Raw genomic sequence first — 57,671 nt, forward strand, 5'->3', positions numbered from 1 at the left:
AATCCCTTTGATAATATCATCTATATATGTAAAATCCCGATACATCTCACCATAATTAAAGAGAGCAATCTTTTTTCCCGAAACTATGTTGTTTGTGAAACTAAAATAAGCCATATCGGGTCTTCCCAGTGGACCATAGACAGTGAAGAACCTCAAACCTGTTGATGGAATACCATATAATTTCGAGTATGAATGTGCAAACAATTCGTTTGATTTTTTTGTCGCAGCATATAAGGAGACAGGGTTGTCTACTTGATCCTCAGTGGAATATGGCACTTTTTTATTGGATCCATAGACCGATGAAGAGGATGCATAGACCAGATGTTCAACCCCTTTCTCTCCATTATTGTAGGAATGCCTACATGCCTCAAGTATGTTAAAGAATCCAACAACATTTGACTCAATATAAGAATCGGGATTTGTAATACTATAACGGACACCTGCCTGAGCTGCAAGGTTTACAACGAAATCAGGTTTGTACTGAGTAAAGACTGAATCTAATAGTACCTTGTCAGCTATGGATCCTTTTATAAAAGTAAATTTCAATTTATCCTGACTTTTAGAAATTTCGTTTAGTATTGATAGTCTTTCCTCTTTCAAAGCGACGTCATAGTAGTCATTTAAATTATCGAGTCCAACAATAGATAATATAGAACCATTCATTAACAATAGTTGTTTCGCTAAATTGAAACCTATAAATCCCGCAACCCCTGTAATCAGTATCGTCTTATTATTGAACTCCATTAGGTTTGCTTCCTCCAAATATAAAATATGCAAGGTCTACTGTTAGCTAAGTACAGATTCTAAACTTATATGAAGAATCAAGCGATTAAAAAATATAAATAAAAAATATATCTCAATGTTTTTTAATGTCAATCTTCAACTGTTTTACTATAAACCAGCCTGCCATTAAAGTGTAAATCACTGAGCCAAACAACACCTGAGAAATTAAACTTATTTGTTCATTTGATCCTGTTGGTATATATCTAATAACTAGATACATCAACAAGCCTGAAAACAGAAAATACAATTCCCATTTTAAATAAAGTGAGAATGAAAACTCTTTTCTTACACTAAACAACTGATAAAAACAAACCAACAGTTCTGCAAATATTGTACTAACCGCCGCTCCAACTGCCCCAAACATTGGTATTAACACTAAATTCAAAATAAAATTAAGTACCGCCCCTAAAACTGTCGATACAATGAATACACTATCTTTCCTACTTGGTATTAAGTACTGTGATCTGATTACATTCCCACAAGCTATTAAAAGTATTGTAATCGCAAGATAGTTCATTATAACGCCCGATGATTTAAAAGCATCTCCATAATATAATATAGAGAAATCCTCAGATACTCCTATAATCCCTACCATAGCTCCAGTCGCAAAGGCTAAAACAATGAGCATTGTCTTGTCTAAATACTTTCTACTTTCTGATATTTTATTATTTGCAATTAATGCTGTTATTCTTGGCATCATAGCAGTACCAATAGCAGCAATCAAAGCCAATGGAACGTTTATTATCTTTTCTGCATTATCAAAGTACCCAAGTTCTGTGATTGTACTCATATAACCAATCATTATTTTATCCATAATTTTGTAAATACTAACGGATAAGACAGGTATAAATAATATAAGATTGGGCTTCACATGTTTTAAAACATCTTTGAACGATACCCTTACGAAGTGTATATACCTTTTTAAGTATGGCCACAAACTGATTTGACTAACAAAAAATCCGCATGCCATTATTCCAATATATATATAGATGTCATTACTATCCTTCACAAAAATAAAGATCAAAACAACTGTAGTTAACTTAACTATAATATTTCTAACCACTGTAATTTTAAATTGCTCTATCCCAAAAAAGAACCAATTTATATCAAGTAAAGAAGAAAGAACAAAAACGCCTTGGATTAAGGCTGCTCTCTTATCCTGAGCAAATTCTATCGCATATATCATGTATACGAATAAGCAAATACCAAAACAAATCACCTGCAGAGTATATATCTCCCAAAACGTCTTAGATCTACTTTCTTTATCAGTTTGGGTAGAGGCAATCTCTCTGTTTCCATAATTATTTAACCCTAGCATCGTAAAGTAAGTAAAATACAGTGCGACTGAATAAGAATAAGAGTATAGACCAATCCCTGCAGGACCTGTGACCCTGGATAGATAAGGAGCAGTAACAAAAGGAAGAAAAATCACTAAAAACTGTTGTAAAAAATTATAGACAACATTTCTTTTTATATTATACATAATGTCCTACCCTGCATCTTCTCTGAATTCTTATAAACTTTTTATTCCATCATCCATTTAATCTTATTTTTTCACCTAAGATTGTGCTATATTGCTCCGGGTAAATTAGTTCAACTCCATTTCCAGGATAAAAGGTCATCTCTCCAAAATATATCTTGTTATTAAAATTGTAAAAGTCAACTCTTACAAATGGAAATTCCCTAGAGAGCTTTTTTGCATAATCTATCATTAGATTTAACTGTGAGGGTCTCGGCACTTCTTCTTGACTGTTATTATATTCGATTTTAAAATCCATCAGTTCCCAATTTAAATCATATATATTCCTTGTATGATTCCCGAACCGATCTATATCCATTTGAATAAATTCAGGTCTCCCGTTAAAACAAAAAAACTTGTAATCATCAGGTGACTTTCCCGAATCATTAAGATATTCCTCGATAATTACTTGTGCTTCAATATTTTTATAAGCCCATTCTCTTCCATGTAGATAATGATTATATCTAAGATATCTATTTAGTTCTCTCACTGCTTTCTTAAAATCAAAGTCATTCTTATTACTACAAAAAATATTTTGTCCACTTCCATGATTTACTTTCATAACAAATGAATCCGGCAATTCAGCTATATTTATATCTTTTACTGATTTATATACACCATAAAGATCATTCAATACATCTTTGCCTATCTTCTTCTCCACATAATCTCTGACCAGAAATTTATCAGCACATGTTGTCATCAATGGATTTCTCAAATTAAGTTTTAACCATTGTATTTTTTCATTGAAAGTCTGCGGCTCTTCAAGATTCAGGGTTTTACCTGTTTTTTTTTTATATTGCATCCTAATATAGGTCTCATCTTTAAAGAGCTTATAGATACTATCCCTTGTTTTTTTCAAATAATAAAATCCAGCAGAATTTCGCTTAAGCGTTACACCCATACCAATTTTCCTCCCTAGAAATCCACTAATACAAACCATTTTCATTCTAGAATGTTCTTTTTAGCAATATACGGCTACGCCCCATCGATATGGGTTTGTTCGCAATAATCAACTAATCAAGATACTATTCTTAGTAGTTTTTCTACTAATTACATCAAGAACTTTAAGAATCAGCGCAAATAAAATAATTTTCATTTGAGATTCAGGTTGAAATATTTCAAGCATCGGCAAAATTAGTAATGCATACATACACAACCCGATTACATTTTTTTTATTCAGTACGTATAAATAGAATCCGCATACAATAAGTCCCGTTAGCATACCGCTTAGAACAACGCCAAATATACCAAAGTGAAAATAGGCCCATCCATATGCATTTACAGGTCTTCCCGTATCTCCCACGCGGAATATTTTATTACTCACAATTTCTGATGAGTGAACTAGAGGTTTCTCCGGCCACAGACTACGCGGCACAAAGTACTCGATTCCTCTAAAAGCATTTTCATATTTTTGGTAATTTAATGCTCCACTATCTAATTTATACACTAGTGCTGGGATATTATCCCCATATCCGTTATATCTCGATAAAACCGCTAATTCTGACACAAGAGTATTATTCGTATTTGTTTTTGAAAAATTAGCATCCCCAGCTGTTCTAATTGCTCCTATATACATTATGATAATGATCAATGGAACCGCCAAAATAATAATTTTCGATAGTTTTACTCTTCGCACCATTTCATTTCGATATACGATGTATGGCAAAAACGCTGCTAGAATAGCTAAACTTCTTCTTCCGGTTAGGATTATTCCAACAAATACAATTAATAAGTAAATAATCGCTCTTTTCTTTTTACCACTATATAGTGCCATTACCGGAATACATCCGGCAAAACCCAGCAAAGCAAGCAGATATCCTTGATCGGCAAAGGCTGCACCACCGCCACTCATCCCATTGATTATTCCGCCTAGTTCAAGAGAATTTTTCAATGAGGATATTAAAGAAAATAGAAATATTCCTGTACACATTAAAAAAATTATCCACGGGTTTATCTTTATCTCATTTCGTTTTACATCACTTTTTATCCCTCTACCTTTAATAATGAAATACGCTATTCCGTATCCTATCGTGAATGTAACAAACCAGATTAACATAATTAACAATGTTTTATCATAGATATAATGTGGCACCATACTTATACTATTCCGGATACCCGCCGAAACCATGGTCACGTCTATGTATCCTAAAAAACTATAAATAAATAAAAAACAAAACGGATTGAACATATTCTTACTAAAAAAAATAATTCCTAAAAAAAACATCGTAATTATACTTACCAATAAAACAGTACTTACCGGCATCTTATTAAATGAAAGTATACTAAATAAGATCGTACCCAGTAACAGTACGGAATACGTTTTTATTATTATGTCAGTTTTAGTGGATTTTCTAATGCTAAATTCCATAACAGGAGCCTTCCCACCCATCTTCTCTCATAAAACCTTCTTTGCAAAAGTGCTTCTCATTTACTTATTTTTTTCCCAAACTCTTTAATTTGGAATAAAATCCATTCCTTTTCTGCTTTAATATATTATTGTGATACTTTTTGGATATCTCATATAGATGTCTCCTTTTACTCTCTACGGTCCCCCAATTATTTAGAAACTTTTCAATATAAAGTGCAAAACTGTCTTCATTAAGTTCCGGAACAAGCAAATCCTCGTCCAATAGTTCACATAATCCATCAACTTTAGAACCGATGCAAAGCAGCCCATTAGCCATTGCCTCAATAACCGCTCTCGGCAAACCCTCACCCATTGATGGGAACACTGCAATATGAGATTTTATAAGTTCCTTTTGTACCGCTTCAAACCCAGCCTTCCAGCCAACAAAATCTAGATCATCACCTATACCTAGATCCTTTCCTAACTGTTCAAATTCACTTCTCTTAACGCCATCTCCGACAAGAATTCCACCAATATTAAACCCTTTTTTTCTCAAAATCGATATTGCTTTGATAAATATATCTTGTCCCTTTCTATTATCTTGCATTTTTCCTGTATGAATTAACATAACTTTAGGTGGTAAATCCTCTTTCCATTCTTCAAACCTATAATTCGAATCTTCTAATCTAATAGTTGAATAACTTGATTCGAAATAGTTAGTACTTTGACCTTGAATGCGAGCTTTGCTTGGATATAATTCTTGTAATACCCGATCAGTTACATAGGAAACTCCATTCGCACTCAAGCACATTGATCTTGTTTGACGCACCATTAAATATGTAATAATGGGCTGGTAAAAGTTTTGCATAGCCTTTTTCGAAAAGTGTGTTGCAGGGTTATTCATTATTTCCACGGCAAATGGTTTTTTGCTTCGTTTTACAAGCGGATATGCTATCATAGAAATTGGGCTTGGAGCCCTAAAGATAATACAATCACTTTGTTCTATCTGTGCCTTCATAATGCTTATTACTTTAAAAAGATTCTTAATCAACCCACCAACGCCTCTGAAATTTGGAAGTCCGGCAAAATGCACTCTATCCCTATCAGAGCGCATATACTTTGATTCGTCTATAGAGTCAACATGCATTAATCTAGCGCAAACACAAATCTCCTCATATACATTCAAATATCTTTCCCAGAACTTTATATTGGATTGCTCATCAACCCAAACTTCTCGATTAGGAAGTTGTTTGAAATGTTGTTCCTGAATAACTAGTAATTTCATCTCTTCTCCTCGTATTCCCTAATCCACTCTATTGTTCTTTTAGTCCCTTCGTGTCTGCTATAGGGGACGGTTGGAATTACTTTATAAGTACCACTCACATCATTTACTCCGTCATGCGTCATATTCATATATCTGAATGTGGTCATTGGGAATGGAATTTTTATTTTCTTTAACAAATCCCCAATCCGAGCAGCAGTTTTGAAAACTATAATTGGCATCTTATATATCTTGAATCCAAGTTCATCAGCAATCTCATCTGCCCATTCATTTATTTCGTAGGCAGGCTCATCACCGATATAAAATACTTTGTTTTCTTCATCTAATGTATCGGTAAATAGCAATCTTTCAATTTGGTAGACGCTGTTTCCTATATAACCATAGGTTTTGAAACACCTCGTATTCCCAATATGAAAGTACAACCGCTTCATAACCATATCGAAAAAGTTCCTGTACGGAACACCGAACCAGGGGCCCCATATAGAAGTTGGTCTTATAATACACCAGTCACAATGAGGCTTATTTTTCCATACTTCTTTTTCTGTGATTACCTTGCTCTCCCCATAAATAGTATGTGGTCGATAATCAAATTGACTGGTTGGTACATATCCATTTGGATTAACAAATTTAGAAGAGGTTATAATAACCTTTTTTAATTCTGGAATTTCTTTTGTAATACTCATCAGGTTCTCTACCCCGATAGTATTTGCGGGGTATTCGTTTACGGTCTTTCCATCTAAATCGGTTCTTGCTGCCAAATGTACAATATAATCGGGAGCAAAACCTATAACTGCCTCGCGGAAGCTTTTAAAATCCGTTATATCAACACTTTTCCACAGAGACAACTGTTTAACATTCATCGGTTTTTTAATATCAATATTTAGAACCTCATGTCCCTTGATAACTAATTCTTCTAATAAGTTTGTTCCGATGAAACCTGATCCGCCAGTAACTAATATTTTTATAGACACTATTTTGTCTCCCTAATAATATACTCAGAATACCTAATAACTTCTTTGCTCCAGGTCTCAGGACGACATAATCTCCCGAGTATACTTCTCTATGGAAACTTTTTTCGTTAGATTTTTCACTAGATAATCCCTTCCGCATTGTCCCATCTCAAAAAGTCTATTAACATCCTGATATTCCATAATCTCATTTAAAATAGCCTCAACTTCACTGTAATTCTCAGGCTCCGTTACATAACCACAATTTGTTTCTTCAATAATGAGACGCGCCTCAGATCCATATTCCAAAACCCCTAATACCGGCTTTCCCGCCGCCATTATTCCGTATAACTTACTTGGAACTGATACTCCCTTAATCCCTTTAGCATTAATACACCAATGAATATCCCCTGCATTCAAGCTATAAATCAGGTCTGATTTCTTCTGATAAGGAATAAAGGTCACATTCGTGAGGTCTTGTTCTTTTTTATATGCTATCAACTTGTCTAAAACAGATCCTTCTCCGATAAAGGCAAATACAACGTCATTTCGATCTTTGAACTTCTTAATGACATGCATCATGTTCTCAAGGTCATAGTATAGACCAATATTACCTGAATACATAATGACAAACTTATTCTCTAGATCATACTTTTTCTTGAAAGCATTTACCTGTTCATGGTCAGACGGTAGTGGATAGATTTCCTTCTCATCTACCCAGTTATTAATGAAAGTATGATTTGGCACTCGTTCTGATTTGAATCGATTCTTCAACGTTTCAATCATATCGCGACCAACTACAATTATTTTATCGGCACGTTTGCAGCTGAACTTATCTAACCACATCATAGTATTCAGAATTAACTTATTCTTACTGTATGCTACAGCCATCGTCTGTTCGGGATTAAAATCTTGAATGTTGTAAATATACTTGGCCCGTTTCATCCACTTACCCCATACTCCAATTAGCCCCCCTAGGACTGGCGGCTGTGAAATAGAATAGACATAATCCATCTTACCTACCTTAAATGTTGCCAGCATTGCTCCACAGAAGTAAGACACAATGTTCTTAACTCTGCTTATTTTGTTGCCCTTCGTGAACTCTGGTACACGAATTCGAATTACTTTGACACCATTAATCTCTTCCTCATAGAACATCTTCGTTTTATACTCTGGGCTAATTGTTCCTGTGTATGATGGAACTACGCAAATCACTGTTATGTCGAAAGAAGATAACATTCCCTCAGCGAGCTCCTTCAGGATTTGACCCGTTGATGCAACATCTGGAATATAGTAATGGGCGTATATTAAAAGTCTTTTCCTATTTTTATCCATACCTCGTCTTAACACCTGCGTTTTTATTATTTTTCTGCATAAACAAAAACAGTTTATGCCCCCTTGTACCGAAGACATAAACTGTAACTATTGCTATTTAATCAAACATTCGCTTAACCCGATCTTCCTTTTCAACCTTCTGCATATCGGATTCCACCATCCGCTTTACTAGCTCCGTAAACGGCGTCCTCGTTGGATTCCAGCCGAGCAGCGTTCTCGCCTTCGTAGGATCCCCTAGCAGCTGTTCAACCTCCGCTGGTCTGAAATATTTCGGATCCACTTCAACGATAGTCTCGCCAGTTGCTTTGTTGATGCCTTTCTCCTCAATGCCTGTACCTGTCCACTCAATCTCAATACCAACATGTTTGAACGCAAGTCCCACGAATTCTCGTACCGAATGCATCTCACCCGTTGCGATGACGAAATCCTCTGGCTGGTTATGTTGGAGAATGAGCCACATGCATTCAATATAATCTTTTGCATAACCCCAGTCGCGCAAAGAATCAAGGTTACCGAGCGTCAGCATCTTTTGCTTACCTTGTGCTATACGGGCTGCTGCAATCGTAATCTTCCGCGTTACAAATGTTTCACCACGGCGTTCCGATTCATGGTTGAACAAAATGCCATTAACAGCAAACATATTATAGGATTCTCGATAGTTCTTTGTAATCCAGAAACCATAGATTTTCGCGACTCCATATGGTGAACGTGGGTAGAACGGTGTCGTTTCGCGCTGCGGCACTTCTTGTACTTTACCGTACAATTCAGAAGTAGATGCCTGATAAACGCGAGTTTTCTCCGTTAGGCCAAGAATCCTCACAGCTTCAAGAATGTTCAGCGTACCTTTAGCATCTACATCGAGCGTATAACCTGGCATATCGAAAGAAACGCGTACATGAGACTGAGCCGCAAGATTATAAATTTCATCCGGTTGAATTTCACCGATTAAACGCGTTACATTTAGAGCATCTGTAACATCCCCGTAGTGGAGATGAAAGCGTCCGTTGTTCAACAGTGCATCTGCTTCTTCTTCCGTAAGAAGATCCTCCAGACGCTCTTGGTTATAGGATGAGCTGCGGCGGATGACACCATGCACCTCATAGCCCTTCTCTAATAGAAACTCCGCCAAGTATGATCCATCTTGCCCGGTAATTCCGGTAATGAGTGCTTTTTTCATTATTTCCTCCGACGTTCTATGTCTAAGCTATTTTGCTGCCACAATCTTATTTTCCAAGAACCAGTTGTATGCACGGCGAATGCCTTCTTCCAGCGAAATCGACGCCTTCCATCCTAGTCCATTAATTTTCGTCACATCGACCAGCTTACGAGGTGTACCGTCCGGCTTCGTTTCGTCGAATCGAATATTACCCGTGTAGCCTACGATCCGACCGATCGTTTCAGCCAATTCACGAATGGAAACATCCTCCCCGACTCCGATGTTGACAATTTCACTGTCCTCGTAGTTATTCATTAGGAACACACAGGCGTCAGCCAGATCATCCGAGTAAAGAAACTCCCGTTTCGGGGTACCTGTACCCCATACTTCCACATAAGGACTTCCGCTTTCCTTCGCTTCATAGAACTTTCGCATTAAAGCAGGAAGCACATGCGAGGACTGCAGATCGAAGTTATCGTTCTCTCCATACAGGTTAGTAGGCATCGCTGAGATATATTTCGTTCCATACTGCCGATTGTATGATTGGCACATTTTAATACCGGCGATTTTTGCAATTGCATATGGCTCATTCGTTGGCTCAAGTATACCTGTCAGCAAATGTTCTTCCTTCATTGGCTGAGGAGCAAACTTAGGATAAATACAAGTACTGCCCAAGAACAACAGCTTCTTAATACCCGTACGATAGGAGGCATCAATTATATTATTCTGAATCATCAAATTATCACGTATAAAATCTGCAGGGTATGTATTGTTTGCAACAATCCCACCTACTTTAGCAGCGGCCAGGAATACGTACTCTGGCTTCTCTTGCTCAAAGAATCGCTCCACTTCCTGTTGATTCCGTAAATCTAGCTCTGAGCTTGTCCGATAAACGAGAGACGTATATCCCTCGCGTTCGAGTCTGCGAAGAATAGCAGACCCAACAAGCCCCCTATGTCCAGCAATATAAATTTTAGCGTCTTTATTCATGGTCTTCTCCCTTAATATGTTTCTAGTATGCATCCTTCGAGCCTAGCAGCACCCTAAAGGTTCGTAGAATAATTGTGAGGTCGAACCAAATACTCTTCTTCTTTATGTATGTCAAGTCCAAATCAACCATTTGATCAAAGCTTAACTCATTACGACCACTAATTTGCCATAATCCTGTGCATCCCGGCTTGACCATCAGTCGTTGTTTATCATGGGGCGTATACTCCGCAACCTCCCGCGGCAGCGGCGGCCTAGGTCCCACCAAGCTCATGTTTCCTTGAAGTACATTCACCAGTTGCGGGAGCTCGTCGATGCTTGTCTTACGAATAAAACGACCGATTCTCGTCACGCGCGGATCACGCTTCATCTTAAACATGGCACCTTCGATTTCATTCTGCTTCAGTAACTTCTCTAGCTGCTTATCCGCATCCCTTACCATAGAACGGAACTTAAACATCCGAAATGGTCGCTCATGCTTGCCTACCCTTGTCTGATAATAAAAGACTGATCCCTTCGGGTCATCCATCTTTATTATGATCGACACTACAATTAATACAGGTAGTAATAGAATGATTCCAAATGTAGCACCAATAATATCAAGCATGCGCTTAGCTGCATCGTACAATGTCCATTGTCCATTTTCAGCTTCTGTAAGGTCTAATCTGATTTCATCGTTCACGATGATACTCTCCGCATCATTGCGACTGGTTGATAACATTGATCTACCCCTCTCCTTCAATGGATGTACCTGTGCAAATCTCATTAAAAACACGAGCTATACCTTCCTGCTCCAGCAGAAAAGCATAGCTCGTATTTTCAAATACAAAGATAAGAACAGGGCATCGAACCCCGCCTCACAACACACCATCGACGATGTACGTCTAAGGCCCAATAACCCACGGCGCATCCGAGTGCCTACGTTGATAACGGTCTAGTAGACATCACCTAATATGTACCTGATTCGTGTTTATTCTTGAACGGAAGATTAACGTCTATAAGTTTTCAACAATTGTTGAATCGTGTTCAGCGTATGTTCTCTAAGACTATTATCCTGCAAAGCAAATTCTAATGTCGTATTGATAAAGCCAGGTAAATCTCCGACATCATATCGCTTGCCTTCATACTCATAAGCGTATACCTGCTGCATTTCATTGAGCGCTTGGATCGCATCCGTTAACTGGATCTCTCCTCCTACGCCTCTCTCCTGCTTCTCTAGCAGATCAAATATTTCTGGTGTTAATATGTATCGTCCCATAATCGCTAGATTAGAAGGCGCTTGACCAAGCGGGGGCTTCTCAACAAGTTGATCAACCTCATATAATGGGCCACTCGGTTTCGAAGTTTTTACAATTCCATACCGATCTGTCTCATGCTCAGCCACACGTTGTACCGCTATGACTGGACTCTGCACATTTTGATAGGTTCGAATCAGCTGACCGATGCAAGGAACCTCTGATTTTACAATGTCATCACCAAGTAATACGGCAAATGGCTCATCATTGAAAAACTTCCTAGCTACCCAAATCGCATGTCCTAGCCCAAGAGGTTCTTGTTGACGAATAAAGTGAATGTCCGCCATCTTTGAAGGCTTCTGCACCTTCTCCAACAGCTTGAGTTTTCCTTTCACCCGTAGGTTTTCCTCAAGCTCGAATGCGCTATCAAAATGATCCTCAATTGCACGTTTATGTTTGCCAGTTACAATTATTATGTCTTCAATACCCGCTGCAACCGCTTCTTCTACGATGTACTGAATCGTAGGTTTACTTAAGATCGGGAGCATTTCCTTAGGCATTGCTTTAGTAGCAGGCAAAAACCTTGTGCCCAAGCCCGCTGCAGGAATCAACGCCTTCCGAACCGACTGCATGAAATGCACCTCTCTTTTACAATCTTGTATACTACGACATAAAGTCTAGTATTATATTACCACAGTGGTACTATAATACTACTAAATTTCTCATCCAAGCAGTACATTAATCCTAAAAATTCAATTAAGTTAATTAACTTTCATTACCATTGCCATAGTAATAGTAATAACCTTGTGATGATTTATTCCGTTTTACATTATTCATCACAACACCTAGTATCTTGGCATTAACTGTATCAAGGCCAGCTTTCGCTTTTAGAGCGGCGTCTCGCTTTACAGTTCCATGGTCCATAACAAGAATGACACCATCGCTCTTGGATGCGATAAGTTGAGCATCTGTTACAGCTAATATTGGGGGCGTATCGATCAGTATAATGTCGAAATGCTTCTTCAAAGAATCGAGCAGCTCGCTCATTCGCTTCGACGATAGCATTTCAGCTGGATTAGGTGGAATTGGACCTGCAGTTACGATGAATAGATCCGATACATTCGTTTCCTGAATCACCTCTTGCATCTCACTTCTCCTCGATAGCAACGAGGACAGGCCTACGCGGTTAGAAGCGCGAAACGTATGATGCATAGTCGGCTTCCGCATATCAGCATCAATCAGCAGTACACGGCGTTCAGATTGAGCAAAGGTAATGGCCAAATTGGAGATCGTCGTCGATTTCCCTTCCCCTGGACCAGCGGAGGTAACAACAATAACTTGCATAGCCTCATCAATAGATGAAAAGTCAATGTTGGTCCTAAGCGTACGATACGCCTCCGATATAGGGGATCTTGGGTTGGCTAACGTAATAAGAGGTCGTCTATTATTTACCGACTGCGACATGCTCAATATCCCCTGCTTTCCGTGATACTCTTGACAATACATCGATTTGTCCTTGTTCGGACTGCTTTGCAATAATTGAAACATCTTGGTCTTGACCTAGCTCTGAGGGATTAACTCGATGAATCATTGCCAACATTGGGAGACCTAACAATTGCTGGACGTCCTCTTCCGTCTTAACCGAATCATCCATATACTCAAGAAGGAACGTCACGCCTAAACTAATGAATAGTGCTAGCACGAACGCAATTACACAGTTCAATACAACGTTTGGCGAAACTGGTTCAGCATTCACGTTTTCTTCCTTCGCATAGTTCAGGATCGAAACGTTCTTTACACTCATCAGATCAGGTATTTCAGTCTGGAATACTTTCGAAACAGCATTCACAATTTGTGCAGCCTTCTCGTAGGACTTATCTTGAACGACCAGCGTCATCACCTGAGTATTGTTTACAGAACTTACACTTACCTTCTCGATCAAATCTTCCGAACTCAGCCCAAATTCCGGATACTGCTCTGCGACAACATCCATAATTGCGGGAGTTTTAATAATCTCTTTGTATGTATCAATCAGCTTGATATTCGTAGTTACGGTATCTGAGTTGAGCTGCTGGATTTCTGGGTCAGATGTTTTTGTGACAATAATTTTCGTAGATGCTTCATATTCAGGCTTAATGACAAACTTGCTAACGATACCGGACAATACCGTTGCTACCACGACCAAGGCTACTATCCACCACAAACGCTTACGAATGATTCGAACGTAGTCCTTGATTTCTAGTTCTTTCACGTCATTCTCCCCCACGATCATTGGTTGCATTTTGACAAGATAAGCCCCCTCCCTGTTCTTCTCGAGAGGGGGCTAGATCATATTCAGTACTACCTGATTGAAACTTACTTCACTTGCAGTGTGCGGTACAGGATAACTGCCGCTTCTGCACGGGATGCATTATTGTTCGGGTTGAACTTACCAGCGTTGCCAATAACAATACCTTCTTGTGCAGCAAGTGCCACGCCAGCTTTCAACGTCGCATTGATCGAAGCTGCGTCACTGAATGCTTTCAGTGCAGCATCAACGTTCTCAACAGCTTTAACGTCTGTCTTAAGCGTCAGTGCACGTGCAATCATCGTTGCCATCTCAGCACGCGTAATCGTAGCATTCGGTGCGAATGTCGTTGTCGTGCGGCCGTTGATGATGCCCTTATTAGCTGCTGCTGCAACATAAGGAGCGAACCAATCCGTCGACTTCACGTCGCTGAAGCTCGAAGTAAGACCGGAGCTCTCAAGATCCAGAGCACGAACGAGCATCTTAGCGAACTCAGCGCGCGTTACGCTGCCTTTCGGATCAAACACGTTCTCGGAACGGCCGGAGATTGCACCTTTCGCAGCCAGAACCTCGATTTGACGACCAGCCCACGATTTAACGGAAGCGATATCGCCAAACGTTACTTTGTTTTCAACAACTACATAAGAGGAGAACGTATCGCGCGATTCCACGATCGTATCGCCATCTACTACGCCGCCTTCGAACGTCAGCTTGCCGTCCACAATTTTCGCAACGCTAAGCAGTTCTTTATCAACGCCATTCAGATTGCCAAGTGGAATACGTACTACAATCGGATTCACAAACTCATGCACATCTTGTCCACCCAGGGACAAGCCAAAGTTATATACAGAGGATACAGCAGGGTACCCTTCAACCGCTGGCTCAGTCGACGCATTCTTCGTTCCAACCGACAGGCCAAACGCCTTGCCATACTCACTGCTGTTCGGAACCGACACTGTCAGACCGTTCATTGCAACGTTCAATTTGCCAAATGGCGATGCATTCAGCTTCTTCATTACTTCCTCGGACAGTTTGACACTGATCGACGAGCTGTCGATATTTCCAAGGTTAATGGAGAATGCTCCAGCGGATGCTTTCTCATTAGAGCCCGCTGCTTTAAGTATCTGCTGCAGTTTCTCGAACGCCGCAATTACTGTATCTAGCTTCGATCCTACTACTTCGCTCGGATCAACCGAGGCGATACCGTTCGAAATCGTTACCAGCGCCGAAACGTTAACTTCTCCGGAATCTTTCAGCACTTGGTTGAACAGGGCCAGAGCTTGTTTAGCAATTTCCAGTTTTTGCGCATCTGTTGCGCCGTCCAGCTTGCTAAGCAGATCGTCAAAGCTTTGATCCACAGCCGTGTTGCCTGTAACAGTTGACCCTGATGGGTTCGTTGTTGTTGTTGTTGTAGTCAATGTCGACAGATAAGCCAATGCAATCGCTTCAGCAGCGTCATCAAACACGTCTGTACCAATTTCCGTTCTTAGTTGTTCTACTGCCTGTACAACATCGTCACCAGTGATGCCTGCATTTGTTACCAGTTCGCGAAGCTCAGATACCGTAGAAACAGACAATGCGCTGTTCAAAGCACCGTTAACAAGAGTTTTGCGTTCTGCGGAGCTCTTCGCTAGTGCAATCAACTGCGTCAGGCTCTTCGATTTCAACTGCTTACCGATGTACGACTCTGCGTCAACTGCAGCTTTGGCTACAGCATCAACCGTAATTGCCGATGTATTCGTTACACCTACGCCTACCGCTGCGGACTTCAAAGCGTCGCGGTATTCGGTGTTCGTTTGAATTTCTTCCAAAGCGCTTACACTCAACGTTGTCGGAATCGACAACAGGTCAACGACTAGATCAGCGAGCGCTGCACGGTTCTCATCCGATACATTTAATTTGTCCGCAATCGGACCCGCAATTGCAGCACGTTGGCTGCTTTCCAGGTTAATGATCGCTTGACGAGCAGTATTAACATCCGCTTTGCCTTGCGTCGAAAGTGCAGCGTATACCGTATTGAAGCGGTTTACAGCTTGTTGGCTGTAAGATACGCTGGCGAAAGCCGTTTGCGCGCCAATATGATTCGCCAGACCTTTCTCACTGAATGGGATACCTGCAAAACTTGTCGAAACGATCGCTGCTGCCAGCGAATACTTCAAAACCGTTCCTTTAACACCCACTACTATCACCTCGTCGAATAAATGGTTATAACTTTCTTTGAGTATACAATTCCTTAATATTCAAATTAAAAAAATATAATAGGAATCAATACTCATACACTACCTATTGTTCTATGTATACTACTCTTCCATGCTGACTGCACCTGATGCGCGAGATTAATTGATATAGATTCTACCATTCAAAAAAGTAAATGGTCAATTAATTATTACCTAAAGATACATATTGTATCTAGGTATTTCGAATTATTCCGTGATATTTTCTGCATTCTATCTGTTAATTTCATGTCAATAATACATTTTGTATCTAAAAATAACTGGGAATTCACTGCTGTTTTATTTCCCTAAATAGCATCTTAACTTCAAATCAAGACCAAATCAGGTTGTCATGCATAGCCCTCTGACTTCCTCGCATACAATGAAATACTTTGAATCGAAGTAACAGTATTTGGGAAAGGATGTGTAGTTGTTGGGAGATCCGAATTTATCAAATATTGGGCTTATTCAATCCGTTCATCCGCTAGAAGCTTACAATTATAACCCCCTCCCCATCGTTATCGTAGACGCTTCAGGCGTATGGGTAACCGATGCCGAAGGTGAAAGATATATGGATATGCTTAGCGCCTACTCTGCCTTGAATGCCGGCCATCGCCATCCAAGGCTAATACGCGCCTTGCTCAATCAGGCGATGCACGTAACACTGACTTCCCGTGCCTTCTATAACGAACCATATATTCGCCTATGTACCTCGCTTACTGCGTATACAAAGAAAGATGCTATTCTTCCGATGAACAGTGGCGCTGAGGCCATTGAGACTGCTATCAAAACAGCTCGTCGATGGGGATATCGGAACAAAGGGATTGCAGATAATCAAGCAGAGATCATTGTTTGTGCTAACAATTTTCACGGAAGAACCATAACAGCCATTTCCTTTTCTTCTGAACAGTCATACAAGCATGACTTCGGCCCGCTGACACCAGGCTTCCGAGTGATCCCTTATGGAGACATTGATGCACTTGAGCAGGCGATTACATCTAATACTGTCGCGTTCCTCGTTGAGCCAATCCAGGGAGAGGCAGGCATTATTTTACCTCCAGCCGGCTACCTATCTGCCGCCGCAACACTTTGTCGAGCTCATCAACTACTATTTATCGCAGACGAGATTCAGACCGGCTTCGGGCGAACGGGCCGGCGTTTTGCTTGTGACTACGACAACGTCGTTCCCGATATCTATGTTCTTGGAAAAGCATTGGGTGGAGGTATTCTACCGATTTCAGCCATCGCAGCAAACCGCAATATTCTCGATGTTTTCGAGCCCGGCTCTCATGGATCGACATTTGGTGGCAATGCGCTTGCTTGTGCTGTTGCTATCGAAGCTATTGCTGTGGCAGAAGAAGAACAGCACGCTCAGCGTTCGGAAACGCTCGGGAACCGTCTGCTCGAATCCATTAAACAAATCTCGAATCCCATCATTCGGGAAGTTCGAGGGCGTGGTTTGTTTATTGGCATTGAGCTTACTATCCCTGCCCGCCCCATATGTGAACAGCTCATGAAACTCGGCTTACTCTGCAAAGAAACGCATGAGAGTACAATCCGATTGGCACCGCCGCTAACGATTTCAGATGATGAACTCAATTGGGCAATCGGCCGTCTTCGGCAGGCGCTTAGCTAACTAGAGCCAAACAAAAACAACGCACCTATCGCTATTTAGCGATAAGTGCGTTTTTAAATCTTATCCGTGCATCAGCGCAACTCCATATGCAGGGACCTCCATTAAGGCTAGCAGTCGTTTGACTCGAGCTGCATCCGCTTCATCTACCTGTCCGCTACGAATTACGAGAAGCACACCATTGCACGCAGCTATCATCAACTGGGCATCGGCTGAAGATAACAGCGGCGGCATGACAAGGCAAACTTTATCGTATCGCTGTCGCCATTGATCAAACAACGGTTGGAGTGCGAACGAGCCAACCGCATCTCCTGTATAGGACAGCGAATCTCCTGCCGTCATAATGTCCAAATTTGAAACGACGTCATGATACACTGTATCTTCCGCTGTTTCCAGAGCTTCCACCACAGAACTCAACCCCATTACGTTCGGCAGACCAAACAACTTATGTATGAGAGGCGATTGCATGTCACCATCCACTAGCAGCGTACGACGATTGGCCTGCGCATATGCCACAGCCAAATTTGCCGTCATCTCTGCCGTTCCAGCTCCTACTCGCGGAGCCACTACCCCGATAAGCCTAGCATCTTGACCACCTGCCCGATCAATTTGAGCACGCAAGGATCGATATTGCTCAGCCGCTTCGCGGTTTGCCCCGGTTAACATGACAAGCTTATTTTTGGATCGGGACATCCCGGCTCTCCCTCGCTCCTCTGAGCTTAAAATTCAACCAATCATGGCGATTTCGTTTATGCGGATCGCTATCAATTAATAAAGGCACCTCTATTAACGTCGAAAGTCCAAATGCCCTCGTTACATCACGTTCCGTTCGAATCGATTGATCAAAATATTGAAGTAACACGCATATCCCCACGCCACACATTGCAGAAAGGACAAAGCCTACGATGAGCAGCATCTTCTTCCCGATATTCACCGATTGCGGCGTATATTCCGGTTGTTCTTCTGCGCTATATAGAACCTCCAGATTATGTGAATGATATAACCGCCCAGCCTCATCTATGAACGCAGCGGAGACGGTATTAACAATGTGAGCCGCTCGTTTATACTGTTCATCCCTTGCAGCAATCGTCAAAACCTGCGATGTCGTGCTAGTTGAGACCGATAGTTTACTTGATATTTGACCTGCCGATAAACCCAACTCTGGATTCTCCTTTACAACTTTCTTCATGACATTGGGTGTTCGGACGATATCTTTATACGTTTGCAGCATGAGAAGATTCGCCTGGATGACTTGCGGATCAATCGGTTTCTTTGCTGTCTCATCTCCTATGCTAGTAATAATCAATCTAGAGGATGCTTCGTACATCGGTGTCTGCATACGTCCATAACCATACGCGGAGCCGCAGCCCACAATGATGATACTTACGATTAGCCACCACCTGCGGCGCAGCATGATTACAATATCGAGCAAATTCAGCTCCTCTTGCAACTATATTCCCTCATTCCAGTAGAAGAATACGAGAAATCTCTTTATATATTGCTATGTGGCAGTATATTCAACACATTTTTACATGCATTTTAATAAAAATGAGGCCCTAATTATTATCTAAAAGTAAGATATTGGCTCACTTTTCTTATTCTATCATTCTATTTTTTCGAGCGTCAATGACCCCGTAAGCTAACAACTTAATATTTTTCTAACATATTATTAACATTTTGCAAAAAAAGGCGCGACCGAAGCGGCATTTCAGCCACAACGATCGCGCTTTAATTTTTTATAAATTTATCCCTTGCTCGGATCAAACGAGCTCTTCAGCGATACGATCCGGTTGAACACCAGCTTGTCCTCGCCGGACAGCTTCGAGTCAACATTGTAATAGCCGTGACGGAAGAATTGGAACTTGTCCCCGCCTTGCGATTCAGCCATGCCTTGCTCGACGTAGCCTTGCAGTACCTCGAGCGATTCTGGATTGATCCGTTCAAGGAACGGCTTGTCCGCATTTGCTTCATCATCAATGAGCAGCGGCTCGAAGTGGCGGAATTCTGCCGCCTTCGCTTGCGATGCCTCTACCCAGTGGATCGTACCCTTCACCTTACGGCCCGTAAAGCCGGAACCGCTCTTCGTTTCTTGGTCATACGTGCAGCGCAGCTCAATCACTTCGCCTGCTTCGTTCTTGATAACCTCTTCACACTTAATGAAGTAAGCATGCTTGAGGCGAACTTCGTTGCCCGGATACAGACGGTGATACTTCGGCGGCGGCACTTCCATGAAGTCGTCCTGCTCGATATAGATTTCACGAGAGAACGGAATCATGCGCGAGCCCATCTCTTCGTTCTCGGAGTTGTTCTCCGCCTCAAGCTGTTCAACTTGCCCTTCCGGATAGTTCGTAATGACAACCTTCAGGGGGCGCACAACAGCCATCGAACGAAGCGCCTTCAGCTTCAAATCCTCGCGGATAAAATGCTCCAGCATCCGCTCATCGACAAGGCTGTTCGCGCGAGCGACACCGATCTCACGGCAGAATGCGCGCAGCGATTCTGGCGTAAAGCCGCGGCGGCGCAGGCCGCTGATCGTCGGCATGCGTGGATCATCCCAGCCGTCGACTACGCCGTTATCGACGAGCGACTTCAGATATCTTTTGCTCATAATCGTATTCGTGATATTGAGGCGAGCGAACTCATATTGATGAGGCGTCGCTTCCATCTCGCACTCTGCAACGACCCAGTCGTACAGCGGACGATGGTCTTCGAACTCCAGCGTACAGATCGAGTGCGTAACGCCTTCAATTGCATCGCTGAGCGGGTGCGCGTAGTCGTACATCGGATAGATGCACCATGCGTCGCCTGTCCGATGATGATGCGTGTGCGAAATCCGGTACAGCACCGGATCGCGAAGGCTGATGTTTGGCGAAGCCATATCGATCTTCGCGCGCAGCACGCGTTCGCCGTCCTTGAACTCGCCGGCACGCATCCGTGCGAACAGATCGAGGCTCTCCTCTACGCTTCGGCTGCGGTACGGGCTATCTTGGCCCGGCTCTGTCAAGGAACCGCGCGTCTCGCGCATTTGCTCCGCCGTCAGATCGCACACGTAAGCCTTCCCTTTCTTAATGAGCAGTACCGCCCGGTTGTACAGCTCCTCGAAATAATCGGAAGCGAACCGAAGGTCGTCCCATTCGAAGCCAAGCCACTGCACGTCCTGCTTGATTGACTCTACATACTCTGTATCTTCTTTAAGCGGATTCGTATCATCGAACCGCAAATTCGTGCGTCCCTTGAATTCATCAGCCAGCTCGAAATTCAAACAAATCGACTTGGCATGGCCAATATGGAGATAGCCATTTGGCTCTGGCGGGAAACGGGTAACGATCTCACTTACCGCACCCTTGCTCAGATCTTCCACGACGATGTTACGAATGAAGTTCGAGGATACCGTTTTATTTTCCATAGCGACCAACCTTTCCTGCGGAAAACTCCTATCCTCTTATAATACACAATTTTCTATCATTTTATAAATAGGTAAATCGAAAATATGAGGTCCATAGAACGTTGACGACAGCTAGGGGAGATGCATATAATTAGGTTAGCTAAGCAAAATATTAGTCTACGAGGGAGGCGATATGCGATTGGACGAACATCAGCAACTGTCACGTGAGCTAATGAATGCTTTTCGCCAGCTGCGTCAGTTGAATTGGACCGGCCTGAGATCCAATGACGGCCTTACAAAAGCAGAAATTATGACCCTATTCCACATCCGCCACGCGACTCGTCAGGAGCCTGCCGGGCCTAAAGCATCCGAGCTTGCGCGCTCGCTCAATGTAACGATGCCTACTGTAACACAGACGGTGAATGTGCTGGAAGCACGAGGTCTGCTTGAGCGGCATCGCGATCCAGCCGATCGACGAGCTGTCCGCATTCGTCTGACGACTGAAGGAGAAGCCGTTATGAGCCGCAACCACGCCATCATGCTGAATAAGATTGGCAGCGTCGTTGAGCACTTGGGTGCGGAACGCAGCCGAGAGCTCATTGAAATTTTGCAAGAAGTGTTCCGTTTCTATTCCACCGATCCTGCAAGCATCTGCCCCCCGCCTCAAGAAAATAAATAATCCGCCTACTTAATAGAAAGAGGTGACGTTTCTCCTCATGATCAAGCTTTTAAGCCACTTGAAGCCGTACCGGATCGCCGTTACGTGTGTCCTTGTATTCGTCTTCCTGCAGACGCTGTCTGACTTATATTTGCCGACATTGCTCGCAGATATCGTCGACAAAGGCGTCATGTATGCTGACACCCATTATATTTGGCGAATCGGCGGTTTCATGCTGATAGTCGCACTAGGCGGCACGCTCTGCTCCGTCGGCGCCAGCTATTTGTCCGCCAAGGCTGCGGGCGGCTTCGGACGCGACCTGCGAAGCCGATTGTTCGCACACGTCGAGAAGTTCTCACTCAATGAGTTCGATAAAATCGGTACCGCTTCGCTCATTACGCGGACAACGAACGATATTACCCAGGTCCAAATGGTACTGACGATGATGATGCGCGTGCTCGTAATGGCGCCGCTCATGTGCTTCGGCGGCATCATCATGGCGCTGTCTCGCGATGTAAAGCTGTCGTTCGTCATCATCGCGATCGTGCCGGTCATTGCGCTCGTTATTTTATTCATCTCGAAACGGACAATTCCTCTATTCGGCATTCAGCAGAAAAGATTGGACCGTCTCAATCTTGTGCTCCGCGAACACCTGACGGGTATCCGCGTCATTCGCGCGTTCAATCGCACACAACACGAGCAATCGCGTTATACAACAGCTAACGGCGAGCTGACCGATACCGCTATGCGAGTAAACCGGATGATGGCTGCCATGATGCCTGTCATGATGCTTATCATTAACTGCGCGAGCATCGCGATTATTTGGTTCGGTGGCATTCGCATCGATCACGGCGGCATGGAAGTTGGCGATCTGATGGCGTTCATCCAGTACGCTTGGCAGATCATGTTCGCTCTCATGTTTGCTTCCATGATGTTCGTCATGGTTCCACGTGCATCAGCTTCTGCTGCCCGCATCCAAGAAGTGCTCGACATGCAGCCGAATATCGAAGACCCTGCGAACCGTGCCGCAAGCAGCGGCCAGCAGGCAAAGGGCTCTGTCGAGTTCCGTGATGTATCGTTCCGTTACCCAGGTGCCGAGATGACGGCGCTGACGAACATTTCGTTCAAGGCTTCGCCTGGCGAAGTTACGGCTATTATCGGCGGGACCGGTTCAGGCAAATCGACGATGCTTAATCTCATCCCTCGCTTCTATGACACTAGCGAAGGTGCCGTTCTGATCGACGGCGTCGATGTTCGAGAGATGACGCAGCAGGCGCTGCGTGAAACGATCGGCCTCGTACCACAGAAAGCGATGCTGTTCACAGGCTCTGTGACCGACAATATTCGATTCGGCCGCGAAGAGGCGACGGATGAGGAAGTCCGGCACGCCGCAGCTATCGCGCAAGCGTCCGAATTTATCGAGCGTATGCCAGAAGGCTATCAATCTGTTATTTCACAAGGCGGTACGAACGTATCCGGCGGCCAGAAGCAGCGTCTGTCGATCGCGCGCGCACTTGTACGCAAGCCGCTCATTTACCTATTCGACGACAGCTTCTCGGCGCTCGATTTCAAGACCGATGCTAAGCTTCGTGCGGCACTTCGCCCAGAAACAACCGAAGCGACCGTCATTATCGTCGCTCAGCGCGTCAGCACCGTCATGGATGCCGATCGTATTATCGTGCTCGACGATGGCCAAATCGCAGGCATGGGTACGCACCGTGAGCTGCTGGACAACAATGCGGTATACCGCGAGATCGTGATGTCGCAGCTGTCTGAGGAGGAGATCGCATGAGAAACTTAGGACAATTCCGATCCGAACCTGCTCACTCAGCTGAACGCGGCGGTGGCGGCGGACCTCAAGGCCCTGGCAGACCAGGCGGTGGCAAAGGGCCGGGACCGGGTATGGGTCCAGGCGCCATGGGATTCGGCCCACCGCGCGGCGGCCCTGGCGGCATGATGATGAAAGGTCAGAAGGCGAAGAACTTCAAGGGCACGCTTCGCCGACTCGTCGGCTATCTGCGCCCGCATCGCTTCTCCCTGCTCATCGTCCTGCTGACCGCTGTGCTCAGTACCATCTTCTCTATTCTCGGACCGAAGATTATGGGTAAAGCGACGACCAAGCTTTTTGAAGGCTTGATGGGCAAAATCAAGGGCACACCCGGCGCATCGATCGACTATGACGCGATCGCCCGCATCCTTATTACACTCGCGATCCTGTACGTCATCAGTGCGATTTTCAGCTACATCCAACAATACGTGATGGCCGGCGTCGCACAGCGAACCGTCTTCGGAATCCGCGAGGATGTCAATAAGAAGCTGGCAAAGCTGCCGCTCAAGTTCTTCGACGGACGAACGCATGGTGAAATTCTTAGCCGCGCCGTCAACGATGTCGACAACATCAGCGGCACGCTCCAGCAGAGCTTAACGCAGTTCATTACCGCTATCGTCACACTCATCGGCGTCGTTGTCATGATGCTGACGATTAGCCCGCTGCTGACGCTTATTACGGTCATTACACTACCGCTTAGTTTTGTCGTGATCAAAATGATCGCTTCGAAGTCGCAGGCGCATTTCGTCGGTCAGCAGCGTGCACTCGGCGAGCTGAACGGCCATGTTGAAGAAATGTTCACGGGCCACACGATCGTCAAAGCGTTCGGTCGCGAGGAGACAGCGGTCAACAAATTCAACGAAGTGAATGAGCGCTTGTACCAGTCCGGCTGGCGCGCCCAGTTCATCTCGGGTAACATCATGCCGCTCATGGGCTTCATCGGCAACATCGGCTATGTACTGGTCAGCGTATGCGGCGGTCTCTTCGTTCTGCATAATCGGATCACCGTCGGTGACGTACAGGCATTCATCTCCTACTCTCGCCAATTCACGATGCCGATTACGCAGACGGCTCAGATCGCGAACATTATCCAATCGACGATCGCATCTGCAGAGCGCGTATTCGAGCTGCTGGATGAGGAAGAGGAAGTGCCGGACGCACCTGCGACTTCTACAAATGCAGTTGTATCATTGAATAAAGCTGCTTCTGGCGAAGTGAATTTCCAGCATGTGAAGTTTGGCTATAAGGAAGACGCGCCACTCATGACCGATCTGAGCATCGACGTGAAGCAAGGACAGACGATCGCAATCGTCGGACCAACCGGTGCAGGCAAAACAACGCTGATCAACCTGCTCATGCGTTTCTACGAGCTGAACGATGGGCAGATCACGATTGATGGCAAGAACATCGTCGACATGCCGCGCGGCGAGCTGCGCAGCAAGTTCGGCATGGTGCTGCAGGACACTTGGCTGTTCAACGGTACGATCCGCGACAACATCGCGTATGGTCGTGTCGGCGCGACTGAAGAAGATGTGGTGCGTGCGGCGAGAGCTGCGTATGCCGACCACTTCATCCGCACACTGCCAGATGGATATAATACGATTCTCAACGAGGAAGCATCCAACCTGTCGCAGGGGCAAAAGCAGCTGCTCACCATCGCGCGTGCCGTGCTCGCCGATCCCCAGATTCTGATCCTCGACGAAGCGACGAGCAGCGTCGATACGCGGACCGAGGTTCATATCCAGCAGGCGATGAACGCGCTGATGGAGGGCCGCACAAGCTTCGTTATCGCGCACCGTCTGTCGACGATTCGCGATGCGGACCGCATCCTCGTCATGAATCAAGGCTCGGTTATCGAGCAAGGCTCCCATGAAGAGCTGCTTGCACAGCGCGGCTTCTACGCCGACCTGTACGAGAGCCAGTTCTCGGGAAGCAAGAAGCAGCCTGAAGCGATCTAGCCGTTATGCAATAAGCCCGCCTCCCTAACCGGGAAGGCGGGCTGTTTCATTTTATGACAGAGCAGCATATCCAGAGTCATTCCCAGCAGGTGTCTGCTGTCTTCCCACCTCCGCTGAAATACGACTAATTACGCCATAACTTCCACGCAATCAAACATATCAGCATTCCCCTCTTTCAATTCAAATGCTGTATTCCGCACCATCCCTGACAGTCGCCCATACAATGCAACTATCTAGGTTAGGGAGGCGCAAGCCGTGAAACCAACATCGACAACATCGGAGAGACCTTACGCGGTCGTTTTTCCCGATGCGTCTTGGGGCAACACCCTCTTCTCCGATCAGCTGTCTCCGATCGCCGCCAAGCATCCGGTACGCTGGGTAACGAACAATCCGCAGCGGGCGCTTGCTGGCGCACCGTCCAACGTGACCGCTATATCAACCGATGAACTTCATCATATGGATTGGAGCCAAGCGACCGCCTTCGTGCTTCATCCATGCTGGGCAGCAACCGTGCTTCCGCTGCGCCCACGGCTGCTCGGCGCTTGGACGTCCGGCTCTGCAGGGGAGGATCAGCTGGAAGCAAGCTGGCGTGGTCGGTTGGCCGGTGAGGCCTCTTTCGTATTGACGCTGTCGGAGCCTTATTATTTGGATCTTTCCTTCCGCCGGGACAATGTGTTCGTCCTGGACGGTGCGGATGAGACTTCCGACTGGTTCGCTTCACAGGCTGGATTGTGGGCGGCTGACGGCACCGATCCGCTGCCGCTGTGCCGACTGCAGCGACAGCGCCGCGAAGCAGCCTATCGTGAGCGGCTATCCGAGACGGGAGGCAGCTCGACATTAATGTTCTACCGCTCCGTCTATCTTTATCTGCTTGGCGATGCCGTTGGAGCTGAACGGGAGCTGCTCGGCGCGTTCGAGCAGGCTGTGCTGCAAGGCGATGAGCATGCGCTCGATGGTATATATCGGTTCCGATCGGCCCTGCTCGCCTCACAGGGCAAGCTGGAATCGGCTGTTCAGGCCTATGAAGCGACAGCCATTACAGCTGTAGAACGTGCCAATGCTGAGGAGCTTCGACGGAGATTGGTACATGGCGAGCGTTCACTGGTCACTGTAATGCTGCTGAGGCTGAATGATGACCATCGAGAGGCAGCAAGCAGGCTTGAGAGACTGCTAAATGAGCTGATTGTAGATACGGGTGAAAGTATAGTCCCGATGGATGGTGACAAGAGCGCGGATCAGATGCTGAGTGCGGAGAGTAAGTGGAAAGTAGAAGAGGTGCATGCAGGTGAGCTTGGGCGGTCGAAGCATGAGCAGGCCGCTCAAGCGATGACAGCACGGCGATTGTTGATCGACTCGCTGCTGCAAGCCGGCTGCGTACGAAGGGCGAGCCAGTGGTTCGAGTCGAATACGATCCAAACCGCAAGGGATCGCACCGACTATGAGCTGCTGCAAGGAACAGCGCTGCTGCTGAACGGCAGCCGCCGCGAGGCGATTCTATCCTTCCTGCGCGCGACAGAACTGCGGCAGGACGCCATCGGCGCGTTGACCGAGCTCGCGCTGCTCGACGCTGCCGTGAAGCGGCTCGCCGACGGCGGGACCGCGACACTGAAGTAGCTGCGGGATACGCGCGGTGTGACGCGGGTCGTGGGGCAGTGAGGTGCGATCTGCCGCCCGCAAGGTGCATTTCTGCACCTTGCGGACGGCGTTCCGACCTCGGCGGCTCGTTTAGGTGCATTTCTGCACCTTGCGGACGGCGCTCCGGCCTCGGCGGCTCGTTTAGGTGCATTTCTGCACCTTGCGGACGGCGCTCCGGCCTCGGCGGCTCGTTTAGGTGCATTTCTGCACCTTACGGGCGGCGCTCCGGCCTCGGCGGCTCGTTTAGGTGCATTTTTGCACCTTGCGGGCGGCGATCCGGCTTCGGCGGCTCGTTTAGGTGCATTTCTGCACCTTGCGGGCGGCGCTCCGGCCTCGGCGGCTCGTTTAGGTGCATTTCTGCACCTTGCGGACGGCGCTCCGGCCTTGGCGGCTCGTTTAGGTGCATTTCTGCACCTTGCGGACGGCGCTCCAGCCTCGGCGGCTCGCTTAGGTGCATTTCTGCACCTTGCGGACGGCGCTCCGGCCTCGGCGGCTCGTTTAGGTGCATTTCTGCACCTTGCGGACGGCGCTCCGGCCCCGACGGGGCTTTTAGGTGCATTTTTGCACCTTGCGGACGGCGCTCCGGCCTCGGCGGCTCGTTTAGGTGCATTTCTGCACCTTGCGGGCGGCGTTCCGGCCTCGGCGGCTCGTTTAGGTGCATTTCTGCACCTTGTGGGCGGCGATCCGGCCCCGGCGGCCCTTTTAGGTGCATTTCTGCACCTTGCGGGCTTGGCTTTACCTCGTCACCCTCGCCGACCGCAACTGCCCCGGCGCCGTTTGTTCTCATCAACGAGCTACTACTAACCATTTGGGAGGGTTCAGCATGCAAAGCCTGCGCAAAGCTTCCGGCAACAAGCTGACCGCCATGATGCAGGTGCGCAATGAGTGCGGACGCTATCTGGAGGCGTCGCTGGCGCAGCTGTCAGACGTGGTCGATGAAATCGTCATCGTAGATGATGCCAGTACGGACGGAACGCCAGAGCTGTGCCGCTCCTTCCCGAAGGTCGTCCGCCTCGTCGAGCTTCGGCGGCCGCTGTTCGGCGAAGAGTGGAAGCTGCGCTCCCTGCTGTGGGAGACAGCCGTCTCGACCGAGCCCGATTGGCTGCTGGCCATCGATGCCGATGAGTTTCTCGAACGACGTACCATTCGGCGCATCCGCGAGCTGATCGATCAAGATCAATACGATTGGGCTGCGCTGCGGATGTATGATTTTTGGGGATCGCTGACGCATTATCGGGATGATCTGTGGTGGAACCTGCATCGCCGCCACACGATGATGCTTGTCCGCTATTTGCCTGGCTTTCACTATGCTTATCCACGCTGGGACCACCACGTCCCTAGGCTCCCAATCACCTGCGCCGCCCTGCCTGGACTGCGTTCCGAGCTTCGTGCGAAGCACTTCGGTTGGGCTGGAGACGAGGAGAATCAGCGGGCCAAATACAATCGTTACAAGCAGCTGGACCCTGACGGACGCTGGGGAAACATCGATCAATACGAGTCGATTCTCGATCCGGCACCAAATTTGATTCGCTGGGTGGAGGAGGAGTGAGCGGATGCAGACGGTTAGTATTTTGACCCACAGTTATGTAGATGGCTATAATCGGCAGTTCAAGCGGCTGTTCGGGGGCGGACTAGAGCGGTACATTCGCGAGCTGTGCGGCGTTATCCATGCGATGGGACTGCGGCCGGTTGTACATCAGCTGTCGTACTTCGAGCCTTTTCGCACCTCGTTCGAGGGAACGGAAGTCATCGGCTACACCTACGAGCTTGGCAAGGTCGCTGCGGCATTCGAGAGGATGGCAGAGGAGGCGGATGGTCTCCTGATCTACGCAAGCTGCTTGTGGCATCCGATCTCTTTCAAGCCAGGCAGCATCGGCATTTGTCACGGGATCAACTGGGATCACGGGTCGGTCCTAACGTCCACGAAGGACGGGATCACGTCTGCCTTTCGGCAGGCGGTACAGCAGCTCGATCGAATCGTATCGGTCGATTCGCATTTTCAGACGTATGCAAGGGCGATGTGTGAGTTCGATGATATGGACAAAATCATTCTGCTCCCCAACAGCGTCGATACCGCCAGCTACACACCGAGTAAGAACAACCAGACGAATCAGCCTCGCAAGCGCGGCTATCGGGTGCTTGTCCCTCGCCGGCTGAGCTACGAGCGAGGAGTCATTACCATGATGCTCGCAGCTGAGCAGCTGCTGCAGTCGCGCAGCGATCTCGTGATCGAATTCGCTGGCGAACTCGTCGATGGGACGAACATTGCGGATGCGTTCCGCTTGTGGCATGACGCTCACCCTGCGAAGAAACGCATCGAGCAACGAGCGTATTCCATGGACGAAATGCGCCAGGCCTATGCGGGAGCGGACATCGCGGTTATCCCGACGATTTTCTCGGAGGGGACCTCGCTTTCTTGCCTTGAGGCGATGAGCTGCGGCGTGCCCGTCGTGGCGACGAATGTCGGCGGCTTGAACGACCTTGTCATTGACGGGCTGAACGGACGGCGGGTACCGCCGAACTCGGCCGCGATTGCGGATGCGGTTAACGGCTTGCTCGACGACAAGCCGCTCCGCCGCAAATTCAGCAAGCTAGGCCGCGAAACGGCGCTGGCATTCGACAGCAGCCGCTGGCGTGACAGCTGGACGGCCGTCATCGCGAAGCAGCTTGAGGCACGTCCAGCGGCACCATGATGCAGGCACTCACGGCGGGTAGAGCGCCGTGAGGCCGATCAGGCGCAGCTCATTCCAGCTGCGCAGTGCTTGCGGCAGCAAGCTGCCGTGTTCGCTGCCCGCGAGCGTTTCACTCGCTCGCGCAGCGAAGGCAGCGGCAAGGGCGGATGCCGCTGCTCGCCCTTGCGCCGGTTGCGCCGCCGCAGAACGGGCGGCGGCGAAGCAGTCGCACGCCTCCCGCCAGCGGCCAACCGCAGCAGCTAGCAGCCCTGCGGCCAGCTCTGCCTCGAACGGCGGCCCACCAATTCTAGGCGGCGCTCCAGGCCATACATAGCCAGCCCTTCCGCCTAACCCTGTAGGCGAGCCATCCCCTTCTGCATCACCACCGCCCCTACTCCACCCCACACTGTGAAGTAACACCCCAAACTGCAGCATTGACGGCAAAGACTGCTCTTCTGCTCCCACACTAGCGGCCCGTTCCACCCGCTCCAGCCATCCAGCCCAGTCGCCCGCAAGCAGCTGCGCCTCGCCAGACACCGCCAATGTTCCACCTTGGCCATCAGACGCACAGCAACGAAGGACAACTCCCAGCTTCGCCCACTCTCCGCCTAATAAACGTTGCTGCTCCACGGCCAGCCAGCATCGCTCAGCCTCCACCAGATCACCCTGCTGTAGTCGCAGCCAGCCAAGCAATTGCACTCCCGGCCCGCCAGCACCTTCAACTAGTCGCTCAATGTACGGACCGCACCGATCAGGCTCATGCAACTGAAGCAGCAACTGGGCCACTCGAAGCCGCACCCGCTCCAACTCACGCTGCCCTCCGCCAGGTGCCGCCTCCTCCCGTCGCACACGCACGTTCAAATGCAGCAAACACTCTACCGCAGCCTGCCACAGCTCCTTCATGCCATATGCGGCTTCGCCTTCAACTGCCTGATAAAGCGCCAGCAGCCGAATCCACGCACGCTCCAGCCCCGGACGCTGCCGAAGCGCAGCTGCATAATAAGCCGCGGCCTCCTGCCACTCGTATAATTGCTCGCATGCTGCGCCAGCCGCATAGAGCGTCCGATAGCCGCCTGCACCTTCCACCGACGAATAATAAGGCGCCGCCTCTCCCACTGCCGACGCCTGTTGCAGCACCTGCAAGGCTGATCTCGCATCATCACGTGCTATATGGACCGCAGCTAACGCCTCATAGAGATCGGGAAAATCGCCATACAACTGCAGCCCCGCCTCCGCCACGGATGCCGCCTCGTCCAACCGCCCTGCCATTCGGCAAGCATGCGACAGCTTCAAATAAACATCCGACGCAAAGCCGCAAGCATCATCCAGCTGCCCCACCAGCGGGTGCAGCCATTCGGCCGCCTCCAGCCAGCGGCCCGCACTAAGCAGCTCCGTTCCTACGGCGTAACGAAGCAGCGGATCATTAGGCCGCTGAGCCAAAGCTTTAGATAACAATCGCAGGTTGCGTTCTACCTTGCGCCGCTCTTCCATCACATCAGCGCGATAGCCCTCATGCCGTATCGTCAGCGGTGCGATTGCAAGCGGCCCTCCTTGCAGTGCAGCAGCAGCGGTTGCGCATTCCTCATGTATGATACCTGCGAACCGAATCCGCTCATCGTTGCGGAACAGCCGGCAGACCGCATCCGTCACAGCGGACTCTTCCTGCTCAGCATCCGTGCGCGCAAGGCGACTAATGAGCCGAATATAGTAGCCCCATTGATCGTCCGCCAGGAGAAGCCTTTCCCATACTTGCATTGCAGCAGGCTCCAATCGCTCATCCGCATCGAGTACGAGAATCCACGGCTGCGATGCAAACGACAGCGCATAATTGCGTGCAGCGGCAAAATCGTCCGTCCACTCCCACCGCACAATCTGCGCGCCAAGCGACTGTGCAATCTCGACCGTCCGATCCTTCGAGCCCGTATCGCATACGATCATTTCCGCCACATATGGCCGCGCAGACATCAAGCAGGCTTCGATAAAAGCTGCCTCGTTCCGCACGATCATACAAAGCGACACACCAGGGAGCTCTGCCCTTCGCATGCTTAGTCCCCTCGCTCGCAGCCAGCGAGCAGCAGCCGAGCAGAACGCAGCACTTGCTTAGAGGCCGATGAAGCCGAGCGAACCGTCAGCAGCCTCTCCACTTCCCGCATATGCTGGTCCGCATGGGTCATCAGCGCCGCTGTACCATACTGAGCGGTGGCATCACAGCCATCTGCTACACTTGTTAAGGCATTCCGCAGTACCTGCTCCAGCATACCTGTGTCGCGCTTACTTACAATTCCCGCCATAACAGGGGCGAGACCAAAGCCCGCAGCATCATCCACGGCCACCGCCCCACTCGTATACGATGCTGCACCCTCCGCAACTACCGAACGTTTCTCAACCACCCCGAGCCATTGCAGCAACGACACTAACCGCTCGTACGCTGCAGCGGCAGAGTAAGCTCCCGCTTCCTCGGCCGACGATATGGCCGCCCCCGCAGCAGCAAGCATCCGTTCCGCCCTTCGCCGCGCATCTGCAAAACACCCTTCCGCTGCAGCGTGCGAAGCTTCCGCGAGCGCAAGCCATGCTGTGGACGCCGCTCCCCATGCAGGCTCGATCGCTCTACGCCGAAGCCAGGCGACAGCCTCCGCCGTACAGCCGCTGTCGAGCAGCACCGATGCGATTTTGACACCAGCCTCTTCTGTCGACACGGTGAATCTTCGTTCAAGCAGTACGGGCAGTTCACTGCCGCGATCGACGACCCGAAACATCCGGCACAACCGATGCAGCGGCGGCATCAAACTCGGCTTCATGCGAAGCGTCTCGCTATACCAGTGGGCTGCCGCATCGTAGCTGCCAGCTGTTTCGTACAAAATGCCCAGCAAATATGCCGTACGATGCGTGCCCATCCCATCTTCTGTATGGTAAATCCCTTTCGGCTGACCAAGCCGCAGCGCATAACATGCCGCCATAATCGCACTGCGCCGGCGCCCTATACGAGACAGCGATTCCGCAAGCGTATGCCACAAATCGGCATAATCGCTATAGAGCCGTACCCCTTCCTCTGCGGCTTCAGCCGCTTCCTTCCATCTGCCGAGCGTCTGCAAGCTCCGCGCCTCATATTTGAACACGAGATGTGCATAGCTGAGCTGCGTGAACGAAGGTGTCCTCCTCGCTTCGCGGAATGATTCGAGCGCATCCTGCGGCCTGCCCGCACGAAGAAACTCTACGCCTAAGTTGTATCGGTGGAACGGATCGTCCGGCTCCTCTTCAACTGCCTGCAGCAGCAGCAGCATGTTGCGCCGGATTTTGTCCCTCTCTGCAACGACGGATGGCTGATAGCCATAGTGCCGGATAACCGTCTCCCCAAGTGCAAGCCGTGCATTCGGATTGGCACGAAGAATGGACACTGCGATTTGCTCGTGAATACGTCCTTCGAAGCGGTGAAGCGGCGCATTCCGAAAAAGCCGGAGCACCGGGTTGATCGTCACGCCGTCCTCTTCGTCATTGCCAAGCAGATTCCAGACCGGCAGCAGCCACCCAGCCGCCTCTTCTCCATGGAGCGCAAGCTTCCGCAGGCTCGCCGACGCTCCCTCCGACAGCTCTTCATCCGCATCGAGGATCAGAATCCACTCTCCCTGTGCGGCATCAAGCCCTGCATTGCGAGCCGCGGCAAAATCCCCCGTCCACGCCCGTTCGATGACCTTCGCACCAAATCGGCGTGCAACGTCGGCACTTCCATCGATAGAGCTCGAATCGACGACGACAATCGCCTCATCGACGACCCCCTGCGCACTGCGCAAACAACGTGCAAGCCCCTGCTCATCATCCTTCACGATCATGCATAAGGAAATCAGCTTCCGCCGCGCCGCCATCGCCCATTCGCCTCCTTTGTGCACCATTGCGAGTCGTTCGCCAGCCTAGACCCTCCAGCCGAATGGCCGCCATCTCGATCCTCTTCCGCTCCTCCGTCAGCCATGCGGCAGCGGATCGCTCCTCTTCCCGCTCCATCAATGCCTGTGCAGCTAACCGCAAGCTTGCCGCCGCTGCCCCCAGCCGCGCGCGCTCGTCATCCGACTCATGCTGCACCGCCCGTTCATACAGCGATAGCGCCTCGCTATATAGCCGTCTGCCATACAGCATTTCGCCAAGCGTACGCAGCCCCAATACGCCTAATTGATTCGTTCCCATTATACGAAGCAGACGGTCGGCCGCAGCCTTCGTATAGCCATGTCGATGCAAGGATGCGGCAAACCGCTCCTCGGATACCGCCAGCCGCTCCCCGATACGCAGCAGACCATGCGATACAGCACGGTCCATGATCATTTCCGCACGATCAGCAGCTTCCACGCTGCCTTCCTCCGCAGTCCTATCTCCCGTCGCATAACGATGTCCAAGAAGTCGTTTCTCTGCCGCTTGGCATAACTGCAGCGTAGAGTGATCCAGCAACCGTTCCGATGCAGGAGGCAAGCGTCGTCCTTCCATCCAACAGCACAGCGACCAGTCGATTCCCGCTTCCATAGAAATTGGCTCCGATCGCCCCGCCGGATCAACAAGCAGCTCTCCCGCCTCGGCGTATTGCCCAGTACGAATGAGGCAGACCGAGAAGGAGGCGATAGCAGCAGGTGCAGCTGCCGCACCGGGATAATCCGCTGTCACCCGTCTCCATAGCGGGACAGCTGAGGAATACGCACCAATGAGCGTCAACGCATGCGCAAGCGAACACAGCCGTTCACCGATACGACCTGTCTTTCCCAGCGCATAATTCCCCTCAGTCTCTATGCCTGCATAGCTGATAAGCGTCTGAGCTATAGCGCCATCGCTGCCACCCGCCTCATGCAGCAGCTCTGCCAAGCCTTCGAGAGCCTGCGGCCAACCCGGCATGGCCACAAGCGCCTGCTCATAGCGGCGCGCAGCCTCCTGCCGATTGCCAAGCCGCCGCTCCAAGCCTGCAAGTGCCGTGCACGCCTTATAGCTTGCAGCTCCTTCTTCAGTTAAGTATTGTCCCGTATTCGCCTGACCCGCTTCTATCGCCGCCAAATGCGCCTGCTTCGCTTCCAGCCATGCACCTTGCCGGTATAAGCATTCCCCATAGAGCAGCTGCAGGTCCGCATAATCCGGGTAACGCTCTGTCTCACGAGCAAGCAGTTCGAGCGCAGACTCTTCCTCGTCTAATGCGAGCATGAGACGCGCGCTGTCCAGCATAAGGGATGGACGGAACGGGACATCAGGCGCAGCAGTGGCTCTTGCCCGCGCGAAAGCGGCGGATGCTTCCGCCGCTTTCGACTGTTGAATAAGGGTTACTCCAAGGTTGTACCAGTGGAATGGGCTGTCGGGCTGCTTATCCAACTGCTTGCGAATCATACGTTCGTTACGCTTAGCCGTTTGCTTGCGAGCAAGCTCGCCGGGCTCGTACCCATCATGTACAAGACGCACGCCCGACAACGGGCCGTCCACATCCCGCCACGTTCCAGGTTCACCCGCCACCAATTGCTCATGAATAGCGCCGATGTAGCGATAGCCTAGATCGGCACGAAATAAGCGAACCGCTTCATTTCGGATATTTTGACCCGCCATATGCCCGAATTCATTCTCGATGACAACACGATAAGCCGTTTCTTTCGAGTGAAGAAGTGTGTTTCGCAGCTGCTGCATGTCCGTATCCTCAGCCAGACGCTCATCTGCATCAAGCACCAGTATCCAGAGCGTCCGCGCCTGTCCAATTCCGATATTACGTGTCTGAGCAAAATCGTCCGCCCACGCCGCATGCACGACATGTGCACCACGCGAAGCCGCTATTTGCACGGTCTGGTCGGTGGAACCGGTATCGACAACGACTAGCTCATCCGCCCATGACCGGATGCTGTCTAGACATCGCGCCAGATGAAGCTCTTCATTGCGCACGATCAGATGAACGCCAAGCAGCATACTGTCACCCCTCCGTTATCAGGTTCCCTGTCCGTTGAAATAAACGTCGATCGTCGTTGGGTTGCCCGTCGCACTCGAACGATATGCCAGACGCGTATATTTCAAAAACCGCTGCGGCACAAGCACGTCAACCGATCCAACTGCGATGCCCGTTGTTGTCGACGTATCTGCATACCAGTTCGTACCGTTGGCACTGATCTCTACTCTAGCATCCGCTTTGTTCGTACCTGGACCGACATTGTAAACAAAGAAGGAGTACGTGCCGAATACACTCGTCGTTACGGTTGCGAGTCCCGTATATGCATTGGCTGTCGTGACATTGAGGTTGCTAATCTCTTGGAAGCTCTTCTGCGAGATCGACGTTACGCTGCTGAGCGTACCGGCTGTGATCGTTGCTCCGAGCACGCTATTGATCGTTCCCGCCGTGATCGTCGCTCCGAGCACACTATTGATCGTTCCCGCTGTGATTGTCGCTCCGAGCACACTATTGATCGTTCCCGCTGTGATTGTCGCTCCGAGCACACTATTGATCGTGCCTGCTGTGATTGTCGCACCAAGCACACTATTGATCGTTCCCGCCGTGATCGTCGCTCCGAGCACACTATTGATCGTTCCCGCTGTGATCGTCGCTCCAAGCACACTATTGATCGTACCTGCCGTGATCGTCGCGCCTAGCACGCTGTTGATCGTTCCCGCCGTGATCGTCGCGCCTAGCACGCTGTTGATCGTTCCCGCCGTGATCGTCGCTCCGAGCACACTATTGATCGTGCCCGCTGTGATTGTCGCACCAAGCACACTATTGATCGTGCCCGCTGTGATTGTCGCACCAAGCACACTATTGATCGTGCCCGCTGTGATTGTCGCTCCTAGCACGCTGTTGATCGTTCCCGCCGTGATCGTCGCGCCTAGCACGCTGTTAATCGTGCCTGCTGTGATCGTCGCGCCCATGACGCTCTCGATCGTACCTGTCGTAATCGTCGCGCTTTGGATCGAAATGTTGCTGATCGTACCATCCATAATAACGCTGAGCAAATTACCGCTTGTGTCTGTCGCCAGCGCTTGCGGCTCCTGCGTCTCATCCCGCCCGAATATTAGCGCACGCAAATTATCCGGGTTCGGGTTGAACGATGAAAAGTTCGGCATTCCTCATCACCTTTATCTACCATAATCCGACGGACGTCCAAGAAGCTTCACCTTACCGTCTGCGCTTGAAAATACACGGAGACCGTCGTTGGCTTATCTGCGTGAAGAGAGCGAATCGCCAGCCTCGTGAAGCGCAAGAAACGGGCAATCGCAATAACACCGGTCTCGCCAGGCAGTATCGTCTCCTCCACATCAGCAGCAAAATGTTTCCCGTCGGGCCCGACCTGAGCTTGAATTACCGCAGGAGCATCACCCTCATTGATGATGGCGTAGGAGTATACCGCCAGATGCGTCGTAATCTGCGTCGGCAGCGGCGCATAATCAGGTGTTGTTTGCACATGCGGGAATATTTGTTCAATAAATAAGCTGCGCCCGGCTCGCTTCTTTGTGCTGCATTTATGATCCGCGGGCTGACAGCTGCTTCGATGCTTACGCTTCGGGGAGGAATGAGTCGGGCTCCCTCTACGACAGCGGCTGTGTGCACTAGTCATACCATCTTCCCCTCGACGTCCATGCTCCGATAGTTTATGAGCTTTCCTATCGGTGAGTAACGGCATCTGCCGTCCCTGCATAGGCGAGCCATCACCGAGAGGCGCCCGATTACGCCTGTTGTCCACCGATGTCCGAAACGCAGAGCAGCTCGTAAGCATAACCTGTAGGACTAACCTTCGCAGCGGGACAATCATGCGCTTATCACCCTCCCAGGTACCCTTCAAGTTCTCTTCATGCTCCGTTCTGCCGGAAAGGGGCTCACGACTAATGACCAACAATTCCGTATTCAATAACGAGAACAGCCCTGTCTATATGCTTACGAACAACGGATACGTATCCCCCGTCATTATTGCGCCTGCCGAATATGACGCCTCTAACAATCAGCGCTTATTCTGCTTAACAACCGGCAACGTAAGCGTCGGCTCCGGCGTCAGCCTGCTGCTGCAGATTACGAATCCATCCGGCAGCGGACGAACCGTGTATTTGTCGCGCGTTGCAGGCGGCGCCTCCAACACCATTACGTTAACGATTGCTTCAAGCGGAACGATTACCGGCGGCACGACACCTGCGCCAGTAAACGCCTATCTAGGCAGCGCAACGACAAGCGTTGTGACGACGAAGCAAAATACCGGCACACTCGGCGGAACACCTGCGACCTTCTTCACCGCAACGGCCGCCGACATTTACGTCGTTGAGTTCAATGGCTCCATTATTGTGCCAGCAAACCAGACGCTGACGGTAACCGCAGGCACTGGCTCTGTCACAGCTTCGCTCAATCTCGTGTGGTGGGAGACGTAGAATGCCGAACTATTTTGTATTCGATCAATCCAACAGCTCCTTCTACGGACAGCTTACGAACAATTACACAGAGCCCGGTATGATGTCGCCCACCGATATGGACGCCGCAACGAACAACCGCGAGTTTATTGCAACCGCCAGCAACTCGGGCACCTTAGGACTCCTCGGCGGCTCGGTCATCATCACGCTGCAGATCAGCAACCCTTCGGGAAGCGGCCGAACGATGTACATATCGAGCATCACAGGCGGCATTAACGTATCCCTTAGTCTGCTGTCCAGCTTCAGCGGCAGTATCACCTTGTACAGCGGCGGTACGCTGACATCACCTGCGACGGTCACGCCGTTCAGCACCAAATTCGGCAGCGGCGCGACGAGCAGCATGACGGCACACTCCTCAACCTCTGCTCCAACCGGGGCGACCGCACTCCTGTCCTATGCCCTGACGCCAGGCATGTTCACGCTACCTTTCGCAGGGAGTCTGATCGTCCCGCCGAACCAGACGTTTACAATGAACGTCAGCTCCTCGCTCTCCGTTGCTGGGGTGATGGCCAATACGGCGACAGTATCGTGGTGGGAGGTCTAATCGGTCTAGTCACTCGTCAAAATACAAACAAGCCGCAGGCGGCCGCCTGCGGCTTGTTCTACTTTCTATAATCAGCTTATTTGAGCAGCTGCTTGATCGTTGCTTCGAGTTCCGCCGGCGCTACGCTTGGCTCGAAGCGTGCTGCGACGTTGCCCTCGCGGTCAACGACGAACTTCGTGAAGTTCCATTTCGGATCGTTATCCTCCAGAAGCTGAGGATTGTGCTTCTCCAAATTCGCTTTCAACCGTTCGCCGCCCTCTGGGAATCCTTCGAAAGGTGCTGCATCGGACAAGTAACGGAACAGTGGAATAGCCGTCTCGCCACGAACGTCGACCTTCGCAAACAGCGGGAACGAGACGCCATAGTTCAGCTTGCAGAACGCTTCAACCTCGTCGTTCGTGCCCGGCTCCTGACCGGCGAACTGATTGCAAGGGAAGCCAAGAATTTCGAGGCCTTGCGATTGGTATTGGTCATACAGCGCTTGAAGCCCTTCGTATTGCGGCGTCAGACCACATTTGCTCGCTGTGTTCACAATAACAAGCACCTTGCCTTTGTAATCGGACAAGCTGACTGGCTCACCTTTAACATTGTTCACCGTGAATGCATATACGCTCATCTTAGTTCCTCCATATCCTATCGGAATTGTAGTTTATATTGCATTACTTCTACATCATGTCCAACAATACCTGCATCCGATTGTTAACGTTTCTGCATCTCTTCGACCAGCTGCTGCAGCCGCTCCCGCAGCTTCCCGCCTTCCTCGAACGTCAGCCCCACCTGGCAAAATACGTTCTCCGGGATATGCTCCGCGCGGCTCCGGAGCGCTCTGCCCTCCTCCGTCAGCTGAACCAGTACGCTTCGCTCATCCTTCGCATCGCGTACACGCGCAACGAGGTTCATCGCCTCCAGCTTCTTCAGCAGCGGCGTCAGTGTGCCCGAATCGAGCAGCAGATGCTCGCCAAGCTGCTTCACGCTCATATTGTCCTGCTCCCACAGGACGAGCAGCGTGACATACTGGGTGTAAGTGAGTCCGAGCTCATCAAGAAACGGCCGATACAGCTTCGTCATCTCGCGCGAGCAGGCATACAGCGCGAAGCATAGCTGATGCTCCAGCTTCAGCTGAACCGGATAATCTTCTGTCACTGTCACGCCCTCCTTTCAAGCCTATTTAACTAAATGTCTCACAATTAAATTGCATACAATCTATATGAGCTAAAGATACCACTCTGTCTTCCCGAAGTCAAATGTGTTTCCCTCCCAGCCTATACAAGCGTCAAAAGTATGATTCCAGCCCGCTCTATGTATGGTACAATGCAGACAGCATGTCACGATTGATCATGCCATTGACCGACCGGCTGAACATACGCAATCAAAATAAGCATCACACTGTTATGAACAGGGGGAAGCGTGACTCATGGGATTCGGAACTTTAGCACACACATTCGGATGTAAGCCGCTCGTTGAGCTGGCAGAAGAAGCGGGACGGTCGGGTATCGACTTCGTTCAGCTTGCATTGGCCAAAGCCATTGCGGACATCGACACCTCAACAGGTAATTTGAGCCCGGGCCTTGCCAATCATATTGGCGAGCAATTCGACCGCAATGGCGTTCGCATTGGCGTTCTCGGCTGCTACATCAATCCAATCGAGCCCGATTTGGCGCTGCGCCGCGCGGATATTGCCCGCTTCAAGGAACATATTCGGTTTGCGCGCGATTTTGGTACATCCATCGTTGCAACAGAAACCGGCAGACCGGACATCTGGAAGCAGCAGGCGGGAGACCGCTACTCAGAGGTCGCTTGGTCCGTCCTTCGCGATACGGTATCCGAGCTGGCAGAGGAAGCGGATCGTTGGGGAGTTACAATCGGTCTAGAGCCGGTTTGCGTTCACACGCTCGCATCGCCAGCGCATCTGCATCGACTGCTTGAAGAGGTCCCCTCCTCAACGCTTGGTGTCGTACTCGACCCATGCAATCTGATCTACGGTTCACTGGAGCTGTTCGAGCAACGCGCAGCCATCATCGATTCCGCATTCGAGCTGCTCGGCGATCACATTGTGCTCGCCCATGTGAAGGATCTCGACATCAGTCCGGACGGCAAAATCTCGGAGACCGTCATCGGGCATGGCTCCTATGACATCGCAAGCTTCATCCAACGCATGAACGCACGCAAGCCGCTCATCGACATGTCCATCGAGGCGCTGAAGCCAGAGACGGTAGCCGAGGCACTTGCCTACGCTCGCGCAGCAGCAAGCGGCACCGTAACGGTGTAACGATCTTATCCATAAATACAAAAAAGGCATTCTGCTCGAACGCGTAAAGCGCGGCAGAATGCCTTTTTCATATTAGGTCGATGCGGAAGTGGATGGTACGTCGTTCTTCAGCAGCTGTCGGTAACGGAGCATCATGGCAAGCCGCCACGGGACGAGCATACCAAACGCCAACAGGAAGAACAGCGCCCCTGTCTGCATAACGCTGACATGCCGCTCCACGACATCATGCATCGCGATGCGAACGATGAAAAGTCCGATAATGATATAAATAAACATGCGGGAGCGTCGCAAATAAATCTGCTCCCCGATTCGCTCGAAGTGCGACGTCGCGATAAGCGGCGGAGCGAACAGCAGCACACCTGCTGCCAGCGCGTACAGCGCCCATAGCAGCGGCACATGTGTTTGAGGTACAACAAACATAAGGAAGCCGGTCGACATGCCGAGCGGTGGAATTATTATTTTGCGCAAATTCGTTGGCTTATTCGAAGCCTTCATTCGAAGGGTTATAATCGCCACCCCTGCAATGATCGACATTGCCAGCGAACCGTATTGAAGCCAATGTGCTGATGAGAGCATTGCCTATCCTCCTAGCGCCTGCAGGCTGCTTCACGATTAAACAAGAATACCTTCATCGTACTTGAAAAGCTCGCGTATCGCAAGCGAGCGATGAGCCAGCATGAAAACGCAGTCAGCCCGATCAGAACCCCATCCAATGCGAATTAAAAAGACCAACCAGAACAGGCTGGTTGGCCTTCGATCATAATGCGGATTATTTGAAGTAAGTAACGAGCTCGTCGATCATCGTATTAGCGGAGATAATGCCGCCTGACGTGTTCCAGATCGCGTCATCGACTTGATGCACATTGTTGTTTTTCACCACGGACAGGTTCTTCCACAGCGGATCGTTCATCCACTCGTCGGCAACCTTCTGCGTCGTGTCAGAGCCGTCAGGATTGTACATGAAGTAGAACAGAATGTCGCCATCCATGTCTGGAATGCGATCCTTGTTCACGTCGTCAGCGAAGCCATCCTTCGACTGCGCTTCAGGGCGTGCAAATCCGAGCTTATCCAGGAGCATGCCCGAGAACGTCTCATTGTAGTAGATACGCGTCTTGTCTGGCATGAAGCGTACGACCGATACTTTCTGCTGCAGCTTGTCGCCAAGCGTCGTCTTCGCATCTGCAATTTTCTGATCGAAATCAGCCAGCAGCTTGTCGCCTTCTTCCTTCTTGTTCAACGCCTCTGCATACAGCTTGAAATTCGTCTGCCACTCGCCGCGCAGCGTCTCCGACATGACCGTTGGCGCGATTGCGCTCAGTTGGTCGTACACTTTCTCTTGGCGCAGTTTGTTACCGATGATAAGGTCCGGCTTCAGACTGGCAATCAGCTCGATATTCGGCTGCGATTCGCCGCCAAGCTCTTGGACGCCTTCCATCTGGTCTTTAATATGCGGATACCACGGGTCGCCTTCGTACGATTCCACTGCACCAACCGGCTTCACGCCCAATGCGAGCAGTGCCTCTGTACCTTCATTCGTCAGAACCACAACACGCAGCGGCGTACCCGTCAGCTTCGTTGTGCCCATTGCATGGGTAATCGTACGTTCTTCCTGCGAGGCGTTGCTCGTCTCGCCAGCCGCAGCCTCACCATCCGATTTATTATCCTTCGAGCCGCAGCCTGCAGCCACAATAGCGAATACGAGCAATAGCGCGAACATCCCGAGCCACGTTTTTCTCATGCTTTTCATTGTTTCTCTACCTTCCTTTTCTAGCTGCTCTGTATGTATGTACCCCGATCATGACAGCCCTCTTAATTGACAACGATTATCATCGTCAGCCATTAGTATAGTAGTACAGGTGCCAAAGGCTGTCAACAAAATATTGAAAATGATTCTCAGAATCATTGACGCTTGGTTCAACTATGCCTACAATTGAACAGAACCTTGCTAGCATGAATCGATATTTTTCTATATGGGAGTCACTACACCATGAATCATTATCTTAGAAGCAACGGACAGCGAATTGGCTTCTTGCTCCTATGCCTTGCTGTCATGCTCATGATTGCGGTTGTCAGCGTGCTGTTCAGCGGCAGCCATGCTTTTATGCCGTCTCAAATCGTGGATGCCTATCGTCACTTCGATGGCTCGAACGAACATTTGATTATTCGCAACGTACAAATGCCGCGCATGACTATCGCTGCCATTGTTGGCGCCAGTCTCGCGATAGCTGGTGCCTTCATGCAGGCGATGACCCGCAACCCGCTTGCATCCCCTTCGGTAATGGGAATCAACTCCGGTGCGGCGCTTGCCGTTGTCATCGCATTGTCCGTTGCAGGAAGCGTGTTCTCGAACACATCGCTCATCCTCATCGCCTTCGCCGGAGCCGCGATTACGGCAGCAGCCGTGTTCGCACTTGGTGCAGTCGGACGCAGCAATGGCGAGACGCCGATTCGCGTCACACTTGCAGGATCTGCTGTCGCTGCCTTCGCCTCGGCGTGGACGATGGGGATACTGCTCAAGCAGAACAAGATGCTCGACGATATTCTGCTCTGGATCGTCGGCTCCGTATCGGGTCGGGATCTGCACCATCTAACCGCTGTTCTGCCTTATACGATTATTGGCATCATCGGAGCGCTGCTCATGACGAAGTCGGTCAACGTGCTTAGCATGGGGGAGGAAACAGCTCGCAACCTTGGTCTGAAAATCGGGCTTGTCCGCGTCATTCTGACGGCGATTGTTGTCCTGCTCGCAGGATCATCGGTCGCCATTGCTGGTCCGATCGCATTCGTTGGTGTCATCATCCCGCACATTAGCCGTTTTCTCGTCGGTCACGACTATCGTTGGATTATCCCGTATTCGATCGTTCTCGGTGCAACACTGCTGGTGGCAGCTGATACGATCAGCCGGTTTATTATGCAGCCAGAAGAACTGCCTGTGGGGGTCGCAACCGCGTTGATCGGCGTTCCATTCTTCATCTATGTGGCCAGAAGGAGAAGCTATGCGCAATCTTAAATTCACATCGATTCTGCTCATCTTAGTTGTCGCAGCAGCGGCTGCCGTCGCGGTCTGTGTGGCGATTGGCAGCACCTATATTCCGATTGGCACTGCAGCGAAGACACTCCTTGGACTAGGGGATGAATCATCATCGCTTATTATTATTAAACTGCGGCTGCCACGTGTCCTTATGGCGGTACTGGTCGGTGCATCGCTCGCCGCTGCCGGCGCCATTCTACAAGCACTCGTGCGCAATCCGCTCGCTTCGCCTGATCTGGTCGGCATATCCGGCGGTGCAACGGTTGCCTCCATTCTTTTCTTAACGTTTGCTGCCGGCCAACTAAGCATTAAATGGATTCCGCTGTTCGCGATCCTCGGTGCGTTCATCACCGCAGCGATTAACTATGCGGCCGCATGGCGCAAAGGAATCTCGCCGCTGCGGTTCGTCCTTATCGGCATCTCTCTGGCAACAGCGATGAGTGCATTGACGACATTCGCGCTCAAGATCGGCCCGCCTTATATGGCAGCGCAAGCACTCGGCTGGATGACCGGTACCTTGTACGGCACCTCATGGATGCATGTCTGGACGCTGCTGCCTTGGGCGGCAGTGCTGCTCTTCGCAGCAATCTATCTATCGCGTTACTTGAACGTATTAGAGCTTGGCGACGAGCTCGCCGTCGGTATCGGTACACCGGTACAGCGCGTCCGGCTGCTCATGCTCGTCCTAAGCGTTGGCTTGACCGGCGCAGCCGTCGGCATGTCAGGCGGCATCGGCTTCATCGGTCTGATGGCACCGCATATTGCACGCCGACTCGTCGGCCCGAAATATGGTCGACTCATCCCTACCGCAGCGCTCGTTGGTGCGCTGCTGCTGCTTGCCGCCGATCTCGCGGGACGCACGCTGCTGCTGCCGAGCGACATTCCGGCCGGCGTCTTCACTGCCGCAATCGGCGCACCGTTCTTCCTCTACTTGCTGCTGTCTAAGCGCAAGGGGGCACAAAGTTAACGCTCGTCAACCTTAGAAAAAGGCGATCGCTCACCGGCACGAGTCCGGGCAGCGATCGCCTTTTTCACATTAGGATCAATCGATTGTTACACGTTCTTCTGCTTCTCAATCAAGTCGAATACGTTCTGCAGCAGCACGAAGGTCTGCTCATACGTCAGCTTGCCCTTTGGCGTAAACTGATTGCTGCCCGTGCCCTTCATAATCGTCAGCTCCGTTGCACGGTAGACGTTTTCCTTCGCCCACTTCGCGATTGCACGGTCGTCTGTGAAGGCAGCTACAGTTCTCGGTATGTCTTCCCATACGATCTCGTCCTTCCCCAGAATCCGTTGCGCCTGCTTATACACATTCAGCATGAGCGTTGCCGCTTGCTCACGTGTAATGGTGTTTGTTGGCGAGAACTTATTTTGTCCTGTGCCTTGAATAATGCCATTCAAGTTCGCCCATGTAATACGCCAATCATCCACGTCCTTGAACGGAGAATGACCGATTCCGATCTCCTCCGTATACAAGTATTGGCTCGTCGCTGTCTCCAGCATTTGAATCGCAAGCGCTGCGAAATCGTAGCGGGAGATTGGTGTCTGATACGAATGGTCGTGCGGCTTGTCGACAAGCCCGTTCGATTTGGCCAGCGCATAATCTTTCACCGCCCACTTGCTCACCTGCTCCGTTGCCGTTTTGTCTGCTACGACGATATTGACGCGATTGAGCATACCCGTGTAGCTGTCAACAGATACCCATGTGCTGCCCGGAGCAACCGCCTTAATGACGCCCGATGCATCAATTGCCGCAACGCTGGAATTGCCGCTCACATAGTCCACTCCATCCGTACGCGCACCCGACCGAGTACCAAGCTGCAGCGTCTCGCCTTTATGTAATTGAATCGTATAGCGCGCGATAGGAGAGGACAACAGATTGAAGAATGTCGTTTGGAATTGCACTTTAGCTGCTTGTCCCGCTGTATCGTACAAGCCCGTAATGGCAACTTTGAACGTATCGTCTTCACTGAATGCTCCAATATCGTCTGGACGGAAAATAACAGAGAAAGGAATGCCGTAACCGCTCGTCTCGACGCTGAAGTAATTGCCTGCTGTATCTTTATTACTCGAATCAAACTGCCACGTACGGCCGTCACGCTCACGAATGAGCGTCACTTTAATATCTTCCGTCCGCTTTCGGTCATACTTATCCGTATTGAGCGAAACGGACCAAGCGTCACGCGTCGCGAACAACTCCTGCGGGAAAAAGCCTGCCGACGGCCATGCGACATAATCGTAGCTGACCTCTGCTTTGTCGCGATCTTGATTAAGCGCATACATCGCTGCGAACGGTGAGCTGCTTCCTTTCGCATCTGGCGCCGAGTAGATCATCCCGAACATCGTCTTCGCCATAAGCGGATTCAGTATCCAGCGGCGATGGCCGACCGTGCCGATGTTTACTCCATCACTATCGGACATATAGCCAAGAACATGGTTATAGAATGTCTTGCTGCCTCTGATCAGATTGCTCCTCTGCGTGCCGACATTGCCTAGATCGAATAGAGATTGCTCCATATCCGCGGGCTTCTCCTGGCCATGCAGCAGCTGATTGTTCACTGCGCTTAGCAGCGCCGCTGCCTGCTCTTGCTCCTCAATTGACCAGTCCGCCTCAAGGTCGTCCGGCAGCCCCGCTAAGTAGCGGACGAAGTTGGCCGCTTTAATGCCATCCTCGATATATTCATGCTTAATGGATCCCTTTGCATATGGCGCGGTAAGCTGTGGTGTCGTCTCATAGATGTTGTCCGCGCTCATGTAGTTCCCATCAGTCCCAAGCGGCCGATATTGGAGCCACTTCTCTACAATAGCCTGCTTTGTCCTGCTGCCGCTCTCTTGCTGAACATTAACTGGCGAAGCATGCACCTCGGGTACTGCCACAGACCACGTGACAGACAATAAGACAAGCGTAAGCAGCAGCTTCCAAGGCTTGTTACTCCAAGCTTTCATAATCGGACAAACACCCTTTCTTCTCATTGTTGCAGGAATGCAAGCACGAATTCCGCTCCCTCAATTGGTATTTCATGAATAAGTACGAAGGAAATAGCAAAAAATCTCTCTTTTTTCAAAATAGCTACTATAGTCACATCTAACAATCATACCATCAATATATACACTACTAGTGCTAGGGTCTAAGCCATTCTTCCGTCAAAATCTGTAAACGCGAACATAAAAACCCCTGCCTGCCGCGATTGGTCCGCGAAGACAGAGGCTTATATTCATCCCATTCAATGCGCAATATCGCTCATACAATGGCTGTAAAAAGCTTTAGTTATCCCGGCCCAGGTCGATGCCAAGGCCAGCGGCAAGCCGCATTCCGATCCGTTCATCCGCGCGGTAGAAGTTGCATACAGCACGGAGCTGCGTCTGCTGCGGCACCTGTTTCAGCTCGCTGACCAGATTGTGTACGAGCCATTCCTGTTCGTTCTCTGGCAGGGAGCGGCAGCGTTCACCCGCCTGCGTGAAGTCGTCTATCATCGTTAATGGCTCTTGCTCTTGCTCGACTGCTTCATACTGCTGCCTTGCACTTCCTTCAGCCAATTCGATACCCGGAACAAGTGCGCTCGGAGAGTATATAGACCGCTCTACCTCTCCATAGTAGTTGATCGGATTGAGGTTGAGCGTCATCGTGCCTACTTTGACATACTGTCCTAGCTCCTCCGGCCAACGCTTGGTTGGATCCAACGGATCGAATAGGAGCTTGTCGGCTCCATCGGGCGTCAGCAGCTGCGCATACAGCTCCCACTGGGGGAACTCGCCGTTCTCGATTGCCGCGTACAGATCGCGCGTCGCGTGACTGAAATCGCGTGACTGCATCGCTGCCGCTTCATCCGGCGTGAAATAAGCTGTGCCCTGTTTCGACTTCCATCTATATTTGACAAAGGTAATGTTACCTTCTGCATTCATCCATTTGAACGTGTGGACACTATAGCCGTCCATCTGCCGATAGTTAGCTGGCGTGCCATCATTAGCGAACAACCAGGTCAACATATGCGTCGATTCAGGCGCCATAGTGAGCAAATCCCAGTAACGGGACGGCGTCTGCTCATTCGTATCTGGCGATGATTTCATCGCTTGAACAAGCTCCGAGTACTTCGCCGCATCGCGAACGAAGGCAACGGGCAAATGGCTGCCAACGATATCGCAGATGCCTTCCTGCGTATGCAGCTTCACCTCGAAGGCTCGAGGATCGCGAACCGTCTCTGGCGAGCCTTTGCCGTGGAAGACGGTAGAGAATCGAGCGAATAGAGGCGTCTCCTGCCCTGCTGTTTGGAGAAAATGTGCCTTGGTATAGGCCGCCATCGACTGCTCTGTAACGAATACGCCACGTGCACCTGCACCACGGGCATGGACATCGCGCTTCGGAATCCGTTCACGTCGTGACTGCATCAGCTGCTCGATCAGGTTATCGTTATCCGGCTGCCCTTGATCTGTGGTCAATCGTTCACTCATCCTATCGAAAACCCCTCTCATCTACAGTGCTAGAATTGCTATAGATTTAGACTCATTCTACCTCATATATATGAGTAGAGGGCGCACCTTCATGCGACGCATGTTGCTGCGATTGTTATAGGATGATGTAACGGCACAGAAGGACATCGGATTTATACATAAGTTGCGCTTTGTGCAACCGAAAAGGAAGCGGCAGGCCGCTCGTCCGCGAGACGATATCCAACTCCACGGACAGTCGCTACATATTTCGGGAACAACGCATTATCGCTCAGCTTCTTGCGAAGCGTCTTAATGTGTACATCCACCGTGTTGCTGCTGCCGAACAGGGCGCAGCCCCATATTTTCTCCGTTATTACTTCACGAGACAGAACACTGCCGCTAGCATGAATAAGGACAAGGAGCAAATCATATTCGGTACGCGTCAGTTTCAGCTCGCGGCCATCCCGATAAACCGCCATTCGGCCAGTATCAATCATCAAATCCTTGAATGTGCGGAGCGTCGCAATTGCGGAGCTCTCTGCGCTGCGTACAATGCGGCGCACATGCAGCAGCACCTCACTTGGGCTGCCCGGCCATACGAGCAGCTCTTCCGAAGTGCCTGCTGCCAAACAATGGGCAAGCGTCGACTCGGAGACGAGGAACAAGGTGCGGGCCACACCTTCTTGGACTGCGAATCGTCCAACTGATGCAATCGTCGCAGCCGTCGCTTTGTTCTCGGCGGACAGATCGTATATCATCATATCCGGGGCCAATTGCGCGATCAGCGCCTTCTCAGGACATTGATGCGTCATGAATACATCGAAGCCATCACCCATCAGTAATGCAGCTGTCTCCTGTACGCTGTGCGGTTGGCGGCTTACAATCATAATACGGCGGGGCTTCGTTATTTCGACGGATTGTTCAGTACGGAACACGTTGCACACACTCCTTCCAGCACCACGGATGCGTGATGCAGCTCATAATTGGTTTCCTGCGCAGCTTTGCCGAGCCATTCGGCCGGCAGCTCAATTGCGACTTCGTCGACACGTCCGCAGCGTGTGCAGACGACATGATGATGATCTTCCATTCTTGCGTCGTAGCGTGACGCGACCTCGCCAAGCTTCAGCTCCTTAACGAGTCCTGCCTCTGTTAAATAGCGAAGCGAATTATATACAGTGCCATATGCGAATGCATTGCCTTGTGCGCGAAGCCGATCCATGACATCGGCTGCCGTCGGGTGATCATGCGACTGCTGAAGTACTTCCAGTACCGCTTTACGCTGCATTGTCAGGTTCAATTTCATAAGGGTTCATCCTTTGCCAGCTTGCTTTCAATAACTATCTCTTTAGAATCATTATAAATTTAGAATTAGTTCAAGTCAATTCTATTCAGAGGGCGAGGAACATTTACCATGCTGCTTCATCGTAACGAAATTTTGTTCCGACAGGGGGAATCCGGACCCTTATATCGGCTGCACAGCGGCCTGCTGAAGATCGTCCGCGTGCAGGAGGATGGCCGTCAGCTTGTCCTTAATTTCATCGTGCCGGGCGAGGTCATTCCGCATCATTCCCTCATTTCACCGAAGGCTTACCACGCCACCGCAATTGCACTCATGACAAGCGAGATTGAGCTTATTCCAGCTGCAGAATGGTACGCTCGGGTCAACTCGGACACGGCGGCCGCGCTGGAGACGGCACGCCTGCTGCAAAGCCGGCTCCGCATGATGCAGGAACGAATTGACCAGCTTGCGCTCCAGAGCCCTGCCGAGAAGCTCGAAGCGTTCCGCAGCTGGATCGCCCGCTACCTGCCGCCGAACACGAGGCTGACCGATTTATTGACGCAGGAGGAGATCGGCCAATTTATCGCGCTGCGCCGCGAGACCGTGAACCGACTGCTGCGCGAGTCGCCGAATTGACGACTGCCTCCATTGCCCGTGAACTGTCGTATCTGCACCGCTTATTAGACTGTCCGAATGTTTCCAACTACAAACAAAGGGTGCCCCGCGGCTGATCACCGCAAGGCACCCTCGTTTGCATCTATCAATCCATCTTAAGATTCCAGTGTTCCAGCCGGACCGAAGAATTCGTAACGAATGCTTTCGTCTGCCACGCCATTTGCCTTCAGCGCCTGCACCATTGCGCGCATGAACGGCACTGGACCGCAAATATAGTAAACGGCGTCCTTCGGTGCCTCTTCCGCGAGATAGGCAGCATCAATGCGGCCTTCCCGATCAAATGCGCCTGCTGCACGATCAGTCTCACTTGGCTGCTCGTAGACGAAGCGTACCTTCGCAGCTTGCCCGATTCGACCAGCAGCAGCAAGCACTTCCTCGCGCAGAGCATGAACATTGCCATTCAATGCCGAATGAAGGAACGTTACCGACCGCTCGCCACCTTGCGTTGCGAGTGTATTCAGCATGCTGACCATCGGCGTAAGACCAACGCCGCCACTTAGCAGCACGACTGGGCGCGTGTCCTGCAGATCAAGCACGAACTCACCGGCTGGCGCGGACAGTTCCAGTACATCGCCCACCTTCACCGTCTCATGCAAATAATTGGATACTGCGCCATCCGGATGGTTGGATGTACCGTCCTCGCGTTTAACCGAAATCCGATAATACGGCTTCCCTGGTTCACACGACAGGCTGTATTGGCGAAGCATCGTATTTTTCGCGCCTGGGATATTGACCTTTACCGTTACATATTGACCCGGAATGAAAGATGAAATCGCTCCACCGTCCTCTGGTACCAGATAGAACGATGTAATAACATCCGACTCTACTTGCTTCCGATCAACGACGAACCTTCTGAAATCTTTCCAGCCGCCTTCTGCTCCCTCTGCTTCTGCATACATCTCTGCCTCGATGCTGATGAATGCATCGGCAATGAACCCGTACGCTTCGCCCCATGCTGCAATAATTTCTGGTGTTGCTGCATCGCCCAGCACCTCTTGGATGGCTGCGAGCAGATTCTCGCCAACAATCGGGTAATGCTCTGGCTTGATGCCTAAGCTTCTATGTTTATGCGCAATAAGTTTAACAGCCGGCAGAATGGCCCCTATATTATCAATATGAGCTGCGGCTGCATATACGGCATTCGCCAGCGCCTGCTGCTGGCGACCCTGCTTCTGATTCGCATGATTGAATATGTTGAGCAGCTCCGGATGACGAGCGAACATTCTGCTGTAGAAAGTTTTCGTGATTTCCAGGCCGTGCTCGGCCAACACCGGTACTGTCGATTTAATAATAGATACGGTTTGTGCGCTTAGCATTTCGAATCTCTCCTTCGAAAGTGACTTTTCTCATAACCTATTCGAAGTATACCCCTCTAACCGGTTCCCTAGTTGTGACTGCAATCACATCGATATTGAACATCCCGTGACAACTAACATGCTGCTTTTTCAAAAATAAAAATGTTTGTCTACTAGTAACAAAATGCAACCTTGCCCCGTCTATATATTTGACCGAATTACGAGCGGACAACCGCTTTTTTTTGCAACATAGCGAATGCTTTCGAAGCAAGTATTTTGCTTGCAAGGAAGTGTCTCTAGGATGAACCAAATTACTTTTAGGAGGACTTGCTAATGAAATCGCCTTTCCGCATGATTACGCTCGCAGCTGTTGGCTCCTGCCTTCTCGCCGCTGCCCCTCTATCCGCATTCGCAGAAACGGTCACTGCCGTGCCGATCTCGGCACCGATCTACGAAACAGCTGTGCCGATCTCAGCACCTGTAACAGCCGTTCCAATCTCGGCCATCTCGATCGAGAACGCTAGGGCGGTAACGGTAACGACGAAGCTGATTGAAGAGAACACCGACCTGCTCAGCGCGAAGCTGTCCATTCCGGTCATCAGCGGCCTGCAGGACACTGCGTATCAAGAGAAGCTGAACAGCGAGATTGAGAAGCAAGCGACAGATACGCTCGCGGAACTGAAGACACAAGCAGAGGAAGACAAGAAGTCCGCAGCAGAGAGCGGCTATGAATATCATCCGTATGAGATGATTGTAGAATATGAAGTGAAGTCTGACGGCAGCCAAGAAGCAGGCGGCATTTTCTCCATGACAACCTCGACTTATACGTACACGGGTGGCGCACATGGCGGTACGTTCGAGGCGGGCTACAATGTACTGAACGGTACGGAAGCGCAGGCCATTACACTGGAGCAGGCATTAGGCGAGGGCGGCTTTGCGAAGGCAGACAGTGCGGTTCGTTATCAGATTAAGCAGGATCCAGACCGTTTCTACACCGACATCCTCGACACGTTCACAGGGGTTACGGAAGACACCCAATACTACTACGAGAACGGGATTGTTCAGCTGGTGTTTCAACAATACGATGTGGCGCCTTATGCCGGCGGTATCGTCATCGTCCCTGTAACGGAACAACCAACGGCAGCTGCCTCATTCACGATCGATGCGGACAAACTTGCTGCCGGTCCGAAAGGTACAAAGCTTGTTCCATTGCGCCAAGCAGCTGAAGCGCTCGGCTTCAAGGTGGCATGGAATGGCACCACACACAGCGCAGAGTTATCACGTGGAGCACAATGGACCCAAGTGACCGTCGGCCAAAACAGCTACTTCTTCAATCGTGTTGCACCATTCGAGCTGAGCGCTGCGCCAACCATCGTAAAAGGCTCGCTCTATGTACCGCTTGATTTCTTCGATCAAGTGCTCAAGCTCAGCGTTTCTGAAGAGAACGGCACGGTTCAAATCACAGGCTAGTCTTCATTCGATCATCAAGATTAACTGCCATAACGAATAAGACCGTTTCATCCTGTGTCTGTACAATCAGTCAGGAGAAACGGTCTTATTCATCTTCGAGCGCCTTCTTCGTCTGCTCAGCAATGCGCATGAATGTTTTGAACGCCTTTGGCGTCAAATCTCGCTTGGCACGCAAAATAAACTGCACCTCGGGCTCATACAGTGAACTCTCTTCCTTCACTAGACCAGCATGCGGCGCGAAGCCTGCCAGCATGAGCAGTTCATTGGAATCGGCGCCCTCAAGCGCCTGCCCAAGAGCGATGATTGTATCACGGGAAGGAGAGAAGCGCCCCTTCTCAATCGAGCTTATGAATGAATAGCTAATGCCTGACCTCTCAGCCAAGTCACGAAGCGACAAGTTATTAGTTAGTCGCAGTAAGCGAATCGTTTGGCCAAGCTTCTCCTTGTCCGTCCATTCGCTGTGTTGGTTATCCATCGTTACGATCACCCAACATTATCTTACCTGTTTTGTTTTTCTAAACACAATGCATCCCACAAAACATGTGCCCCGACCCGAAACATTGTGTTGTCATTCAACACATTTTACTGTATATTATTATTATGGCAAAAAAGGGAAGTTCATTATTATAACTCATTACACTTTCGGCGGTGATTGGATTGACAGTTCGAGAACTTGTAATTGGTAATCGTATTTCTTACATTCGTAAGCATCGTGGCATAACACAGAAGCAGTTAGCCGACGCACTCGGCATTGATCGTGCCTCATTGTCACAGATTGAGACGGGACGATACTCGCCACGGGCGGAGACAATCCGTAAGCTGTCGGATTTCTTCCAGCTGCCAATCGGCGATCTGTTCTACAACCCGTCGCTTCCGGGCGACCGTGACCGGCTGAGCAGCTCACTGCCTCCGGCCGCACAGCAATAAGCATCAACACCGCACCTACATACGCATAGGAGATGAAACGGCGTGCGTCGTCCTTTTGACGGCACACGCCGTTTCTCGCCCCGTAGAAATCAACAAACAAAAAGCCGTCCGAATGAGCCTGCGTAGGCGCACTCGAACGGCTTCTTTGTATCATTACCCACGTATTAATGAGCAACCGTATTGTATGTCATGATCCAGATGGAACCGACAACAACGACGAGCAAAATCAATGCAGCGAAGAGCAGCGCCGTGATGTTCCACTTTGCGTTCTCGCCATCCTTCAGATGCATGAAGAACCACAGCTGAACAGCGAATTGCAGAACAGCCAGGATGAGAATCAGGACAATCGTGCCCGTCTTGCCCATCATATCATTCATAACGACGACGAGCGGAATGATCGTCAAGACGATCGACAGGATGAAGCCGATGACGTAAGACTTCAGCGAGCCGTGGCCGCCCTCATGCCCTGCACCATGTCCACCGTGACCATGCGTAGGTTGACCCATCTTACATCACCCCCATCAAGTAAACGACCGTCAGAACGAAGATCCACACAACGTCGAGGAAGTGCCAGTACAAGCTCAGTACTTCTACTTTGCGCTTCGTCACGTTCGTAATGCCGCGTCTGCGCAGCTGAATCATGAGGCCGATCATCCAGATCAGACCGATCGATACGTGCAAACCGTGCGTGCCTACCAGCGTGAAGAAGCCGGACAGGAAGCCGCTCGTTGCGATCGTTGCGCCTTCGTGCACCATGTCGATGAATTCCGTAACCTCAAGCGTAATAAACGCTGCGCCAAGCACGAACGTTACCGCGAGCCAGCCGATCAGCTGGTTGCGTTTGCCCGCATGCATGGCGAGCACGGCGAGCCCGCTCGTGAACGAGCTCGTCAGCAGGATGAACGTTTCGGCGATGACACCTGGCATTTTGAACAGCTCTTCAGGTGTTGGACCGCCGGCTGTATTGTTACGCAGTACTGCATATACCGCGAACAAGGTACCGAAGATGATGACGTCCGTCATCAGGAAGATCCAGAAACCAAATGTTTTGAGCGACTCTAGATCATGATGATGATGGCCATGATCATGGCCGTGTTGCTCAGCTTTATGCGACACACTATTCGCCATTAGACCGTCGCTCCTTTCAATGCGGCAGCAGCCTCTTCCGTACGTTTAATTTCATCCACAGGGATGTAGTAGTCATCATCGTACGTGAACGAGCGAGCGATCATGCAGGCAGCTATGCCGATAACCGACGGAATTGCCATCCACAGCCAATCCCATACGAATCCGAAGCCTGCTCCGAACCAGCAGATCGACATAATGAATGGAATAGCAGAGTTTTTCGGCATATGAATTGGTGCAAGTGCCGGTTTCGGCGGCAGCTTCTCGCCCTTGGCGAGCTTCTGCTTCGTCTCCCACCAATCGTCCACATCTTGAACCTGCGGATCTGTTGCAAAGTTGTACAATGGTGCTGGCGATGGAATCGACCATTCCAGCGTGCGGCCATCCCAGTGGTCGCCTGTCGTATCGCGTTTGTGGAACTTGATGCTGTGAGCAATCTGCCATACTTGGAACAGGAAGCCGATACCCATCAGGAAGCCGCCGACCGTCGAAACCATGTTCAGCGGGCCCCAGCCCATATCGAAGTCGTACGTGTACAATCGGCGTGTCATACCGTCGAGGCCCAAGAAGTACTGCGGCATGAAGCACACATAGAAGCCGATGTTCCAGAACCAGAATGCCCATTTGCCCAGACCTTCATGAAGCGCGAATCCGAACATCTTCGGCCACCAGTAGTACAGGCCTGCGAAGTAACCAAATGCGACACCACCGATGAGCACTTGGTGGAAGTGCGCAATCAGGAAGTAGCTGTTATGGAACTGGAAGTCAGCCGGTGCAACGGAGAGCATAACACCCGTCATACCACCAACGATGAAGCATGGAATGAACGCAATCGTCCACAGCATCGGCGTTGTGAACCGAATGCGGCCGCGGAACATCGTGAACAGCCAGTTAAAGATTTTAACACCGGTTGGTATTGCGATAATCATCGTTGAGACGGCGAAGAACGCATTGACGTCCGCGCCCGAACCCATCGTGAAGAAGTGGTGGGCCCATGTGAAGAACGACATAACCGCGATGCTGATCATGGCGAACACCATCGAGCTGTAGCCGAACAGTTTCTTACGCGAGAAGGTTGCCACGACCTCGGAGAATATACCGAACGCCGGAACGACGACGATGTAAACCTCGGGGTGACCCCACATCCAAATCAAGTTGATGTACATCATCGGGTTGCCGCCCGCATCAAGCGTGAAGAAGTGAGCGCCAAGGTAACGGTCCAAGAACAGCAGCGCGAGCGTAACCGTCAGGATCGGGAAGGCGAACAAAATCATCAAGCAGCTGGACAGTACCGACCAAGTGAACATCGGCATTTTCATCAGCTTCATGCCTGGCGCACGCATCTTCAGAATCGTTACGACGAAGTTGATACCTGTCGCCAGCGAGCCGATACCGGAGATCTGAATGCCCCAGATGTAGAAGTTTTGACCAACGCCAGCGCTGTGCGACAGCTCCGACAGCGGCGGATAAGCGAGCCAGCCTGCATCCGGCGAACCGCCGATGATGAAGGAGACGTTGAACAGCATCGCACCGAAGAAGAACAGCCAGAAGCTTAAGGCGTTCAGGAACGGATACGCGACGTCGCGTGCGCCAATTTGCAGCGGCACGGCAATATTGAACAAACCGAACATAAGCGGCATTGCCATGAACAGGATCATGATGACGCCGTGCGTCGTAAATATCTGGTTATAGTGTTCCGCATGCAGGAACTCTGAATCCGGCATAGCCAGCTGCAAACGCATCAGCAATGCGTCAACGCCGCCCCGGAACAGCATCAGAATCGATGCGATGATATACATGATGCCGACCCTTTTGTGATCGACTGTCGTCAGCCATTCGCGCCACAGCCATCCCCACTTTTTGAACACCGTGAGGACGAATACTATCGCTATCATGGCCAGCGCTATGCTTACCTGTGCGCCCAAGATCATCGGGTCGCCAGTTACGAAGAAATCTGAGAAGCTCTCTAAGTTCCCCCACATAGCTGCTGCCTCCTCTCAATTCGTCTAAATTGGTTTAGTTGATTCTATTCACCGTGTTGGTGAGCAGGTTTATCGATTACATACTTGTTCACGATTTTATCGTACAAGCCTTCTGGGAACGAGTTGAACGACTGAACTGGCGAGGATGCCGGCTCAGCCAGCTTCTCATAGCCCTCAAGCGTCAACGCGTCAGGCACTGCTTTAATGGAATCAACCCATTTCGTGAACTCATCTTCACTCGTAGCCGTTACTTCAAAGCGCATGTCAGCAAAATGCTCGCCGCTGAAGTTTGCACCCGATCCGTAATACACACCCGGCTCATCGGCTTGCAGATTCAGCTTCATGCTCATACCGGACATCGTGTAGATCTGACCGCCAAGCTGCGGAATCCAGAACGAGTT

General features: G+C 50.1%; 52 protein-coding genes (2 of these 52 running past the window's edge). 15 read left to right on the forward strand and 37 right to left on the reverse strand.

Going from position 1 to position 57,671, the window contains the following annotated elements:
• The 14 genes from DFQ01_RS00960 to DFQ01_RS01025 form a co-directional block, all read right to left on the reverse strand.
• Positions 1-744 carry the 5' portion of an NAD-dependent epimerase/dehydratase family protein gene (locus DFQ01_RS00960; RefSeq protein WP_110042008.1) on the reverse strand. 309 nt of this gene lie to the left of the window's left edge, so 744 of the gene's 1,053 nt are visible here — the first part of the coding sequence; its start codon is at positions 742-744; its stop codon lies beyond the left edge, outside the window.
• A 112-nt stretch (positions 745-856) separates the two neighbouring features.
• The gene (locus DFQ01_RS00965) at positions 857-2,266 is read right to left on the reverse strand and encodes a flippase (protein WP_110042009.1); all 1,410 of its coding nucleotides are present in this window, start codon (positions 2,264-2,266) and stop codon (positions 857-859) included.
• 49 nt (positions 2,267-2,315) lie between these two features.
• Positions 2,316-3,203 (reverse strand): ATP-grasp fold amidoligase family protein, encoded by an 888-nt coding sequence (locus DFQ01_RS00970; protein ID WP_174812876.1) that lies wholly within the window; start codon positions 3,201-3,203, stop codon positions 2,316-2,318.
• Positions 3,204-3,311: 108 nt separating this feature from the next.
• The gene (locus tag DFQ01_RS00975) at positions 3,312-4,670 is read right to left on the reverse strand and encodes an O-antigen polymerase (protein ID WP_174812877.1); all 1,359 of its coding nucleotides are present in this window, start codon (positions 4,668-4,670) and stop codon (positions 3,312-3,314) included.
• Between the two features lie 64 nt (positions 4,671-4,734).
• Positions 4,735-5,934, reverse strand: a complete 1,200-nt coding sequence (locus DFQ01_RS00980; protein WP_110042012.1) for a glycosyltransferase — start codon at positions 5,932-5,934, stop codon at positions 4,735-4,737.
• Positions 5,931-6,902, reverse strand: a complete 972-nt coding sequence (locus DFQ01_RS00985) for an NAD-dependent epimerase/dehydratase family protein (protein WP_219993685.1) — start codon at positions 6,900-6,902, stop codon at positions 5,931-5,933. The genes DFQ01_RS00980 and DFQ01_RS00985 overlap by 4 nt, the downstream gene beginning before the upstream one ends.
• Positions 6,903-6,959: 57 nt before the next feature.
• Positions 6,960-8,213, reverse strand: a complete 1,254-nt coding sequence (locus DFQ01_RS00990) for a glycosyltransferase family 4 protein (protein ID WP_110042013.1) — start codon at positions 8,211-8,213, stop codon at positions 6,960-6,962.
• Between the two features lie 97 nt (positions 8,214-8,310).
• The gene (gmd, locus tag DFQ01_RS00995) at positions 8,311-9,390 is read right to left on the reverse strand and encodes a GDP-mannose 4,6-dehydratase (RefSeq protein ID WP_110042014.1); all 1,080 of its coding nucleotides are present in this window, start codon (positions 9,388-9,390) and stop codon (positions 8,311-8,313) included.
• A 27-nt stretch (positions 9,391-9,417) separates the two neighbouring features.
• Positions 9,418-10,359 carry a GDP-L-fucose synthase gene (fcl, locus tag DFQ01_RS01000; RefSeq protein ID WP_110042015.1) on the reverse strand — a complete coding sequence of 314 codons (942 nt, stop codon included), beginning with the start codon at positions 10,357-10,359 and terminating at the stop codon, positions 9,418-9,420.
• A 22-nt stretch (positions 10,360-10,381) separates the two neighbouring features.
• Positions 10,382-11,077 (reverse strand): sugar transferase, encoded by a 696-nt coding sequence (locus DFQ01_RS01005; protein WP_110042016.1) that lies wholly within the window; start codon positions 11,075-11,077, stop codon positions 10,382-10,384.
• A gap of 267 nt (positions 11,078-11,344) precedes the next feature.
• Positions 11,345-12,223: a UTP--glucose-1-phosphate uridylyltransferase GalU gene (gene galU, locus DFQ01_RS01010; RefSeq protein WP_110042017.1), complete on the reverse strand. Its 879-nt coding sequence runs from the start codon at positions 12,221-12,223 to the stop codon at positions 11,345-11,347.
• A gap of 133 nt (positions 12,224-12,356) precedes the next feature.
• The gene (locus DFQ01_RS01015; RefSeq protein WP_110042018.1) at positions 12,357-13,055 is read right to left on the reverse strand and encodes a CpsD/CapB family tyrosine-protein kinase; all 699 of its coding nucleotides are present in this window, start codon (positions 13,053-13,055) and stop codon (positions 12,357-12,359) included.
• Positions 13,036-13,842 carry a YveK family protein gene (locus DFQ01_RS01020; RefSeq protein WP_245946469.1) on the reverse strand — a complete coding sequence of 269 codons (807 nt, stop codon included), beginning with the start codon at positions 13,840-13,842 and terminating at the stop codon, positions 13,036-13,038. Before DFQ01_RS01020 ends, DFQ01_RS01015 begins: the two co-directional genes overlap by 20 nt.
• Before the next feature lie 104 nt (positions 13,843-13,946).
• Positions 13,947-16,058 carry an S-layer homology domain-containing protein gene (locus tag DFQ01_RS01025; protein WP_110042019.1) on the reverse strand — a complete coding sequence of 704 codons (2,112 nt, stop codon included), beginning with the start codon at positions 16,056-16,058 and terminating at the stop codon, positions 13,947-13,949.
• 466 nt (positions 16,059-16,524) lie between these two features.
• Here DFQ01_RS01025 and rocD point away from each other — a divergent pair, with 466 nt between their 5' ends.
• Positions 16,525-17,727: an ornithine--oxo-acid transaminase gene (rocD, locus tag DFQ01_RS01030; RefSeq protein ID WP_281271953.1), complete on the forward strand. Its 1,203-nt coding sequence runs from the start codon at positions 16,525-16,527 to the stop codon at positions 17,725-17,727.
• A 60-nt stretch (positions 17,728-17,787) separates the two neighbouring features.
• On the opposite strand, the gene DFQ01_RS01035 is transcribed toward rocD, so the two are convergent.
• The 3 genes from DFQ01_RS01035 to DFQ01_RS01045 all read right to left on the reverse strand — a co-directional run bounded on the left by DFQ01_RS01035 (position 17,788) and on the right by DFQ01_RS01045 (position 21,130).
• Positions 17,788-18,417: a CpsD/CapB family tyrosine-protein kinase gene (locus tag DFQ01_RS01035; protein WP_110042020.1), complete on the reverse strand. Its 630-nt coding sequence runs from the start codon at positions 18,415-18,417 to the stop codon at positions 17,788-17,790.
• Positions 18,398-19,174 carry a YveK family protein gene (locus tag DFQ01_RS01040; RefSeq protein ID WP_110042021.1) on the reverse strand — a complete coding sequence of 259 codons (777 nt, stop codon included), beginning with the start codon at positions 19,172-19,174 and terminating at the stop codon, positions 18,398-18,400. Before DFQ01_RS01040 ends, DFQ01_RS01035 begins: the two co-directional genes overlap by 20 nt.
• 294 nt (positions 19,175-19,468) lie before the next feature.
• A complete protein-coding gene (locus DFQ01_RS01045) occupies positions 19,469-21,130 on the reverse strand; it encodes a glutamine--tRNA ligase/YqeY domain fusion protein (protein WP_110042022.1) in 1,662 nt (553 codons plus the stop codon).
• 178 nt (positions 21,131-21,308) lie between these two features.
• Here DFQ01_RS01045 and DFQ01_RS01050 point away from each other — a divergent pair, with 178 nt between their 5' ends.
• From DFQ01_RS01050 to DFQ01_RS01065, 4 genes are all read left to right on the forward strand, one after another.
• Positions 21,309-21,788: a MarR family winged helix-turn-helix transcriptional regulator gene (locus tag DFQ01_RS01050; RefSeq protein ID WP_174812879.1), complete on the forward strand. Its 480-nt coding sequence runs from the start codon at positions 21,309-21,311 to the stop codon at positions 21,786-21,788.
• A 37-nt stretch (positions 21,789-21,825) separates the two neighbouring features.
• Positions 21,826-23,559, forward strand: a complete 1,734-nt coding sequence (locus DFQ01_RS01055; RefSeq protein ID WP_110042024.1) for an ABC transporter ATP-binding protein — start codon at positions 21,826-21,828, stop codon at positions 23,557-23,559.
• Positions 23,556-25,553: an ABC transporter ATP-binding protein gene (locus tag DFQ01_RS01060; protein WP_110042025.1), complete on the forward strand. Its 1,998-nt coding sequence runs from the start codon at positions 23,556-23,558 to the stop codon at positions 25,551-25,553. Before DFQ01_RS01055 ends, DFQ01_RS01060 begins: the two co-directional genes overlap by 4 nt.
• Before the next feature lie 255 nt (positions 25,554-25,808).
• Positions 25,809-27,167, forward strand: coding sequence for a hypothetical protein (locus DFQ01_RS01065; RefSeq protein WP_110042026.1), 1,359 nt, complete (start codon positions 25,809-25,811; stop codon positions 27,165-27,167).
• 232 nt (positions 27,168-27,399) lie between these two features.
• Here the strand turns inward: DFQ01_RS01065 and DFQ01_RS01070 are convergent, their stop codons facing one another.
• Positions 27,400-27,978: a hypothetical protein gene (locus DFQ01_RS01070; protein WP_146216821.1), complete on the reverse strand. Its 579-nt coding sequence runs from the start codon at positions 27,976-27,978 to the stop codon at positions 27,400-27,402.
• A 33-nt stretch (positions 27,979-28,011) separates the two neighbouring features.
• On the opposite strand from DFQ01_RS01070, the gene DFQ01_RS01075 reads away from it, so the two are divergent.
• Together DFQ01_RS01075 and DFQ01_RS01080 are read left to right on the forward strand one after the other, a co-directional pair.
• Positions 28,012-28,737 (forward strand): glycosyltransferase, encoded by a 726-nt coding sequence (locus DFQ01_RS01075; protein ID WP_110042028.1) that lies wholly within the window; start codon positions 28,012-28,014, stop codon positions 28,735-28,737.
• A gap of 4 nt (positions 28,738-28,741) precedes the next feature.
• Positions 28,742-29,881 (forward strand): glycosyltransferase family 4 protein, encoded by a 1,140-nt coding sequence (locus DFQ01_RS01080; RefSeq protein ID WP_110042029.1) that lies wholly within the window; start codon positions 28,742-28,744, stop codon positions 29,879-29,881.
• Positions 29,882-29,890: 9 nt separating this feature from the next.
• Here DFQ01_RS01080 and DFQ01_RS01085 read toward each other — a convergent pair whose 3' ends face one another.
• The 5 genes from DFQ01_RS01085 to DFQ01_RS01105 are packed head-to-tail and all read right to left on the reverse strand — an operon-like array spanning position 29,891 to position 37,407.
• Positions 29,891-31,903, reverse strand: coding sequence for a glycosyltransferase family 2 protein (locus DFQ01_RS01085; RefSeq protein ID WP_110042030.1), 2,013 nt, complete (start codon positions 31,901-31,903; stop codon positions 29,891-29,893).
• Positions 31,904-31,905: 2 nt separating this feature from the next.
• Complete coding sequence (locus DFQ01_RS01090; protein WP_174812880.1) at positions 31,906-33,720, reverse strand: tetratricopeptide repeat-containing glycosyltransferase family 2 protein; 1,815 nt, start codon at positions 33,718-33,720, stop codon at positions 31,906-31,908.
• Positions 33,671-35,773, reverse strand: a complete 2,103-nt coding sequence (locus tag DFQ01_RS01095; RefSeq protein WP_110042032.1) for a glycosyltransferase family 2 protein — start codon at positions 35,771-35,773, stop codon at positions 33,671-33,673. Before DFQ01_RS01095 ends, DFQ01_RS01090 begins: the two co-directional genes overlap by 50 nt.
• 18 nt (positions 35,774-35,791) lie before the next feature.
• A complete protein-coding gene (locus tag DFQ01_RS01100) occupies positions 35,792-36,916 on the reverse strand; it encodes a DUF6385 domain-containing protein (protein WP_245946470.1) in 1,125 nt (374 codons plus the stop codon).
• Between the two features lie 47 nt (positions 36,917-36,963).
• Positions 36,964-37,407, reverse strand: coding sequence for a DUF6385 domain-containing protein (locus tag DFQ01_RS01105; RefSeq protein ID WP_110042033.1), 444 nt, complete (start codon positions 37,405-37,407; stop codon positions 36,964-36,966).
• A 268-nt stretch (positions 37,408-37,675) separates the two neighbouring features.
• Here DFQ01_RS01105 and DFQ01_RS01110 point away from each other — a divergent pair, with 268 nt between their 5' ends.
• Both DFQ01_RS01110 and DFQ01_RS01115 read left to right on the forward strand, forming a co-directional pair.
• Complete coding sequence (locus DFQ01_RS01110) at positions 37,676-38,206, forward strand: hypothetical protein (protein ID WP_110042034.1); 531 nt, start codon at positions 37,676-37,678, stop codon at positions 38,204-38,206.
• Between the two features lies 1 nt (position 38,207).
• Entirely contained in the window at positions 38,208-38,789 is a 582-nt protein-coding gene (locus DFQ01_RS01115; RefSeq protein ID WP_110042035.1) for a hypothetical protein, read from the forward strand.
• A gap of 76 nt (positions 38,790-38,865) precedes the next feature.
• Here the strand turns inward: DFQ01_RS01115 and DFQ01_RS01120 are convergent, their stop codons facing one another.
• Both DFQ01_RS01120 and DFQ01_RS01125 read right to left on the reverse strand, forming a co-directional pair.
• A complete protein-coding gene (locus DFQ01_RS01120; protein WP_110042036.1) occupies positions 38,866-39,405 on the reverse strand; it encodes a glutathione peroxidase in 540 nt (179 codons plus the stop codon).
• An 83-nt stretch (positions 39,406-39,488) separates the two neighbouring features.
• The gene (locus DFQ01_RS01125) at positions 39,489-39,932 is read right to left on the reverse strand and encodes a MarR family winged helix-turn-helix transcriptional regulator (RefSeq protein ID WP_219993686.1); all 444 of its coding nucleotides are present in this window, start codon (positions 39,930-39,932) and stop codon (positions 39,489-39,491) included.
• Positions 39,933-40,203: 271 nt separating this feature from the next.
• Between DFQ01_RS01125 and DFQ01_RS01130 the strand changes: the two genes are divergently transcribed.
• Entirely contained in the window at positions 40,204-41,058 is an 855-nt protein-coding gene (locus DFQ01_RS01130; RefSeq protein ID WP_110042037.1) for a sugar phosphate isomerase/epimerase family protein, read from the forward strand.
• A 72-nt stretch (positions 41,059-41,130) separates the two neighbouring features.
• Here DFQ01_RS01130 and DFQ01_RS01135 read toward each other — a convergent pair whose 3' ends face one another.
• Both DFQ01_RS01135 and DFQ01_RS01140 read right to left on the reverse strand, forming a co-directional pair.
• Positions 41,131-41,634 (reverse strand): CcdC family protein, encoded by a 504-nt coding sequence (locus DFQ01_RS01135; RefSeq protein WP_110042038.1) that lies wholly within the window; start codon positions 41,632-41,634, stop codon positions 41,131-41,133.
• A gap of 193 nt (positions 41,635-41,827) precedes the next feature.
• The gene (locus tag DFQ01_RS01140) at positions 41,828-42,805 is read right to left on the reverse strand and encodes an ABC transporter substrate-binding protein (RefSeq protein WP_110042039.1); all 978 of its coding nucleotides are present in this window, start codon (positions 42,803-42,805) and stop codon (positions 41,828-41,830) included.
• Between the two features lie 240 nt (positions 42,806-43,045).
• On the opposite strand from DFQ01_RS01140, the gene DFQ01_RS01145 reads away from it, so the two are divergent.
• Positions 43,046-44,068 carry a FecCD family ABC transporter permease gene (locus tag DFQ01_RS01145; RefSeq protein WP_110042040.1) on the forward strand — a complete coding sequence of 341 codons (1,023 nt, stop codon included), beginning with the start codon at positions 43,046-43,048 and terminating at the stop codon, positions 44,066-44,068.
• Positions 44,055-45,056: a FecCD family ABC transporter permease gene (locus DFQ01_RS01150; RefSeq protein ID WP_110042041.1), complete on the forward strand. Its 1,002-nt coding sequence runs from the start codon at positions 44,055-44,057 to the stop codon at positions 45,054-45,056. The genes DFQ01_RS01145 and DFQ01_RS01150 overlap by 14 nt, the downstream gene beginning before the upstream one ends.
• Before the next feature lie 86 nt (positions 45,057-45,142).
• Here the strand turns inward: DFQ01_RS01150 and DFQ01_RS01155 are convergent, their stop codons facing one another.
• From DFQ01_RS01155 to DFQ01_RS01170, 4 genes are all read right to left on the reverse strand, one after another.
• On the reverse strand, positions 45,143-47,035 hold the full coding sequence (locus DFQ01_RS01155) for an S-layer homology domain-containing protein (protein ID WP_110042042.1): 1,893 nt from the start codon (positions 47,033-47,035) through the stop codon (positions 45,143-45,145).
• A gap of 318 nt (positions 47,036-47,353) precedes the next feature.
• Complete coding sequence (locus DFQ01_RS01160; RefSeq protein WP_110042043.1) at positions 47,354-48,538, reverse strand: catalase; 1,185 nt, start codon at positions 48,536-48,538, stop codon at positions 47,354-47,356.
• A 152-nt stretch (positions 48,539-48,690) separates the two neighbouring features.
• A complete protein-coding gene (locus DFQ01_RS01165) occupies positions 48,691-49,452 on the reverse strand; it encodes a response regulator transcription factor (RefSeq protein WP_245946471.1) in 762 nt (253 codons plus the stop codon).
• Positions 49,422-49,820, reverse strand: coding sequence for a Fur family transcriptional regulator (locus DFQ01_RS01170; RefSeq protein ID WP_110042044.1), 399 nt, complete (start codon positions 49,818-49,820; stop codon positions 49,422-49,424). The genes DFQ01_RS01165 and DFQ01_RS01170 overlap by 31 nt, the downstream gene beginning before the upstream one ends.
• Before the next feature lie 108 nt (positions 49,821-49,928).
• On the opposite strand from DFQ01_RS01170, the gene DFQ01_RS01175 reads away from it, so the two are divergent.
• On the forward strand, positions 49,929-50,432 hold the full coding sequence (locus DFQ01_RS01175; RefSeq protein WP_110042045.1) for a Crp/Fnr family transcriptional regulator: 504 nt from the start codon (positions 49,929-49,931) through the stop codon (positions 50,430-50,432).
• A 134-nt stretch (positions 50,433-50,566) separates the two neighbouring features.
• On the opposite strand, the gene hmpA is transcribed toward DFQ01_RS01175, so the two are convergent.
• A complete protein-coding gene (gene hmpA, locus DFQ01_RS01180) occupies positions 50,567-51,787 on the reverse strand; it encodes an NO-inducible flavohemoprotein (RefSeq protein WP_110042046.1) in 1,221 nt (406 codons plus the stop codon).
• Between the two features lie 312 nt (positions 51,788-52,099).
• Between hmpA and DFQ01_RS01185 the strand changes: the two genes are divergently transcribed.
• Positions 52,100-53,236, forward strand: a complete 1,137-nt coding sequence (locus tag DFQ01_RS01185) for a PdaC/SigV domain-containing protein (RefSeq protein ID WP_110042047.1) — start codon at positions 52,100-52,102, stop codon at positions 53,234-53,236.
• An 85-nt stretch (positions 53,237-53,321) separates the two neighbouring features.
• Here DFQ01_RS01185 and DFQ01_RS01190 read toward each other — a convergent pair whose 3' ends face one another.
• A complete protein-coding gene (locus tag DFQ01_RS01190; RefSeq protein WP_110042048.1) occupies positions 53,322-53,711 on the reverse strand; it encodes a helix-turn-helix domain-containing protein in 390 nt (129 codons plus the stop codon).
• A 182-nt stretch (positions 53,712-53,893) separates the two neighbouring features.
• Between DFQ01_RS01190 and DFQ01_RS01195 the strand changes: the two genes are divergently transcribed.
• A complete protein-coding gene (locus DFQ01_RS01195; protein WP_174812881.1) occupies positions 53,894-54,163 on the forward strand; it encodes a helix-turn-helix transcriptional regulator in 270 nt (89 codons plus the stop codon).
• A gap of 164 nt (positions 54,164-54,327) precedes the next feature.
• On the opposite strand, the gene cyoD is transcribed toward DFQ01_RS01195, so the two are convergent.
• The 4 genes in view from cyoD to cyoA are tightly spaced (at most 44 nt apart) and all read right to left on the reverse strand, a layout consistent with a single transcriptional unit that may run on beyond the window.
• Entirely contained in the window at positions 54,328-54,669 is a 342-nt protein-coding gene (gene cyoD / locus DFQ01_RS01200; protein ID WP_110042050.1) for a cytochrome o ubiquinol oxidase subunit IV, read from the reverse strand.
• A 1-nt stretch (position 54,670) separates the two neighbouring features.
• The gene (gene cyoC, locus DFQ01_RS01205; RefSeq protein WP_110042051.1) at positions 54,671-55,291 is read right to left on the reverse strand and encodes a cytochrome o ubiquinol oxidase subunit III; all 621 of its coding nucleotides are present in this window, start codon (positions 55,289-55,291) and stop codon (positions 54,671-54,673) included.
• Positions 55,291-57,270, reverse strand: coding sequence for a cbb3-type cytochrome c oxidase subunit I (locus tag DFQ01_RS01210; RefSeq protein WP_110042052.1), 1,980 nt, complete (start codon positions 57,268-57,270; stop codon positions 55,291-55,293). The genes cyoC and DFQ01_RS01210 overlap by 1 nt, the downstream gene beginning before the upstream one ends.
• A gap of 44 nt (positions 57,271-57,314) precedes the next feature.
• On the reverse strand, positions 57,315-57,671 hold the 3' portion of the coding sequence (gene cyoA, locus DFQ01_RS01215) for a ubiquinol oxidase subunit II (protein ID WP_110042367.1). 519 nt of this gene lie beyond the right edge of the window; the window shows 357 of its 876 coding nt (coding positions 520-876); the start codon falls outside the window, past its right edge; its stop codon occupies positions 57,315-57,317.

The sequence above is a fragment of the Paenibacillus cellulosilyticus genome (assembly GCF_003182255.1).
GTDB classification, from domain to species: Bacteria; Bacillota; Bacilli; order Paenibacillales; family Paenibacillaceae; genus Paenibacillus_T; species Paenibacillus_T cellulosilyticus.

Bases quoted from the DNA above. Each gene is read 5' to 3' on its own strand.
- DFQ01_RS00965 (WP_110042009.1), bottom strand. From the start codon at position 2,266: ATGTATAATATAAAAAGAAATGTTGTCTATAATTTTTTACAACAGTTT.
- DFQ01_RS00970 (WP_174812876.1), bottom strand. From the start codon at position 3,203: ATGGGTGTAACGCTTAAGCGAAATTCTGCTGGATTTTATTATTTGAAA.
- DFQ01_RS00975 (WP_174812877.1), bottom strand. From the start codon at position 4,670: ATGGAATTTAGCATTAGAAAATCCACTAAAACTGACATAATAATAAAA.
- DFQ01_RS00980 (WP_110042012.1), bottom strand. From the start codon at position 5,934: ATGAAATTACTAGTTATTCAGGAACAACATTTCAAACAACTTCCTAAT.
- DFQ01_RS00990 (WP_110042013.1), bottom strand. From the start codon at position 8,213: ATGGATAAAAATAGGAAAAGACTTTTAATATACGCCCATTACTATATT.
- gmd (WP_110042014.1), bottom strand. From the start codon at position 9,390: ATGAAAAAAGCACTCATTACCGGAATTACCGGGCAAGATGGATCATAC.
- fcl (WP_110042015.1), bottom strand. From the start codon at position 10,359: ATGAATAAAGACGCTAAAATTTATATTGCTGGACATAGGGGGCTTGTT.
- DFQ01_RS01005 (WP_110042016.1), bottom strand. From the start codon at position 11,077: ATGTTATCAACCAGTCGCAATGATGCGGAGAGTATCATCGTGAACGAT.
- galU (WP_110042017.1), bottom strand. From the start codon at position 12,223: ATGCAGTCGGTTCGGAAGGCGTTGATTCCTGCAGCGGGCTTGGGCACA.
- DFQ01_RS01015 (WP_110042018.1), bottom strand. From the start codon at position 13,055: ATGTCGCAGTCGGTAAATAATAGACGACCTCTTATTACGTTAGCCAAC.
- DFQ01_RS01035 (WP_110042020.1), bottom strand. From the start codon at position 18,417: ATGTCCCGATCCAAAAATAAGCTTGTCATGTTAACCGGGGCAAACCGC.
- DFQ01_RS01045 (WP_110042022.1), bottom strand. From the start codon at position 21,130: ATGGAAAATAAAACGGTATCCTCGAACTTCATTCGTAACATCGTCGTG.
- DFQ01_RS01055 (WP_110042024.1), top strand. From the start codon at position 21,826: ATGATCAAGCTTTTAAGCCACTTGAAGCCGTACCGGATCGCCGTTACG.
- DFQ01_RS01060 (WP_110042025.1), top strand. From the start codon at position 23,556: ATGAGAAACTTAGGACAATTCCGATCCGAACCTGCTCACTCAGCTGAA.
- DFQ01_RS01075 (WP_110042028.1), top strand. From the start codon at position 28,012: ATGCAAAGCCTGCGCAAAGCTTCCGGCAACAAGCTGACCGCCATGATG.
- DFQ01_RS01080 (WP_110042029.1), top strand. From the start codon at position 28,742: ATGCAGACGGTTAGTATTTTGACCCACAGTTATGTAGATGGCTATAAT.
- DFQ01_RS01085 (WP_110042030.1), bottom strand. From the start codon at position 31,903: ATGCGAAGGGCAGAGCTCCCTGGTGTGTCGCTTTGTATGATCGTGCGG.
- DFQ01_RS01090 (WP_174812880.1), bottom strand. From the start codon at position 33,720: ATGGCGGCGCGGCGGAAGCTGATTTCCTTATGCATGATCGTGAAGGAT.
- DFQ01_RS01095 (WP_110042032.1), bottom strand. From the start codon at position 35,773: ATGCTGCTTGGCGTTCATCTGATCGTGCGCAATGAAGAGCTTCATCTG.
- DFQ01_RS01100 (WP_245946470.1), bottom strand. From the start codon at position 36,916: ATGCCGAACTTTTCATCGTTCAACCCGAACCCGGATAATTTGCGTGCG.
- DFQ01_RS01105 (WP_110042033.1), bottom strand. From the start codon at position 37,407: ATGACTAGTGCACACAGCCGCTGTCGTAGAGGGAGCCCGACTCATTCC.
- DFQ01_RS01110 (WP_110042034.1), top strand. From the start codon at position 37,676: ATGACCAACAATTCCGTATTCAATAACGAGAACAGCCCTGTCTATATG.
- DFQ01_RS01115 (WP_110042035.1), top strand. From the start codon at position 38,208: ATGCCGAACTATTTTGTATTCGATCAATCCAACAGCTCCTTCTACGGA.
- DFQ01_RS01120 (WP_110042036.1), bottom strand. From the start codon at position 39,405: ATGAGCGTATATGCATTCACGGTGAACAATGTTAAAGGTGAGCCAGTC.
- DFQ01_RS01130 (WP_110042037.1), top strand. From the start codon at position 40,204: ATGGGATTCGGAACTTTAGCACACACATTCGGATGTAAGCCGCTCGTT.
- DFQ01_RS01135 (WP_110042038.1), bottom strand. From the start codon at position 41,634: ATGCTCTCATCAGCACATTGGCTTCAATACGGTTCGCTGGCAATGTCG.
- DFQ01_RS01140 (WP_110042039.1), bottom strand. From the start codon at position 42,805: ATGAAAAGCATGAGAAAAACGTGGCTCGGGATGTTCGCGCTATTGCTC.
- DFQ01_RS01145 (WP_110042040.1), top strand. From the start codon at position 43,046: ATGAATCATTATCTTAGAAGCAACGGACAGCGAATTGGCTTCTTGCTC.
- DFQ01_RS01150 (WP_110042041.1), top strand. From the start codon at position 44,055: ATGCGCAATCTTAAATTCACATCGATTCTGCTCATCTTAGTTGTCGCA.
- DFQ01_RS01155 (WP_110042042.1), bottom strand. From the start codon at position 47,035: ATGAAAGCTTGGAGTAACAAGCCTTGGAAGCTGCTGCTTACGCTTGTC.
- DFQ01_RS01160 (WP_110042043.1), bottom strand. From the start codon at position 48,538: ATGAGTGAACGATTGACCACAGATCAAGGGCAGCCGGATAACGATAAC.
- DFQ01_RS01170 (WP_110042044.1), bottom strand. From the start codon at position 49,820: ATGAAATTGAACCTGACAATGCAGCGTAAAGCGGTACTGGAAGTACTT.
- DFQ01_RS01175 (WP_110042045.1), top strand. From the start codon at position 49,929: ATGCTGCTTCATCGTAACGAAATTTTGTTCCGACAGGGGGAATCCGGA.
- hmpA (WP_110042046.1), bottom strand. From the start codon at position 51,787: ATGCTAAGCGCACAAACCGTATCTATTATTAAATCGACAGTACCGGTG.
- DFQ01_RS01185 (WP_110042047.1), top strand. From the start codon at position 52,100: ATGAAATCGCCTTTCCGCATGATTACGCTCGCAGCTGTTGGCTCCTGC.
- DFQ01_RS01190 (WP_110042048.1), bottom strand. From the start codon at position 53,711: ATGGATAACCAACACAGCGAATGGACGGACAAGGAGAAGCTTGGCCAA.
- cyoD (WP_110042050.1), bottom strand. From the start codon at position 54,669: ATGGGTCAACCTACGCATGGTCACGGTGGACATGGTGCAGGGCATGAG.
- cyoC (WP_110042051.1), bottom strand. From the start codon at position 55,291: ATGGCGAATAGTGTGTCGCATAAAGCTGAGCAACACGGCCATGATCAT.
- DFQ01_RS01210 (WP_110042052.1), bottom strand. From the start codon at position 57,270: ATGTGGGGGAACTTAGAGAGCTTCTCAGATTTCTTCGTAACTGGCGAC.